Here is a 44,363-nt window from a genome sequence, read left to right as displayed (position 1 = left end):
ACGCCGGTCACGAACGCGCCGGTCACGAACGCGCCGGTCACGAACGCGCCGGTCACGAACGCGCCGGTCACGAACGCGCCGGTCACGAACGCGCCGGTCACGAACGCGCCGGTCACCAGCACGCCGGTCACCAGCACGCCGGTCACCAGCACGCCGGTCACCAGCACGCCGGTCACCAACACCAACCCGACTGGGCAAACCAACCCGGCACGCACCGACACCAGCAACCCAGCCACACCGACACCACAACGGCCACAAGGATCGAACGGCAACACACCGCCGACGAACTTCCAGGCCACGCCCGCGCCGTTCGCTGTCGGCGATACAGGAGGGTTCCTGCCGGTCGCTGCCCCCGACACGCTTGGGCACGACAGCCTGGCCCAGGACTCCCTGCCTGCCGAGACCCTGCCTGCCGAGACCCTGCCTGCCGAGACCCAGCCTGCCGAGACCCAGCCTGCCGAAGCCCAACCCGACACGGCTACCGCGGCGAGACTGCCGCTCAGGCACGAGAGCGACATCCCCATCGGACCCGCGCTCGGACTCGACTCACCTACCACCGACACCGGCCAACTCGGCCGGGACGCCGCTGCGCCGGAGCTTGCGCTCGGTGGTGCTCCGCATGGCTACTCACGCGAACGTCTCGCTGGCGCTCCTGCGGCGCAGCGCGGGCGTCGGCACGCGGTGCCGCGATTTGGCGCGCTGGACGACACGCCCGTCGTGAGATCGGCGTTCGAAGTGCGACGCGCCGGCCAGGGACCCGACGGAGTCGTCGAGCTCACCGTTCGCATCAACTTCGCCACGGAGGGAGATGTCAGCGGCGCCGATCGGAACCGCGCGATCCTCGACGCCCAGAGGGCTGTCGACGAGTTCCACAACAAGCCGAACCTCCGGTTGCCCTCCGGCGAGCTGATCCGCGTCCGCGTCGTTCCCGTCTCGGCGAGCGAACCGGCACATCACACCGTGGTGCTCGGCCGCGATCAGGTCATCGACCAGAACCACTGGAGGCCAGATCAGTTCCCGGCGCAGACCGCGCACGAGGTCAACCACATGCTCGGCCTCCCAGACGAGTACACGGAGGACTCGACGGGGGCGGAGCAGGAGGGCTTCAACCTCGACGACACGTTGATGGGCAGGCATGTCACCAGGGACCGTGACGGCCGCCCTGTGCTTCCCAAGGTCGCGATGTCCCAGCGCTACCTCGACGTGTTGGCGCTCAACATCGGAGAGCCAGATCCGCTGGACACCGTCGTCACCCCGGAGGTCGATCCCGGCACGATCCTGCCGAAGGTCTACGGCGGTGGAACTGAGTCCTCCGGCGCTATCGGTGGTTCCGGTGCAGACCCCGATCCCTCGCGGGACTTCGAGGGTGAGGAGGTGGTCCACGGCCACAACCGGCGCGGCAAGACGAGAACCAGCAACGTGCTCACCGAGGAACAGATTCGCAGGAGCCTGCCCGCCTACCTTCGGCAGAGCCGTTCGCTCGGGACCGCCGAGCAGAAGACCAAGCTGTCGGGTCCGGCTCTCGACCTCAGGCATCAGCTGAAGAAGATGCTGCCGGAAGTCAAGTCCTGGCAAGGACAGGACGGTCTGGTTCCGTTCCTGGAGAACTTCGCGTCCATCGCGCTGCACGATGGTGGCCTTCCCATCGGCGTCGAGGGCGACGGCGTGAAGTACGAACTGAGGGTCGAAGGAGCCTTCGACTGGGACAACATCGAGGTCAGAAGGAAAGCCTCCTACACGCTGAGGATGCAGACCAAGGCGAAGACCAGGTCGGCCACGGACGCCACGCACCAGCGTTCGTTCCAGGCGACCGCGATGGGTCAGTTCACCGGGTTGCCCGGCTTCGTCACCCTGGACCAGGTCCTTGGTTCCGCGATGCCCGACGAGCAGGTCACCAGCGTCCGCAAGCGCGAGGTGGCCGGCTCGATGATGACGTTCTTCTCGTCGACGCACGAGGTCGACGTTCCGATGCGGATCAAGTTCTCGCTCCGGCACATCGACACCGGCCTGCCCGTGCTCGGCGCGTCCGGTCTGCCGGTCACCACCGAGGACGACGCGAACACGGTCCTGGCCCTGTCTCCGGATCTGCACTCGTCCGACATCGCCGGTGATCGCGTTCACGACGTGTTTTCCGGCAAGGAGTCCCTGAGCGACGTGGACCCCGCCATGACCCAGCGGGAACGGCAGGAAGCCGTGCTGGAGTTGATGGGAATCCGCCCGGTGAGGCAGCTACCGCCGAAGAGCATCGCCGTGGAGTCGGTAGCCATCACGAGGGGCAAGGACGATCCGGCTTCGAGGTCGATCCCCGAGCAGGTGATCGAGATGCTCGGGCCGAAGTACAAGGGTGCGGTCGCCGTCGGCACCCAGGGGCGCGAGGTCGTGCAGGACTTCCTCAACGAGGGCAACATCAAGGGCAACCTCGCTCGGATGGCCGTGTTCGACGGCGACAACAACCCCGAGGTCGGCTGGGTGCGCTCCGACCAGATCTTCCAGGGTGGCGACCCGCTCAAGAGGAACTGGCGCAAGAAGTCGACCCAGCTCGAAATGCGCGCGGTCGCCCGGTGGGTGCGGGTCAACGGCACCGAGAAGATGTCGGTCATCAACCGCTCGCACCACCACAACGAGTTCTCGACGAAGGCCAGGATCGGCCGCCTGCTGCGCTGGAACGGCTACAAGGGTGTCGGGTTCGACGCCAAGTTCCTGGTCAACATCGGCGGTGGCGTCGCCTACGACATGACCGTCGAAAAGCACACGACGACAGGCCACGAGCAGTCATCTGCGGCGAAGCACGGCATCGAGATCAACGGCGACCAGGTTCGCTACGAGATGGTCTACGACCTTGAGGTGCGTCAGGCCGGAAACCGGGGCAAGAAACCGCTGAAGCTGGAGAACGTGGTCAGCGCTCACCAGTGGACGAGCAAGCGGAAAGCCGTCCAGTACGGAATCGTCGAGACGGAGGAAACCCCCGCCTTCCGCACGGGAACCGACAGGACCACCCAGGGGCCGCGTGAGTTCGAGCTGGGCGACGCGTTGCTGGGCCAGTTGGAGGAGGTCAACAGCGGCGAGCTGCTCTACAACGCGCTCAAGCCCGTGCTGACCCAGTTGCCGAAGGTGCCGCTGGAGGAGGGGTGGTACCTCGACCAGTCGAGATTCGCGAAGGTATGGGCCAACATCAAGGCGAACCGCGAAGTCGAGAAGCAGAACCGCTACCGGCTCGCGAAGGACTTCACCGACACCGATCTCACGAGGCTGACGGGCCGGTTCGCCGAGGCGATCGCCACGGGTGCCGCCATCAGGGATCACCTGTCGGAGCGGGAGATCGAGGTGCTCGTCGAACAGATGATGAGCGGAAACGGCCTCCACATTCCGTTGCAGAGGACGACCTGGGGACACGTGCGCCAGGAGACGATCATCCTCAGGGGACGGCTCGGTGAGATCGAGGAGGGAGATCCCCTCGACGACGTCACCGCCAGGGAGCAGTACCGGAACAAGATCGTCGGCGCTGGTGAGTTCGAGCAGGCCAAGGAGCGTGAGTTCGGCCTTGGCCCGCAGGGCAGGGCGCTCATGCCGCTCAAGAACTCGAAGACCACCGCAGCCTTCCTCGTGCTGCTGTTCGGGTATCGCGGTGGCCGGTCCAAGCTCACCGGGCAGGGCCTGACGCAGACCTCCAAGCGCAACGTCGAGATCAAGGCCGCCGACACGCTGACGAAGGACGGCAAGCTCGGCGACCTCAAGCTTCGCCAGTTCCGCACCAGGCTGACGATCGACACCGAGATCGACTTCACGGAACGGCGCGTCAGGTCGCTGCGCAAACTCATCCCCGGCAGCCCTGGCAGGGATGTTCCGAAGACCGTTCCGCTGACCACGCCCGAACCCGTGACGTTCGACGTGCGCCTCCTGCTGCCGGAGACGTTGCTCACCGAGCCGAACCCGGATCTGCTCGCAGCCGGACCGGCGGCGAAGCCGAATGCGCCGCTCGGCGGCGACGACCTCAAGCCCCCGCTCGCGCTCCAGCCGGGTATGTCCCGCTCGTTCGACGACGTCCGTGTCGTGAGCCTCTCGTCCTCGGCGGTGCGGATTCTCAGGGAGAGCGCGGAGAACGTGCTCAGCACCGCCGCGGACAACGACCCGGTCGTGCGGTCTCGCAACCACAACTTCGGACTCGCCCTCAACGATCGGCTGTCGGTCGACGTCCTGAAGAACAACACGATGCTGCTCAGCACCACGACGGTCATCGGCCCCGCCGAGCTTCACCACGAGCGGCGGCTCGCGGACCTGACCGCGGGACTGGGAGTCTCGTTCAAGGCCACGTTGTCCGCGCGGCAGCCGAGCAGCGAGCAGTTCCACGAGTTCCTCCGCGAACACGAGGCCTGGGCCAAGCAGACGGCCTTGAGTGCTTCCGGCTCGCAGAAGCGTGTCTACGGGGTCTTCGTGCCTATCGTGACGAACCTGGACTACACGTCCACGGCCGGCGCGGGGAACAACGAGGTCGCGCCCAGAGGAATCCTGGTGTGGGTCGTCTCTCCCTACAGTTCCAGCAGGGGACAGGCAGAGGGCCAGCACCTCAAGGGTGGCGAGAAGCTCGGGGTCGGCACACCGCCGCAGCGCATGATCCTGGCGCGCGTCGACCTGGAGGCCACGGTCACGGCCGAGGCCCGGCACAAGAGCAACCTCAGCCTCTCGATGGAGCAGGACGCACCGGCCACGGCAGGCGAGGTCGTCGATCTGCCGGAGTCCGCGCTGGTCTGGCTCACCGAGAAGCAGTTCGAAGAACTCGCCGTCGGCGAACCCGTCGCGGACACCCAGCCCGTCCTTCCGCACCCCGCTCGCAAGACCGATGTGCCCTACTCCCTGCGCGAGGACAAGGTCGAGAAGCAGTCGCTCGGCATCGGCGGCGCCATCGAGCCGGTCGACCTCTCGGGCGAGATCGCCGCGCTGAGGCGGAAACTGGGCGAGAACCCGGCGGTCGGACCGGAGCTCGCGGCCAGGCTGCTGCCCGACAGCGCCCTCGATCCCAAGAACGCCAACACCGCCAGGATCAAGGCGGTCCTGTCCGACGTGCACGGCATGGCGAACAGCCTGATCAACGGCGGACGACTGGAACCGGTCCGCCTGGAGGACAGGTTCAGCGGGCGCACCTACGATCTGGTGATCGAGGGGAAGATCGCCGGGACGTCCCGACGAGGCGTGGTCAAGTTCTTCACGAAGCTCAAGTCGACGGTGACCGCGGAGTTCGGCGCGAAGTCGGTCAAGAGCCGGGCACGGACGCTGCTGACCACGATCCTCTCCCCACGTCCCGCACTCGCCATCAGGGAGGAACAGGGACCGGCCACAGAGGACGGTCGCGCTCAGGGGCAGGTCGGTGCGGGCCAGGGGATCGAGGGTGTCTTCGGCATCCGGGAGTCCAAGGCGACGGCTGAGACCGCGTCGAAGTACACCCACGCGGGCTCGCTCAAGGGACCGGCCGTGAGCCACCCGGCCACGCTGGAGCTGAAGCTGAAGGTCGAGCGGCACGGCGAGGTCCTCGCGTCCTTGCCCGTGTCCAGGGAGGTCAGCCTCGACAAGCTCGCGGAGGAGACGTTCCCCGAACCGAAGCGAGCGAAGTTCGGGCATGCCGAGATCACCCCGGACCAGCCGGCGACGAAGCTCACCGACGAGGCTCTGCGAGACTGGCGTTCCGGCACTCCCGACGAGAACGTCGTGAAGTTGCCCGACATCACCAGCTACTGGGCCGAGCACTACTTCGGCGACATCGAAGTGCTTCGGCGTCAGGCGGAGGAAGCCCTGGCACAGTCCGGGGTGAAGGTCGACGCGGCACTGCGCCGGCTGATCAGATCGAGCATCACGGTGACGAACGTCCGCGCGGGACTGACGGCGGCCGTCGACGGCGACTTCAAGGTCCCGCTGCCCGGCAAGCTCGGTCGTGATCTGGAGATCCACATCAGGCTGCGCGACCCGCGCTTCGCCAGCACCAGCGCCTCGGTGGACATCAAGTCGTACGCCATGAAGTCCCTCAGGGAGGAGACGAAGCTCTTCACGGGCCACGCCACCGACGTGATGGCCGTATCGCCGTACGGTGCGGGAGGCGAGAGCAACGTCCTCGGCCCCGACAGTCGCGCCGCGAGCGGCGCGGACCAGGCCGCGGACAAGCCGTCACAGCGAAGCCCGCTCGCGGACAAGTCAGGCGCGGCACACCGTCAGGTCACGATCTACAACGGACCGGAGTCCGAAAAGGTCGCGAGCACCAGGAACATGGGTCCGGTTCGGATGTTCGATCCGCTCATGCCGTGGACGATCGCGCCCGACGACAAGCTGTCCCGTGTCCTGCTGACCGACGCGGACATCCGCATCGTCGTGAAGCCGACGCTGTCGACGACGAAGGAGCCGACGCACCGCGTCAGGAACTTCGTCAAGGCCCTCAAGGCTGATCCCGCCGTCAAGAAGGTCAGGAACAGCGGATTCGTCAGGGGAACCAGGAAGCTGGCGGGCGGAGTCGCCGACCAGCTGACCAAACTGACGGTCACCGACGGCGGTTCGCCCGGCACCGTGAGGCCGAGGACGTGGACCAAGCCGTTCGCCATGATCTCGCGCGGTGGTCAGAAGGTGACGAGGTTCGGCCGTCGTGTCGTGCCGTCGACCGGCGCCGCGAAGGTGGAGCAGGACAACGGATCGAGTGTCCCCGCGCCCAAGGTCCAGTCCAGGCGGTTCAAGAGGATCAAGCCGGTCTATCGGGATCTGACGGTGTACGACGGCTACGCCGTGCGGATGCTGGACGCGAAGGCGGAGGAGATCACGGGGAAGGCACTTCCGCCGGAACTGGCCGCGGCGACGAGGCTGCTCGCCGCGAAGGGCAAGACGTGGTTCGAGGCCAACCAGAAGACGAGCGGCGCGGAAGCGGAGAGCAAGGCACTGGAACGGTCGCTCGGTGACGCCGCCCGCGAACGGGCGTTCCGCCTGGCCGAGCGCGACGCGCTGGCCACCGCGATCGAACAGCGCACCGCCGATGTGGCGCGACTGCGTGTCGAGTTCAACAACAGCGTCGCGGAGACGGTCCGGCTTCGCTGGACGACGTCGACGAAACTCTGGCGACAGGCGCAAGGGGAACGAGCGCGGCGACGCGCGGCCCTGGCGGAGGCCGAGACGGACCTGCGGGCGAAGTCGGACCTACTGACCAGAGTGGACGGTGAGCTCGCACCGGGCGGCGGTGACCTGGAGCGGTTGCGCGAGTTCCTCGTGGCTCTGAACAAGCTGGAGGTGGCGCGGCAGAACGAGGAGACAGAGGCGCGCGAATGGTGGTACGCCAAGGAGAACTACGACCGCAAGGTGGCCGGCCTGCATCGCGACGAGGCAGAGGAGGCGCGTACCGGCGAGCCCGCCGCGAAACGTCCGGCGGCTGAGGAGAAGCAGCCAGCCTCCGTGAAGTCGAGGCGGGCAGGCCAGAGCGCCGGTGCGAAGCCGGGTTTGTCGTCGATCGTCGAGGAACCGGAGACTCAGCCGAACGAGACGCCCACGACGCCCGAGGTGACCGCGACACCTGGGGCGACCGCGCCGCCTGGGGCGACCGCGCCGCCTGGGGCGACCGCGCCGCCTGAGGTGACCGCGCCGCCTGAGGTGACTGTGACGCCCGTCGCGACCGCGACGCCCGCGGTGACGTCGACGCCTGAGGCGACCGCGACACCCGTGGCGCACGAGAGTTCGTCCAGCGGCACGCGACCCGCCGCGGAAAGCGGCCACGAGGTTGCGGGAAGCGCTTCCCCGGCACCCGCGAGGTCGACATCGGGTCCCGCCACCCCGCCGACACGGACGGAGCCGATCGCGCGGGCCGACAGGCCGGCCGCGAACCTTGCCGTGCCATCGGTTCCGGCGGCTCCGGTGCGGACGAACACGCCGGTGCTACCCGCACTCGACTTGGGCGACTCCGACTGGATGTCGAGTGTGACCGACCAGATCCAGCTTCCGCACGCTCCGGTGCCGGTCGGCCTGAACGAGGGGGTGCTGGCACCGGGCGCGGTGGACCAGGACCGGTCCTCCAGTCGGCCGGCCGAGCACGGGCGTGGCCAGCTGGCGCAGGCCACGCCGCACTCGCGTGGCCGGATCAGGTCGCTGCCGCGCCAGGTGCGCACGGTGCGGCGACCGGGGATGCCCGGCCGGATCGAGCACGTCGGTGTGCCCGTGGTGGAGCGGTCCGAGTTCATCGTGCGAAGGGCGGTGGAGAGCGCCGTTCCCACGACTGAGATCACCGTGGTCGTGGACCTCGTCGGTGGTCAGGAGCACGGACAGGACGTTGTCGAGGCGGCGTGGTGGAACGCGCAGCGAGGAGTGACCCGGTACCTGAACCAGCGCAAACTCCGGCTGCCCAACGGCGACCTGCTGAGGTTCCGTCTGGTCAAGCCGGAAGCGGAGCCTGCCGCGACACCTCACAGGGTGACGCTGCTGCCGACCGGTGACGGCTTCACGAAGACCGCGCTGGCGCAGGTCGACCAGGCAAGTTGGCACCCTGACCAGCCGCCGGTGTTCGGCGCGCACGAGTTCATGCACATGATCGGTCTGGTCGACGAGTACGGCCGACCGGAAGCCGTGGACGGCGTCGATGTCGACAAGACGCTGATGGGAAGGTTCTACCGCGCGGGCGACGACGGTTCGTTGCTGGTACGCGAGCCCGACTTTCCGCCCCGGTTCACGGACGTGCTGCACCAGATGATCGGCGAGGTCGCCCTGGAGACGCCCGCGCCCGTCCCGGCTCCTCCCGGCCAGGCGGGGCCGGTAGTGCCGGTACCGCCGCCTCTGGACGCCGGTGACGTGACGCGATACCTCGCCGCACTGGCCGATGTGCCGATCACCGGGACAGACAGCGAGACCGACCTCCATCTGCGCATGGAGGCGTTGTACAACCTCGGTGCCGATGACATCAGGCGGGTCTTCCTGATCGGTGCGACGAGCCACTCCGCTCTGACGATCGAAACCGGCAGCGGGCATCTGGTGCTGGACCCCGAGGTCAGCCCCGGCCGTCCGCTGACCTTGGCCGAATGGGCGACCGCTGTGGGGGAGCCGCTGGACGCCGAGCACGCCGTGCAGGAGGTGCTGTGGGCGCTGAACGAGAAACCCGTGGGCCCGTCGCCCACCGGACGGCCCGAGCTTGTGATCACCAGGGCTTGGGGCATCAGGGCTCCGTGGCTGGAGTTCGCGTCCGCGCCTCTGTCCAGGGCCAGCGCCTGGCTCGACTCGCTGACCTCCAACGCCAGGGTCGCCTTGATGACGCGCGTCAGTGCGATGAGCGCGTTGGACCAGGCCTACTTCCACGACCGGCTGGTGTCGATGACCGGCGTGGAGCTGGCCTCACTGGCCCGCGACCTCCACAATGGACAGTTCGACCTCGGTCTGCTTTCCTGGGACGACGTGGTGAGTCTCGCCAAGCAACGAGTCGCGCAGCTTCCCGCTGACTACACCGACTGGCTCGCCAACAGTGAAGCGGTCCACCACTACGCCGCCGCCGTCGCGCCGGCGCTGCAAGGGCAGAACGCGGACGACTTCCGTGATGTCGTCACGTGGTGGACCCTCTCCAGAGGAGAAGAGCGCGCACAACGGCTGATCGTGGAGTTCGCCGCCTCCCAAGGCATCGGGGTACCGGCGACGCGGCCGCCGCAGCCTTTGAAGACCGGCCGTGACCTGACGATGTCCAGGGCGAACACTCAGTTGCGGGATCTGCTTCTCGCGACCGTCCCGCGCGGCACGAGGTTCGCCGATCCACACTCCTTCGCCCGGTTGATCAACGGCTCCGTGTTCGCGGAGACGGGACGCCAGACCAACGGTGCCGATGCGGCGGTCGCGTTCAGGGAAACGTGGTACGGGGAACCGCGGGTGGCGGCGCCGATGCCCAACGCCAAGGCCGTCGGGAGCGAAGCCGCGCACGACATGATGGAGCACAGGGTCGGGCATCGGCCGCAGCGCGTGGGCGAGGGGCAGGCCGCGTTCGAGAACGTGGTCGACAAGGTGCGGCGGCTCGGGCCGGGCTCGTCGGCGGTGGTGCTCGACGGCTCCCCGACAGCGGCGTTGCTCGCGTTGAACGTCGTCAACCACAACGGCACCGTCTACGTGGTGAACGCGCAGCACGGCACCGTGACACGGGCCGGCGACTACGCCCACGCGGACGACGCCGAGGTGCACGCCCTCGTGCAGGACCCGTGGGGCCGACCCGTCGTGGATCACGACCTGGGCTGGCGCGACGATGTGGCGCACGGCTCCTCGGTGCTTGCCGGGGCGTCGCCGGACGAGCGGCGGGAAGCGTGGGAGACAGCGGATCGCCTTCTGCCGCTTCCCGGCCAGTTGACGCCTGAGCTGACGCGGCAGTGGGACGACGTGCGCACGCTCGTCGCCGCCGAACGGGTGCAGCACGATGAGCCTGCGGCGGTGGCGCTGGCGTCGCGGCTGAGGGTGAGGCTGGGCCTTGGCGTCACCACCTTCCCCGCCGCGGCCGGGGACTCTGGTGGCATCGGGTTCGATCCCGGGGGGACGAGCCAGGCCGTCTACGACGCGCTCTACCAGGTGGTGCGGGCGGACGGGCGGACCTCGTTCGTGGTGGTGGCGACGATGGAGCAGGATCGGTTCCGGGTAGACGGAAAGCTGCTGGACGGAGCCGAGTTCGCCGATCTGCTGGCGAGTTCGCCCGCGTTCCAGGCATATCTGTCTTCCGGCGAGTCGGCGGTGGAGCTGGTCGCCGCCGACCCAGGGACTCCCGGCGAGTCGAACGCGGCGGCGCGGAGGTTCCTGGAGCGGTTGCGCGAAGCGGCGCCGCAGGTGACCGCGTTGCAGGCGACCGCCCAGATGGGTACCGGTCCCGCCGGCGAGCCGGTCGTCACGATGTTGCTCTGGGAGGATCTGCTGATCCGGCCGGTCGACGTGGTGTGGGCCATCACTGCGGAGACACGGCAGTCCGCGCCGTTCGTTCTGTCGGCCGGCCCAATTGACATGGCGCGCAGCGTCATGAGCTTCGGACTGAAAGCCAAGAACCCCGACTTCCTCATGCGTTCCGTGTGGGAGCGCCGCAGCCGGTACCACGGCCTCGACAATCGGACGTTGAAGCCGCAGATGTGGGCTCAGCACACCGAGGGGGCGGCGACTCGTCCGTTCACGGTGGTCTTGGACGTCGACGCGGAGGGGAAGTACTTCAACCTCGAACTGAACGGTAGGCGCTTCCGCAAGGTGTCCGGGCAGGAGATGGCTCGCCTGCTCCTCGGTTCCCCGATGTTCGCGCGGGTGGCCGCGTTGCGGCGGCGGCCACCACTGCTGCTGTTCGTCCGTCACAACGGCTCCGGAGGTGTCGCGTCCGACACTGCCCTCGTGGACTTGATGACCGCGCTTGCGAAACTGAGCGGTCCGTGGCAGATACACCACTATCAGGGGGAGCTTGTCTTCGATCGTGATGGGCTCGAACTCGAGCTCGACGCTCAGGTGGCTACCAGTGCCGCGCTGCCGCTCAACTCCGTCCGCACTCTCATCCACGGATCTGAGTTCAATTTCAGCAGCGGGCCCGCGAGTGCTCGTCGTGCCGAGAGCGCGGAAGCTCCCCTGAGCGAGATTCTCACGTTGTTGTCCCAGGGAACCCAGGGACCGGCCAAAGAGCCGATGATCGTCAGGGTGGAGACCGTCGACGGCAAGCTCGCGGTGGTGACGACCATGCACGGAGCGGGCGTGAACAACACGTCGCGTCTGCACGAGATCGGTGGCCGGCATCTTGGCGCGATTCTGCTTCAGATCCCGGCGTTCCGGAAGGGGCTGCGCGAAGGACGCCCGGTGGTCCTGGACATGCCGGCAGGCGGCAGGAAGATCGGGTTCGGGGATGTCGACTTCGAGGTCGCGAGTGCGTTGCGGCGCCAGGCAGGCTACTTCGGCGAGGTGTACTCCAGGCGTGCGCTGAAGGGCGGCGCGCTCCCAGGGCAGATCGGCTGGGTCTCGGCGTCGCGGTTGCGAGCCGGTGATCTGGTCACCTGGTTGCTCAGGAATGCCGAGGGCACGCCCGTCGCGGCGTTCGTCCGGTATCCCGGCGACGAGAACCGCCTTCGGGAGGCTCAGAGGTGGGCGTGGAACGTGACGCTCGACAGCGTGAAGCTGATCAATTCCACCGGGCCGGATGGCGTCGTCCGGTCGGAGGAGGCGGACTGGACCAAATACGGTGATCTCGCGCTGCCGTTCGTCGTGATCGCCGAACAGGGGGCGAACGGGTTCCAGGCGTATCGGTACGACGGCCTGCCGCTCACCGTTCCGCTGAAGTCGCTGATCAAGGTGCTGCGTGCGGACCTCGGTGTTCAGGACGCGTTGGTCGAGGGTGACGTCCGGCCGGTCGTGTTCCTCCAGCCCAGCGGGACCGCCGTCGACGGGGCCGTGGTAAGCCAGTCTCTGGTCAAGGGAGGTCTGTGGGTTGACGTCTACACGCTGGACGGGGGGTGGTCGCTGACCGACCAGGGCAGGATCGAGGTCAAGAGCGGGGCACTGGTCTCGGTGTCTCCGGAGCTTCCGCAACCCAAGCGGTTCGTTTCAGGGCTGCTGAAGGACTCCCTGCTCGGCGTGCACGGACAGTTCTTTCCTTTGAGGCAGTCCGACTTTTCGGTGCCCATGAATCGCTCCAAGATCCAGACGGGCGCGATTTCGACGGCGTACTACTTCAAGCAGATTTCTCCTGCCGTGGTCGACGCCAACGGCGTGGAGACATCGGCGGCGAGGTTCAGCCCGTATCTCATGCCGCTGGCCGTGATCGACGCCCCGGTGTGGCTTCTCCAGGGACACGGTCTTCCCAGGGAAAAAGGCTTCGCTCTGGCGTTGTCGACGGACAGGCCGTTCGCCCTGGGGCACACGGTCCCGATGAACGGTGAGAATGCCGCGCGGCTCATGTTCGCCAGCGGCAGTCTTCTCAAGGTGACCCCGCCGCGGAACGCCAACCTTCAGCTGGTCGTGTGCTCAGTCGGCCAGGTTCCGCCGACCATGTCGGAGAGTCCCGCGCAGCGGCATCTGACGGAATGGCGACGACTTGTCGGGTCCGACACGGTCGTCTCCTCAGCGGGAACCAAGTTGGTCAGCATGTTCGCGAGCATGAAGCGGACCTACTACACCGTGGAAGACGGCGGTTCCTACGTCCTCAACGGTGGCTCCCCGGTGGACGTGCCTCTGGCCGATCTGGCGGCCAAGGAGATCCCCTCGGTCACCGTCGACCTGTCCTCTCCCACTCCGGCGCAGCAGGAGAGTGTGCGCGACATCGCGCGGCGGGTGGCGCGCGCCGCCGCGTGGCGCAAGACCAACGAGGCCGCTCTTCCCGAGGTCACGATCACCGGGCAGGATCACGCGCACGCGGAACAGGAGCTCCGCGGCACGCTGGTCGAGGAATGGACGATGCTCGGCCGCCTCGGAGCGGGCCTCACCCCCGACGACGTCCTGGTACACAGCGGTGTCGGCGGCGGGGAGGCCGACACCACGATCGCCGTCGACCTCCCCGACGACGACCTCGGGTTCGACGCCGTCAACCTCGTGTCCGACCGAGACCCCAAGTGGCTGACCGACTTCGACCTCGACATGCTCGAAAGCTCGTTCGCCAAGCTGGCGTTCCCGCCGGCGGGAGCTTCGCCTGCCGCGAGTAGCGCGGCTTCCCCCACACCACAGCCGTTGCCCTCGCCGCCGCCGATCAGTGCCCACGGCCCCACCCCGACCGCGGCAGGAGGCGTGGTCATGTCGGCGGGCACCTGGGCGGACGCGATCCGCGCACGGGCGCTGAACGACGTTCCGCCACCCTCGGAGGGCAAGCCCTTCTATGTGGTCGCCGCACCGCAGGACTTCGAGGACTCCGGTGCCGAGCTGGCGTACCGACTGCGCCGGTTGCCCCTGTACCGGACCGGAATCGCCGTTCCGACGACGCCGGTGCGCCTGGTGCTGCTCGGAGACGAGACGACCGAACCCGAGCGGCTGGCGAGGGAGTTCGCCGAGGCGTTGCCGGACAGCGGTTCCCCGCGGCCGATCGAGGTGGCGACGGAAGCGCTGAGTTTCCAGCGAGTCGCTGGAACGGAAGACAGCGCGGGGAGCGAGAGCGGCGACGGCTCCGGACAGACGCGCGCGCTGTCCTTCCCGCCGAGCGAGCACGGGAGCGACACCGGCTCGGACAGCGATGGAACCGAGAACAGCGATGGCAGCGTGCGGACGTCTCCGTCGTTCCTTCCGCAGATCGAGTCCGAGGTCGACACGGTGGCCGTGCGGTTCGAGCGGATGCGCACCAGCCTGCGAGCAGGCGAACAGCGCAAGATCCGCAAGCTTGTGCAGAGGGCCATCTACGACGCCAACGCGAGGGCTGCCAGGGGACTGCCCGCCCCCACGATCACCGTGATCGGGCACAGGGAAACCGGTGTGCGGCGGCTCCTGGACGTCTTCGTGCCGAAGCGCACCGCGCAGGTCCGCCGTGAGATCGAACGGGAGCTGCGGGCGGAGCTGCAACTGATGCCACCCGACGCCCAGGCGCGGATGAACATCGACATCACCGTCCGGAACGAGATTTCGGCGCGGGGCAGCCGGAACATGGTCCTGGTCCGGACGGACACCGAGGACGTGACACCGTCTCAGCGGGCGCTCGACGGCTACGGCGAGGTCATGCGGGGTATCTCGTCCAGTCTCGCGCTGAACGACGAGCAGGCGCGGTTCATGGTGGCGCAGTTCGAGGAGCTGGCCGGCGAGGGACGGCTTGAGTACCGCGGCCTTCCCTCCGAGACGAGTGCCCACCTCGCGGCTCTGGACGCGTCGTTGGCGAGGCTCGATGACGCCGACCTCGCGGTGCGGGTGCGTGTCCTGGTCAACGACGCCCTTCTGGCCGCGAGCCTCGTGCCCACCAGAGAACAGCAGCGGTCCGCCCGTACCCGCAGGGGGACCGAGATCGACCGGCAGGCGATTCAGCCGATCACCCAGCGCAGGCTCTCCCAACTGCTCACCGAGATCAACGACCTGCTCGCGGTGGGCGCGAACCCGTTCGACGCCATCGGATCTCCGGTGCGGAACATCTCCCTTCCCTCGCATCAACCGCTGGCCGTGCGCCTGGCACGGCTCGGGCTGGTGAACCTGGCGCCGTCAGCGCGAGCGGCGATGGCAAGCGATCCGCTCTTCACCCGGCTTGAGCGGAATCCCGCCGCGATGAAGGAGGCCTTGTTCGCCACCACCGGAAACGAGGAGCAGTACTTCCTCAACACCTGTTCCGTCGCCTCGATGGACTCGGCCCTGCGCAACACGGTTCCGACGCTGGCGAGCCTGCTGTACCTCGGTCGTCGCACGGCGGAGGAAACGATCAGCTCGCTCGCCGAGACGGACGAGGAAACGAAGGCCCACCGGGATCGTGCTCTCGGACGGTCCTATGAGGACATGGTCGTCAAGCGGGCCAGCGAGGCGAAGCAGGCCTTCGACCTGATCGAACAGCGCGCGATCAGGCTCGTGGACCTGGACCAGTCCGACCCGGCGGTACGGCGGCAGTGGCGTGACCTGGCCGGGCAGTGGGGCCGCGTCATGCAGAAGCTCGCCGCCGCCGATCTGTCGGACGCCGAGCCGGCCGTGCTGACGCGCAAGCTGTTCCACGATCGCTGGACGGTGAACGCGCTGTCGTGGCCTCTCCTCGCCGATCGGCCACACCGCAGGCTTCGCGGTGTCAGCAGGCTCGCCTACATTTACAAGCTGCGGCGCCACCTGGCGGCGGACCCGGATGGTCAACGGTTCGGCGACCGCGACCTGGTGCAGTTCCGGTCCATGGTGAAGCCGCTCAGCAGCGTCATCGAGACCCCGAAGTCGATGAACGAGTTCTGGGAACTTGTGGCCGACACACGAGGAGTGCTGCTCACCACTCCGAACCATGCCGTCTTCGTCCAGGCGAGCACGGCGCACGCCCGCCGCACGTTCGTGCTCAACGACAGCGTGTACACGCACCCCGCGTCGCTCAGCCTGGACGAGTTCGCCACCTGGGCTCGGGATCTCAAGGTGGACGTCGGCGCGCAGTTCCTCTCCGACGAGGACGACGGCGTGTCAGGGGTGGAGGGCGCCGACTCCGGCGAGGACGCGCACGTCCGCATCCCGATCTCCTCCGCCATCGGCGCGGACGCCGGGGTTTTCTTCCCCACCACCGAGTCGTCCGGGCTCAGTACGTCCTCCGGGTCAGGTCTGCGGCGTTCGGCCACGCCGGCGGAATCGGTCGCCGGACCGAAGCCCGCTGGACCGCAGCCGAACACTGCGCCGATGGAGATCAACCGGACGCTGGCGCAGGCTGGGCCGCCGATGAACGCGGGGCCGTCGAGGAACGCGGGGCCGCCGATGAACGCGGGGCCGCCGAGGAACGCGGGGCCGCCGATGAACGCGGGGCCGCCGAAGGTCGCCGGTCCGGCTTGGAAGCCGCTTCGTGACAGGGAAGGGGAGCTCGGGCTGTGGCTGTGGTCGCTCACCGACCAGGTGAACGCGAACTTCAGCAGGCTGGAAGCGGACGCGACGTGGGCGGAACGCTGGATCTTCCTCCACCAGTTCGGAATGCTGGACGAGCCGGCGCGCAAGCTCTTTGCCGAGTACCTCCATAATGACCAGGTAACTTCGTTGTCGCTGACGTGGCCCGCAGTCGTTGCGATGATGGATGCCCACCTGAGCGAGGTCGACCGCGACACGCTGCGGACCTCGCTGAGGGTGGCGAGGCAGGCGGTGGCGAGGTCGGGCCAGTTCCAGGGCGCGTTGCCCACCACCATGGTCAGCGAGGTCACGGACCTCGCCGCCATGTGGCACCTTGACCACGAAACCCTGCCACCACAGGACCTCATCGAGGATCTTCTCGAAGTGGCCGACGTTCGGCCGCAGTACAACGTCGACTCGATCATCCCCCCGCTGCTGGACGTGGTGACCCTGCCGCGCACGGGGCTTCCTCCGCCACAGCTCAGCGACGCGCTGGAGGCCGCGGTCCCGCCTGGGACGCTTCATGCCGACCCACGGTCGTTCGCGAGGCTGGTCCGTGGCGAGAAGCAGCGCGGTGGCGACGAGCCCGATCTCCTCGATGTCGTGATCGCGGTCCACGAGACCTTCACCGGCAGGCCGCGTCCCGCGCTCTCGGTGCTCGCCGGTGGTTCGCTCGGCATGGAGCATTTCGAGTCGCGGATCGGTTCCCAGCCCCAGTACGTCGGTGTGGGCACGGACGCGATTTCGGAGGTGACGAGGCAGGTTCGTGAGGCAGGGCATGGAGCGAGCGCCCTGGTGTTCGGCCGTTCGGTGCACGGGGTCGAGTGGGTGTGGAACGTCCTGAACCACGACGGCGATGTGTTTCTGGTCGACCCGAACACAGGGGACGTCAGCCTCGCGGAGGACGACATCAGGCTGGCGGGCGCAGAGGACAGGCTGCCGATCTACGAGGTGCACGTGTCCGCGTTCCGTCCGGACGGAACGCTCATCGACGTCTCCGCGCGGAAGGCGATCACCATACCGGTCTGGAACGAGAGCGAGGACCGCTCGAACCTGGAGCCGCTGGTATTCGACGACGAAGAGTCGCCGGTCGACGAGGAACCGCCTGGCATCGAGGAACCGCCGGTCGGGGCCGAGACGGACGAGATGCCGTGGGCCGATCAGTTCGAGGCCGCGATGTTCCACATGGCCAACCTGCCGTTCTTGCAGCAGGAGATGCTGAACGAGATCGTGGACGAGATCGCCGATGTGGACGACGAGATCCGTATGGTTCTCGGTCATGAGCTCGACGTGCGGGGCGAGGAGGCCGCGCGAGCCAAGGCGGAGCGGCTGGCACTGCGGTTCGGCGCCGACCGGATCACGTTGCGCGGCGTCGAGCGGGGCAGCACCACCGGCACGGGGCCGAAGACGCCGTGGCTGGAGCACGGACCCCGCACGTTGGCCCGTGGTGGCTCTTCTCACGGCTCTGACGGCTCGGAATGGTCCGACGCCTCGCCGCGAGAGAACGCACGATCCGTCAGCCCGGTCGACGCCAGCTCACTGGCCACCGAAATCGAGCTGGACCGGGCGAACTCGCCTGTCACCGGCGAGACCGGGAAGAACAACGAGGTCGCTCCGGGGGGCGAACTCGGCAACGCCTACGTTCGCGACCCGCTCGGGACCGCGGCGTCGGGCGCGCTGTTCCTCACCTCGGGAGACGACGGCGAGGCCAGGGTGTGGGACGAGCTGTACGAGTCCCTGCCGGAACACGGCCTGACGACCGCGCCCTTCTACGTGTTCGTGTCCGTGACGGAGGGAGGGTTCGCACACGACGACAGCCTGATTACCGGCGCCGAGCTCGCGCGGATCGTGTCGAGCTCTCCCCATTTCCAGCAGTACGCCGGCGACGGTTCGGTGCCGTTGCGTGTGATCGGTTCGGAGATCGAGGATCTGGAGGAGTTTCTCGACCAGGTGGAGGAGTTCACCCGCGAGCTGAACGGCGACGGGCCGCCTCGTGTGGTCGAGGTGGCTACCGGCGACCTGCGGCTGGACGACGAGGGTGTCGCCTTCGTCGAAGACGGCGACTTCGTCACGGTGACCGCGACCGACAACGCCGTTCAGGACGTCGAGTTCGATTCCCAGGAGGTGTCGTGGACTCCCCTTGAGCACACGGACGATCCTGTTTTCGGTCTGGCTCTCGTCCTCGGTGACGACAGGAACGCGTTCCTCAACCACTCGCTGAGTCTCTACGGATCAAACGCGATCATGAGCGCGATCGGCAGGCGCCGCAACGTCTCCGATCGCTCCGAGCCGGCGACGCTGGAGATGCCTCCGTGGGCGCCCTCTGCCCTGGGCGATCGAGCCCGGCCGGTGATGATCGTGCTGGCGATGCGCGCGGGGGAGTTCGTCGTTCCGCTGAAGGACGGCCGGTCAGCGGTCGTTCCGGTAGCGCGGATGGCACGGCTGGTGTTCGAGTCGCCGACGTACCAGAAGCTGAAGGGCCAGGCGGTTCGGGGAGACCTTCTCCTGTTCATCAGCGCGGAGAACACCGACCGGGACCATCAGAGCACCGTCAGCGCCGATCTGCGGGAGGCGTTGCGCGCGTTGGACGGGACCTCGTGGCCTGGCTACGACTACGTGGGCGAGCTCGAGTTCGAGTCGAAGGGTCTGGTCGTGCCGCTGGGCGCGAAGATCACCAAGACCGGCTCGATGTCGGTGAGCGAGATCGACAGGGTGGCCTCTGGCAGGGTGCTCGGGTTCCCCGCCACCGACGACGAGGCCCGGTCGCTGCGTGAGCTCGCTGATCAGGAGCAGCGCGGTGTTTCCGTCGTGCGGCGGCCTTCGCACCTGTCGGGACGGCGCAAGCCCCTGCTGGTCGCCGCCCACTCGCCTGACGGTCGCGTGGTCCTGGTCAGGTCGTCGACCGGGGTGACCTACGAACTGGACGGACACCGGTTCGGTCAGACGTTGCTGACCGATCCCGCCTTCCGCCACGCGCTGGAGTCCGACCCGGATCGTCCTGTGCTGCTCAGCATCCACGCGGCCGGTCGGGAGCTGAACACAGGTCACGTCGGCTTCGCGCTGGCAGGGGCGTTGCACGAGGCCGGGATCTTCAACGACGTGTACGCCCCGTCGCCGGACTCGGACGACGGATGGGCGCTGGTGTCCGGGCTGCGAGCCGGTGACCTGAAGTTCGACGTGCTGAACAACATGTACGACAAGCCGGTCGCGGTGTTCGTCCGAAGCGAAGGGGATCAGGACGACTACGAGGAGACGAGGGACTGGGCGGAGGACGTCACCGCGACCAGCCTGAGGACCTACGACCGGACGGACGAGACCGGCACCCACGAGGAGAGCACGCCCTGGCCTGCCGGCGTCATGCCGCTGTTCGTGATCTTCAAATCCGGTCCGTCCGGAGCGCACGGACTGCGTCACGGCCGTACGGACGAGAGCGGTCAGGAGGACACGCGGCCGGTGTCGGTGACGGCCGAACAGCTCGCGAAGGTGCTGAGGGCCGATCCCCGGATGCGCCAGCTACTGCCCGCGGATGGCAATCGTCCCTTGGTGGTCGTGTCACCGGGCTGGTCGTCAGCCGACGGCCGGACGTTCACCGACGTGTTCTCCCAGGGGGGTTTCCGCAGGAACGTTCATCTGCTGGCGAGTGGCCAGCTCACCGGCCCCGGCTGGTTCGAGGTGGACGGGTCCAGGCTGGAGACCTTCACCCCGCCTCCTCCAAGGCCTGACGACATCGTGTCGTACCCGTCGGCGAACGGGAAACTGGGCACTTACGGGCAGTTCTTCCCAAACAACGTGAACGACGTCCTATGGATGTCGGCCGGAGCGCGCCGTGACCGTGCCGTGCGGCACCTGTACTACCTCAAGGAGATCTCGCCGGCGACCAAGGACGAGAACGGCGGCGAGGTGCCCGCGAGGTACGCCCCGTACCTGACGCCCTTCGCGTACTCCGACAAGGCCGTGTGGGTGCAGATCGGCCACGGGGACGTGGATGGCCTTGAGTTCAGGACGAAGACCGACTCACTTCTGCACTTCGGTGACAGTGTCACGCTCCGGGGCGGCGACGCGGCCAGGGTCATGTACGGCACCTCTGCGTACATGAGTGCGCGTCCCGACCGGGAACGCCCGATCATGCTGGTGTTCTGCATGGCCGACGCGGTGAGCGCCGGTAAGAACGAAAGCGACGCCAAGGCCCTGGGCAAGGAGTGGAACAAGGCCGTCAGCGCGAAGGCCGTCACCTATGCCGCCGAGACGGTCATGATGACTTTTCCTGGTAAGCCGGTCGTGGTCACGGCAGGCGGCTCGCTGGCCGACGCCGACCGTTCCCCCGGCGATGGCGGCGGGTCGGTGCCACTCTCGGACCTGGCAGCCAATCGGATCGATCCGCTCGAGGTCGAGCTGTCCTGGCGAGGAAACGAACTGCTGGCACGAGACGCCGAGCGGGTACGGCAGATCGCGCGCAAGGTCGCCAGGGCGGCGGCATGGCGTCAGCGGAACGAAGCCGACCTGCCGGAGGTGACGATCTCCACCGAACCGGTCGCCGCGGTCTTCCGTGCCGAGTTGGCCGCTGAACTCACGCGACTCGGGAGGCTGGGCCGCGAGGTTCTGCCTACGGATGTCGCTGTCACGGTCGAGGGGCGCCCCCACCAGAGGCGGTTCGCCAGAATCAGTGTCGTCCTGCCTGGACACGCGCTCGGGGCCGACGCGGTGGCCGGTATCACCGGGCCACTCAACGGCATCGCGAACGCCGAGGTCGACGCGCTGGAGACGGCGTTCGCCAAGCTCGTGAACGACGCGCCGCAGCCTCGGACGGAGACCGTCGGTGCGGACCCGGTGGCGGACGCCCTGCCTTCGCCGTCCACCACGGACGCCGCGCCTTCGCCGTCTGCCACAGGCGACGCACCGGATGCTCGACTGAACGAGCCCGACGCGGCGTCCACAGAGGACGTTCGACCGCCGATCCACCGCGATGGCCTGCCGGAGCTTCCCTGGACCGACGAGGTCGACCGTGCTCAGCGGTACCTCCTGCGACTCACTCCTGCGCAGCGATGGACGCTGCTGGACAAGGTCTCGCAGGGTTTCGTCGTCTCGGACGCCGCCTTCCGCGCGGTGCTGGCCCGCGAACTCGGGGTGAAGGGCAACAACGTCGCGTTGGCGAGGGCCAGGAGGCTGGCCGCCCGGTTCGGTGAGGACCAGGTCCGGATTCGTCCCGGTGGCCTCAAGGAGACGGACGCCTGGCTGGCGCACAGCACGTCGTCCCCAAGGGCTCATTCCGGCAGCGAGTCGGACCCCGGTGTCCTCCTGCTGGACTCGCCGGAGGGGACGATCGTCGAGTCGTCGGAGGACGAGTCGTCGGACGTCGCGTCGGCGGCCGACTCGTCGGGTGGCGGCTCCCCGGTGTTCGCGGTGCTGCCGGACGTCTTCCCGCCGGCGGGAATCGTGGCGTCCGGTGCGTTGAGCTACGACTCGGGGCTGGGCACGGACAAGGCCTTCTGGGAGCGGGTGTACGCGACCCTGGAGGAAGCCACCGAGCTGACCAGGATCGGGCCTCCTCCGTTCTACGTCTTCGTGACCTGGGCCGGCAACAAGATCATGGTCGACGGCAAGCTGGTGGACGGCACCCAGTTGGCCGAGGCCATGCGGAGGTCGCCTCACTTCCAGGCGTACGCCGCCGATCGTTCGGTGCCGATCAGGCTGGTCGGCCGCACGTACCGGGACAAGCTCCGGTCCATCCCCTCGGAGCACAAGATGGCCATGCAGTTCCTCCAGGCGGATCGGGGGCCGACCGACGCGTTCCGGTACGCGGAGCTGGCCGTTCAGCAGGTCGAGGCCGACAGCAACGGTGACATCGTTCCGGTTCCGGACATCGGCTATCTCCCTGTGCCCGTGATCGAGCCGGACGATGTCCAGTGGACGGCGTTCACGGGTCCGACCGGCGAGAACTTCGGGCTCGCGTTCGACGTCGAACCGCTGTCGACCATCGCTCGACGGCTGAAGCCGGTGGAATCCGATCTGGCGCTGCGGCTGATCTACGAGGAAGTGCCTCACTCCACGCGCGTCCTGCTCACCCGGCAGGCATGGGTGCCCGAGACGTTCGGGTCCAGGGTTCGCCCCGTGCTGGTCGCGCTCAGCAGCAGGGACGGCGTGTTCATGGTGCCGTTGCCTGGCGGGCACGCCACCGCGGCGACTCCGTTGAGGATGGCGGAGCTGCTGCTCGGCTCCACGGCGTTCAAGCCCTACCGCTCCCTGATCACGAGACCTCGGCTCCTGCTGCTCAGCGACGACCCCGGTGACGGCGGTCAGGGGCGGACCGTGGCCGACTTCGCGGACGCTCTTCAGCGGCTCAACGGTGAGCCTTGGCAGACACATGAGTTCGCGGGCAGGCTGGCCTACGGCACCGCTGGACTCATCCTTCCCCCCAACGCCGTCGTCAACGCTGGCCCTCCGCTGTCGATTCGGTCAGTCTTCACGATCATCACGCCGTCGGTGTTCGGGTTCCCGGCGGACAGTGGCGCGTCCGCGCGGATCGCCGACCTCGCCGACGAGGTGGACAGCGGGATGTCGAACCTCGATGGTCCTTGGACGTCGGTGCGCCGCACGCGAGGCAAGAAGCCACTGTTCGTCGTCGTGGACTCGCCTGACGGCACCTACGCGCGAGTCATGTCACGGGCCGGCAGAAAGTACGACGTGAGCGGCGCAGACCTGGCGTCGATGCTGCTCAGGGTTCCCGATTTCGCCGAGGCGCTGGACGATGATCCGGACGTCCCGGTGGTCCTGCTGGCTCGCGACGCGGGACGATCCGTACCCGGTGGCTCACTGGGATACCAGTTCGCCGGTGAGCTGCGCGGCAGGGTTGGCTTCTTCGGTGACGTCTATGCGCCGATCGGAGATCCCGACGCCCCAGAAGACCGTTCGGACGTCGAGTTCGCCCGCGTGTCGAACCTGCGAGGAACAGACCTCGAAGTCGACTTCCTGCTCGGCGCGGCCGGGGAGACGCTCGGGCTGTACTTCTTCGGAGACGGCAGCAACGCGGACATGCCCTACGTCACGGCATGGGCCAGGGAGGTCACTCCGGCATCGCTTGCCCAGCACCGGGTGGAACTGCCGCACGGTGACCTGACCGCGCTGAAGCCGTCAGACTGGCCAGCGTGGACCCTGCCGATCCTGGTGTTCGTGACGGAGGACCAGGGCAAGATCCCCGTCATCCGCAAGGACGGCATGGCGGTGCGGTTGTCGCCGGACCGGTTCGCGAAGATGTTGGCGACTCTGCCGCAGTTCCGCCGGATGCTGGCCTACTCCCCGCACCGGCCGATCCTGTTCGTCTCGACGACAAGCGGGACGACTGTCGGCAAGGCGATCGTCGAGGCTCTGCTGGACGGAGGGGTGTCCCGGCAGCTTTTCGAGGCTCCGCATGGCCTGTCGCTCGACGCGGGCGGGGAACTGACGGTCAGGGGCAGGCGCCTGGTGGCCCATCGTCCACCGGCTCCCCGCGCCGACCAGATCATGTGGTACCCGAGGCAGGACTCCTGGCAGAGCGGGGCCGGGCACATCGCTCCCTCTGATCCGGGTGATCCCTGGCTGATGCCTCTCTCCGCGCGCAACGACCAGCAAGTGAGGCAGCAGTACTACCTCAGGCGGGTGGCGTCCGCGAAGCAGGACGCCCAGGGACAGGTGATCGAGTACGCGTGGGTCATTCCCTACCTGTCGCCGAACGCCTCCGGGGACCTCCCCGCCTACGTCTGGGACGGTCACGGGACGGAGACCGGCTTCGTGCTCGGGCTCGCGACCGGTAACCCGATGGAGGTCGGCGACTCCGTCGTGGTCGGAGGCAAGGAGGCGGCCAAGCTCCTGAACGCGAGCGGCTTCTACCAGATGGCCGGGCTGGACCCGCAGATGCCGGTGTTGCTGTCGGTGTGTGTAGCGGACGGTGTGAGTCCGGGCCGAGAGGGCTCCGCCGCCGCGTTGTTCTCCCGTCACTGGAGGCTTGTCCACGGCGGTAGGCCAGAGGTGGTCGGTACCGACAGATCCGTTTTCGTCTCTCCGAACAGCTCGGTCCGCAGCGTGAAGGCGTCCACGTTCCGTGCGGTGGGACAGCTCGGGAACTCGCTTGACGACGGGATTCCGTTGTGGGACCTGGCCGCCGCGAACATCGACTCGGTCGACACGAAGTTCGACGCGACAGGGGTGCTGGGCAATCTCGGAACCATGTTGCTGCACTCGCTTGCTCGGAAGGTGGCGAGAGCGGCGGCATGGCGAGCGCTCAACGGTGCCGGCATGCCCAAGCTCGTCGTCAACGGGTACACCGACGACCTGGGCGAATCGCCGTCCGAGAGCGCCTACGCCGCGATCAGGTCGGAAATGGTCGCGGAGTGGGGACGACTGGGCAGGCTCGCGCGGGGGCTCGGCGTCGACGATGTCGCTGTCGACCTCGTGGATCTCCTCATTCCGCCCGGTGCGCGCCGCCACGCCACCGTCAGCGTCGAGTTGCCCGTGCACGAGCTTGGCCTTGCCGCGATCGCCGAGGTGCAGGGGCGGACCAAGGACAGCGAGACACCGGAAACCATCGAGAAGCTCGACAGGGCATTCGCCACACTGGCGCTCCCGCCCGCCCAGCCGGCCTGGCAGGGCGGCACGCCGCACCGCACCCAGCCGATGGCGCGCGCCAGGATCACGGAGACCCCGGCCGCCGTGCACGAGCCTTCGGCCCATGCTTCCGGAGGACTCAGCTTCGACCTGGGCGGCTATGTCGATCTTGACGACGAGGCGCGGACGACCCGGTATGCGGCCGTGCCCCCTGCGTCGGCTGACGAAAAGCCGTTCTACCTCTATCTGACGCCAGGCAGCGGCGGCCTGTACGCCAACGGTTCCTGGGTGTCCCCGCGAGTTCTGCTGGAGATTCTGAAGAACTCGCCTCACTACCGCCAGCACGCGGCGGGCTCATCCGTGCCGGTGCGGATCGTCGGGGTCGACCCTCGGCACAGGGAAGTCCGCCAGTTCGCGGCACTTCTGCGGGGCAAGGACGGATTCCGCCTCGTCGAGGCGAGCAAGTACCACGAAAACGGCTTCCAGCGAGTCGCGGAGATCCAGCCGGACGACGTGGCCTGGCTGCCGCTGTACCGCGCGGACGGCAGCCTGCTCGGTGCGAGCTTCGACACCGAGGCCCGTCAGGCAAGCGGCACGGCCCTGAACGCGAGTCAAGGGACCGACGAGAGTGTCCGTCTCGTCCTTGAGGAACACACCGAGGCGGGCGGCCTCACGGACGTCCGGCCGAAGATCGCCTTGTGGGCGGACACGACGGACGGAGCGAGACAGCGGCCGTTCGAGCTGTTGCTCGACGCCGACGGCGAGGAGTTCGTCGTTCCGCTGCGCGGTGACGGCACTGTCCGGGTCTCGCCGGAGGAGATGGCGAAGCTCGCGTACAAGTCGGAGTTGTTCACGAAGTTCCAGCAGGGGAACGGGCAGCCGGACGTCCTGCTGATCACGAACGATCCCGCCGCCGACCACGCCTCCACCAGCGAGGCCAACCGCAGGTTCCAGGCGCGGCTGCGCGAGCTGGGAGGACCGCGTCGGATCACCGCCTACGCCGGACCAGCCGACCACGACGCGACGGTGTCCAGCCTGCGCGTGCCGCAGGGGGCCAAGTTCGAGCAGACGTTCTCCTCGCGCAAGAACGACAAGTTCTCCCTGAACGCGGCCGCTGTCCGGAAATCGGTGAGTCCGGCGATCGCCACGTCGACCGGCTCCGTGTTCGCGTTCCCGCTGCCCGGTCACGAGTTGCCTGGACTGCGCAACCTCACGTCGGCTGTGCGGGAGGGCAGGTTCGAACCCGACGCCATGACCGGTCGCCGTCCGCTGTACGTCATGGCGGACTCGCCGGATGGCAGGCACTTCCGGGTCGCGCTGCACGGAGGGCGGGAGCTGGAGCTCAGCGGCGCCGACTTCGGGCGGATGGTGCTGACTCACCCGGTGGTGCGGCGTGAGCTCGCGGCGGATCCCGACCGGCCGGTGGTGCTGGTGACGACGCACAGCGTCACGACCCCCCACTTCGGGGACGCGGCCCACGACTTCGCCGCGGCCTTGCAGGAAGCGGGCATCTACCGCGATGTCTACTCGTGGGCCTCTCCCGAGTCTCGCGGCGACCAGGACGAGGAGTTCGCCCTGGTGTCCGGCCTGCGTGACGGAGACCTGGACGTCGAGGTGCTCGACAACGGCGACGGCCATCCGGTCGCGCTCTACGTTCGCGCGGACAACGACGACGCCGACTACCAGGCGGCCAAGGAGTGGGCGCTCCACGCGACGGACGAGAAGTTGCGCGCCTACCAGGTCGAGGCTGCTGACGGCTCACGAGACGTGCGTGACGCGGACTGGACTGAGATGCCGCTCTTCCTGATCGCGGGATCGGGCGCGGGTGGTTTCCGAGGCAAGCGCCGTGACGGCGTGACGGTGCCGCTGACGTCGGAACAGCTGGCCAAGGTACTGAGCGGAAACCCCCGGCTCAGGGAGATTCTCGGCACGGACGGTGCCGGCCGGTCGATCGTCCTCGCGTCGCCGGACGGCGGCGTGACAGACGGCGACAAGGTACGCGATTCGCTGCTTCAGGGCGGGTTCCGGCGGACCCTGCGCACGGCGACCGCAGGACTGACGTTCAGGCCCAACGGCACCATCACCGTCAGGGAGTCGGCTCTCGCCATCCACGAGGCGTCGAACCAGTCCGAACTGACCGCGGCCGACATCGTCACGCATCCCAGGGTGACGTCGTTGCGCGCGGTGGACGGTCAGTACTTCCCGAGCTCGCCGGTCGACACGTATCTAATGTCCCGGACCGCGCGAAGCATGTCCTCGCGCAGGCGGTACTACGTCCGGGAGGAGGTCACCGAGGCGTCGAGGAAGAACGGGCCGTCCGAGACGGAGTACGTCGCGTACCTCAGCCCGATCGCGGGGGGCGGCAAGCCGTACGTGATCGACAGCCACGGCACCCCAGAGGGGTTCGTCGTCGGACTGCCGACCAGCAGGAAGTGGGAGATCGGCGACACGGTCGTGATCGGTGGCGCGACCATGTCGAGGCTGGTGTCGACGGGTGCCGCCTACCAGCGGGCAGGCACGCGCGAGGAGCACTCCGTCCTGCTGCTCGCCTGTTCGGTGAACCAGTCCGGCGCCGTGCGGGATCTCGACGCCGGCCTGCGGTCCGCGCGGAAGACGCCGTCCAGGATCGTGGGGTTCACGTCAGGCCTGCGAGTCCACTCCGGCAACGGTCTTCTCGTCGCCGACCAGGACGGCGGTCCCGCGCTGGCGGGGACAGAAGGCGCCCTGCCGCCACTGCCGCTCGCCGACCTCGCGGCCGACGCGATCAATCCGGTCACGGTGTCCTTCCCCGCCAGGAGCAAGACGCTGCTCGCGGACCAGCGGGATCAGGTGGCGGACACCGCTCGCAGGGTGGCCCGCGCGGCGGTCTGGTACGCGGCGAACGGTGCTGGTCCGATCCGGGTCAAGATCACCGGCTTCGGCACGATCGGCACGGTATCGCGCGGTGCGAGGGCAGGGCTCGACCGGGCGAACGCGACGAACGACCTGTTCATGGCGCGGGTGCGCGCCGAGTTCGCGGTGCTGCGGAAGTACGGGCTCGACACCGACCCAGCGCATCTCAAGATCGACGTGATCGGCGACGCGGTGCCACGAGGAGGCGCGCGGGTGGCGACCATCGAGGTGACTCTCCCCTCGGTGGACGTCGGTCAGCGGGCGTTGCGGAACCTCGCGGTGACCAAGAGCAACGACGCGGTGGCCGAAGTGGACACCGCCTTCGCCAAGCTCACCCCTGACGCGCGGGACCACGGTGGCGGCGGCTCTGGCTGGGGTGGCCTGGTGCGGCGCGGCAGGCAGGGCTTCGTCGACACCTTCGGTTCGTCGCCGAGCAAGGCGGGGGGACTGGGATACAACTGGACCAACGATTCCACCGCGCGCTGGACTCACCTGGAGGGCTCGACCCCCGGAGACGCCGACAGGCCCTTCGACATCTTCGCCCTCCAGAACGGCGACGCTTTCCAGATCGCGGACCGCCTGGTCGACGCGGACGCGTTCGCCGCGATCGTGGCCTCGTCGCAGCACTTCGCCGCCAACACGTCGGACGCGCGGACACGAGTGCGGCTGTTCGGTCTCAACCTGAACGACGCGGCGCGGGCAGGGCAGCTCGCGCAACGGTTCGGAGAGGCGCTGCGCGGTCACGGACCTTTCCGCCTCGTCGAGGCCGCGCTCTTCTCGCTGGAGATCGGGCAGGACGGTCAGGCGCGGGCGCTGTCGGGCAGCCGGATCGCGAGGGCGACCTCTCCGAGGGTCGACGACGTCTCCTGGATTCCGATGACCGACGTCGACGGCCAGATGTTCGGCATGGCCTTCGACTCGGAGCTCCGGCGGAAGCAGAACTTGGCGCAGGCCAGCCGTCATCTCACCGCCGACCTCCAGACCAGGGTCATGAAGGAGATCGGCGACGGCGCGGGCCAGCGGCGCGCCGTGAACCAGGTCTGGGTGCCGTCGGCGGACGGTGCTCGTAGTCGCGTCGCGCTGCTGTTGCTCACCGGTGACGGCACGACCTTCGACGTACCGCTGAACACCGGTATCACGCTCAGGGTCCCCGCTGCGGAGACCGCCAAGCTCATCCTCGGGTCATCCCACTTCTCGGCCTTCACCAGTGGCGGCGTGCTGCCGACGCTGCTCCTCGTGACCTCCACGATGGGCGTCGATCCGCCGGGAGCCAACCCGACTGCCCAGCAGTTGGCGGTGGCGAAGCAGAAGATGGCGATGGCGAAGCGGACGAACGCGGACCTGCTCGCGGCGATGCGGGCGCTGAGCCGCAGCCCTTGGCAGAGCTTCGACTACGCCGGGCGAGCAGGCATCGTGGAGGGCACGCTGGCCGTCCGCTGGAACGCGGAGTTCACCCCGGCGCCGCTGCCCCCCGTCGCCGATATCGCGCATCTGTTCCTGGGGAACGTGTTCGGCTTCCCCGGAGCCGACGTGACGCCCCGGGCGGTCCAGGCGTTCGCCCAGTCCGTGGCCCGGCTCCGTACGTCCGCGCTCGGCCGGACGTCGGGCAGCACCGCGCTCTACATCGTGGTGGATTCGTCCGACGGAAGGTTCGCCAGACTGCGCGGCCGGTCCGGTGCGTTGATCGAGGTCGACGGCACTCGGCTCGGCGAGATGCTGCTGACGGTTCCCGAGTTCCGCCAGGCGATGAAGGATGATCCCGAACGGCCGTGGAGGGTCGTCGGACGCCGCGCGGGAGAACTGGCAGGACCGGGCGGGCTCGCGTTCGACGTCGCCGGTGCGCTGAGGAAGGAAGGGTTCTTCGGACAGGGACTCGCCACGACCGGTGATCCGGCGCCGCTGCTCGGGGGTGCTGTCACACTCGCCGATGTCGACGTCGAGGACGTGTCGACGATCAGGCATGGCGATCTCGCGCTCAGCGTGCTGCCGGCGGGGCCGGGCGGCGTCCAGGGGATGTACGTCTGGAGTTCCGGCAACAGGGGTGGCTACGACAAGGCGGCGCTGTGGACGTCGAAGGCGACGCTGGACACGTTGGCGGAGTATCAGATCGTCGGTCCTGACGGTCGGGCGCGGACTCGTCGGTCGTCGTTGACGATGCCGCCGCTCGTGGTTTTCGTGGACTCGGGTCCGGACGGCTTCCACGCGCTGCGCCACGGAGGGAAGAGCGCGCCGCAGAACACCAAGCCGTTGTTCGTCTCTCCGGCCGAACTGGCCGCGATGATGTCGGGCCTGTCGATGCTCACGCGGTCACGCGGTCTGGCGAACAGGCAGCCGATTCTGCTGATCTCGCCGAACGGCGTGCTCGGCATCGGGGATCGGCTGGCCCAGGCGTTGATGGCGAGCGGACACCGGCTGTCCGTGTTCGAGGCGGCGCCGGCCGATGGCTGGCAGGCAGACGGCAGGCTCAGGCTGACAGATCAGGGATTGATCGAGCATCCGCTCCCCACACCGGGGCCTGCCGACGTCGTGCTGCACGGCGTCCATCGCGGCGGACCTTCCGGCTCCTTCGTGGCCTACGCCCCCGTGAAGGCCAACGACCTGACCACCATGCACATGAGCGCGCACAACGACAACGCGGCGCAGCAGATGTACCACTTGAAGACGCTGACGACGCAGGAGACGGACGCGCAGGGCAACCAGGTGAGCAGGACCCGGTCCATCGCGTATCTGTCGCCGTGGGCAGGAGACGACAACCCGCCCGTGTTCTTCATGGGACACGCGAACGCCACCGGATTCCGGTTCGCCCTCAAGACCGACCGGCCAGGGGAACTCGGTGACGAGGTGGTGCTCGACGGCGCGACGGCCGCGAAGGCGTACTTCGCGAGCGACGTCTACCGGCGGGCACAGGTCGACGGAAACAGGCCTGTCGTCCTTCAGTCGTGCAGGGTCAACGCGATCCAGCCCGCAGGAGACACCTTCGCCGCCAGGGTGCGGGCCGAGGCACGTCAGGCCAGGCTGCGGCGACTGATCAACGGCACTCCTCGGTTCTACGCCGCGAACAGTCAGGTCCGCATGATCGGGCTGAGCGGAGGCCGTGACATCGACGCGGGCGCGTTCTTCAGCGAGGCGGGCACGCCAACGCCACGACCGGAGGACGATGTGCCGCTGGCGGACCTGGCGGCCTCCCGGATCGAGCCGGAGATGGTCTTCTTCGGCTCCGACATCGACCCGAGCCTGTCGGAGGGCGACGCGGAGAAGATCCGCAGGCTCGGGCAGCGGATCGCCCGTGCGGCGTTGTGGCGCAAGCGCAACGGCGCCGAACTACCCTTCGTGACGGTTGCCGGCGGCAGCATGGCGGTGGCGGACCTCGTCGCTTCGGCGTTGCAGAACGAGATGGCCGTGGAATGGGCGCGCAGGGGCAGGCTGGGACGAGGTCTGACGCTCGGGGACGTGACGATCGAGATCGGCAGCCTCGACCGGACACCCGCGACGACCGTGTTGATCACAACGCTCCTGTCGGCCGAGGATCTCGGCGAGAGCGAGTTGGAGGCCATCGAACCGAAGTTCGACACGACCAGGATCGCGGCCGTCAACGCCAAGTTCGCGAAACTCGCGCACGACGGCCAGCCCGCGCCGGGACCGATCGACTCACCGGACCCCGACTCCGACGTGGAGATGACGCTCGCACTGGGGTCGGACACGACGGACTCCTCCGCGCAGGGGGGACCGGCCGGGTTCACGCTGGTCGAGCGCACCGCTGAGCATCCCGGTGTGGTGACCTACGAACCGGGGCTGTACGCGGCTGGTGGCCTGAGCTTCGACAGCGAGGGAGACGGGTCCGACGACATCCACTGGAGGGTCCAGTACCAGTCCTTGCGTGGCGACGCCGACACCTTCCACGTGCTGGTCAGGAAGAAGAACGGGAAGTTCCTGGTCAACGGTTCGTTGCTGGACGGCACCGCGTTCGCCGGGCTCGTGCGCCGCTCGCCGCACTTCGAAGAACACGCCGGTGGCTTCACGGTTCCGGTGCGACTGGTCTGGGAAGGGCCGCGGCACGACACGGCGGCCGAAAGCGAGGTTGTGAAGTTCATCGAGGCTCTCGGCACGCCCGAACAATCGCGTTACGTCGAGTTCTCGAACGGCGTGGCCGACTTCAGGACCGTGCACGTCCCCGTGCATCCCAAGTCTGTCCAGTGGGTGCCGATCATCGGAGGTGATGGCGCCGAACGCGGTATGGGGTTCGCGTCGGGGGACGAGGCGAAGCAGGCGCTGGGCGGCTTGAGCGCGCACGTCGAGGACGAAAGCCTGCGGATGATCGAGACGTACGACGCCGCCGGCAAGCGAACCGGGGGAAAGAGGAAGCTCGCGGAGTGGGCGCCGGCGACGACGGGCGGTCGTGTCCGGCCCGTGCCTCTTGTGCTGGACAGTGAGGGCGACTTCCTCGCCGTTCCGCTGAACAACGGGATGACCGAGTTTCTGTCTCCCGAGGAAGCGGCTCGGCTGGTGTTCGAGTCGGACTTGTTCGGGCGTTTGGTGCTGGGGCGGGTGAAGCGCCCGCCGTTGTTGCTCTTCACCTCTCGGCAGGGCGGCTCGTCCGGCGGTGCGGTGAACGCGAAGTTCGTGGAGGCGTTGCGGGGCCTGGCGGGCTCGTTGCACGTCTTCGACTACGACGGGCCGTTGGAGGTGTCGAAGGGGTGGCCTGTTCCCCGGATTCCGGCGGGGCGGGTCATGGGGGAGAGCGTGCCGTCAGGGGTGCGGCTGCTGGTGACGGGTTCGGGTTCGGTGTTCGGTCTGCCGTCGTCGGAGGAGTCGGCGCGGCGGATGGAACTGTTCGGCGAGGCGGTGGCGTCCGGATCGGTGTCGGTTGGCAGCGTAGGGCGGTTGCGCGGCCGTAATCCGTTGTTCGTCGTCGTGGATTCGGTGGATGGCACGTTCGCGGAGGTGCTGGGAGAGGGCGGGGTTGTTCATGAGGTGGGCGGGGGTGTGCTGGCGCGGTTGTTGCGGGGGAACGCGGAGTTTGAGAGCGCGTTGAGGGCGGAGCCGGGGCGGCCGGTGGTGCTGGTGGGCGCGCGGAGCGGCGAGCGGGCGAAGTTCGGTGGAGTGGGCTTCGACTTCGCGGGTGAGTTGAGGCTGGGCAAGGACTTCCGCGACGTATTCGCGGCCGGGGCGGTGGCAGGGGCCAGTGGTCTGCTCGGTGACGGTGGGGGCGAACCGAGGTTCACGCTGGTGTCGGTGTTGCGGGCAGGGGATCTCAAGACGGATGCGTTGCTGAACTCCGCTGGGGAGATGGTGGCGTGGTTCGTACGGTCTCCCGGCGACAGGCGGAAGTTCGAAGAGGCGAAGAAGTGGGCGCTCAACGCTGTCGGCGACCAGCGGAAGAAATACCGCTTCACTGACGGTTCCGGCACGTTCGAAATGGGCTACCGCGGGGTCACCAGCGAGCTTCCCGTCGTCATCTTCGTGGGGCTCACACACGACAAGCGAGGTATTCGGACAAGCAGGCAGGACAGCGCGGAACAGGTGCTGTCGATCGGTGAGCTGGCCGGTGTGCTGCGAGGCGACCCGAGACTGCGCGAACTGCTCGGCACCGACAAGTCACTGCCGATCGTGCTGGTGTCGCAGGACGGCACGGTGCCCGCGATCGCGGACTTCACCGAGGAGATGGCGAAGGGCGCGTACCTTCGCAAGGTTCATGTCCCGGCACAGGCGGTGACTCCTCGGCCCGACGGCGTGATCTACATGGGCAAGGGCCAGGTGGAGAGCCATGTCCACGCGCTCAGCTTCGAGCAGAAGAGTGGCTTGATCTTCAGTCAGCCCTCGACGAGCGCGCAGGTCGGAACCTACGGCCAGTTCTTCGCGCTCGACCACCAGGAGGTCTTCGAGCGGGCCTCGATCGCTCGCAAGACGACGGACATGACGCTGCGCATCCACATGGAGGTCGTGGACACCGGAGCTCGTGACTCGGCGGGTGAGCCGGTTCTCCGGGTGGCCCCGTATCTGTCGCCGTGGAGCGGAGCGGGCGTGCCACCGTGGTTCGTCAACGGCCACGGCAGCCCGACCACGTCCTCGGCAGCGCTGAAGACGGAACATCCGCTGCAACTCGGTGACTCGGTGCAGGTCAGCGGGCGTGATCTGGCGATGATCGTGGGGGCGTCCGCGTCGTACCAGCTCGCGCAACCCCATCCCGATTCCTGGGTCGCCCTCATGCAGTGCAACCAGAACGCGCGGGTGGAGGACGGCCAGGAGAACGTCGCCACCGGCTTCGGAAAGGCGTGGAAGTCGAGCAAGATCCGTGTGTTCGGCGCGCTGTCGACGGTCAGCACACGCCAAAGCGTCGCGGTGCACGCCCGTGGACTGGGGAACAGGTTCGAGTCGGTGCCGCAGCACGGCAAGAGCGCGCTGCCCAGGGTGTCGCTGAAGGATCTCGTCGTCGACGAGATCGACACGGTGTCACTGTCGTTCGGGAAGTCGAGCAAGACGATCGGAGACCAGGGGGGCGCCGAGCTGCGTTCCGCCGCTGACCAGCTCGTGCCGGTGGTGTGGTGGAGGCTCCGCACCGGAGCTGCTCTGCCGGAGATCACGATCACCGGTCAGGGCCGCTCCAAGAGCTCGATCTTCTGGAAGGCGCGCCGGTGGTGGAGGCGCGAGGTGCCGGGACAGAAGCAGGCGCTTGCGGCGAAGGGCGAGCTGACCAGGGCGCTGAACGAGAGCGTCGAACGGTATCGCGCGGCGGGCATCGACTTCGACGTGTCCCTGATCCCGATCCGGCTGGAGACCGCGGATTCGGTCGTCGGCCAGGCCGCGTCCGCGGTGGTGGCGTTCGAGGTGCCCGCCGCGGAGCTGGGCCAGACAGCGCTCACACAGGCACCCTTGTTCAACTCGCTCACCCAGGAGCAGCGCAACTACAAGGACCTCTGGACCGAGCGCCTGTTCGTGGCGTTCGAGGCGCTCTCCCACTCGCCCTGGGGTGAAGGCCATCCGCCGTCGGAGAGCGCCGCGGGCGGGCTGAGCTTCAACGAGGGCGTCCGGTGGGACAAGCCGTACTGGGAGGCTGTGTACGACTCGTTGCCGGACGGCGGTGTCAAGGAGTTCGTCGTCATGGTGACCGGCTCCGGCAACAAGTTCATGGTCAACGGCAAGCTGATCGACGGCACCGAGCTCGCTCGGCTGGCGGCGAGTTCGCCGATGTTCAAGTATCACGCCGCCGACGTGTCGGTACCGGTCAGGCTCGTGGTGGTGCCTCGACGCGGCACCGAGGTGGAATCGCTTGGCATCAAGCGATTCCGCACCGCGCTCGCCGCCGGCGGCCCGGCCCGTGAGGTCTCGACTCAGGTGTTCGAGTCGGACCTGGACTCCGCCACGGGCTCGGCAGGAGACCTGCTGTCGCGTCCTCGGTGGGCCGAGGTCGTCCTCCCGCCTCGTCCGGAGTCGACTACCAGCGAGGCGTCCGGGACGAACACGGGGCGCGAAGAGGCCGACAGTGATGAGTCCGGCGGCGGGACCGTGTCGACCGACGAGGGTCTTTCGCCGGTTTCCTCTTCGGCGATCGCGGAGGTACGCGCCCGCACGGCCGTGTCCGAGCGGATGCGCGGTGGTGACGACGCTCGTGCGGTCACCTCATCCGAGACGGGATCGCCACGATCCCTGGCGGGGCCGATCGGATACGAAGTACGCGACCTGAACGTGAACGGTGTCAGGGTCAAGGACCTGACGGTGCGTCTGCACGTCGCCGATCGTGACCCCGAGATGGAACAGCGGGCACTGACGGGCGTCGAGGAGATGCTCAACGACGGGCGCCGGCTCCCCGGAGGTGAACAACTCCACGTGACCGTGGAGTTCACCGACGATCAGGAGGCGGCGGACGCGACCGTGTCGATCACCACCGGAACCGGGGACCTGCCGGACCAGGTGACATGGCCCAGGAACATGAGCGAACGTGACCTGGCGCGATCGATCGGGCGTCTGCTGGGAATGCGGGACGAGGACCTGACGGTCGACAGGGTGATGTTGCCGGATTTTCCGGGTCACCCGACGAAGAGCGGGTGGCAGACGAAGGAGCGGTGACGACAGGCGGAGCGGAGCCTGAGAGGTCGGAACTCATGCCACCTCCTCCTCTGGCGTTGGAGCGCCGCACCGCGTCGAGGTCGATGCCGGGAACCGAGCCAGGTCCCGCACCGATCGAACAGGCGCAGGACGTGTTCCCGCTCAGCTCACCAGAGAGCATGGTGGAGGACACGAGCGCTGATCCGCCGGAGTTCGCCGGGGCGGTGCGCCATCAGCCGAACGGGCGTGTGGCGGGCGGACTGAGCTTCGACAGTGTCGGCGACGGTTCCCGAGACACGCACTGGCGGGCTCTCTACGCGTCCGCACCCGGTGAGTCGGGCGCCTTCTACGTCTTCGTGCGGGCAGGGGAAGGGAAGTTCCTGGTCAACGGATCACCGCTCGGCGGAGTCGCCTTCGCCGGACTGGTGAGCGGGTCTCCCCACTTCCAGGAGCACGCGGGGGAGTCCACGGTACCGGTGCGCCTGGTCTGGGACGGAGCAGGGACGACGGCGGCGGACCACTCCGAGGTGCGGGCGTTCGCCGACGCGCTGGGGTCTCCGGAACGACCGCGCATCGTGGAGGCGTCGACGAGCCTCGACGACTTCGTGCCCGTGAAGACCCGGCTCCTGCCGGAGTCGATCACCTGGAAGCCGCTGTACTCGCGGAACGGCACCGTGGTCGGCATGGGGTCCGTTGCCACGAACCAGGCCTGGGACGTCATGGCGAGCCTGAGCCGGTCCGTCGCGGACGAGAGTCTCAGAGTGGTCGCCGTCCACGATGACCGGACCTCCAAGGAGGAGTGGACGCTCGGGGAGTGGGCGCCAGCGACGACGGGTCAGCGGGTGCGGCCAGTGCCTCTCTACCTGGAGAACTGGAACGGGTCACTCGCCTTGTCGGTGACGAACGGGATGAGAAGGCTCCTGTCTCCCGAGGAAGCGGCTCGGCTGGTGTTCGGGTCGAGTTTGTTCGGGAGTTTGGTGCTGAGGCGGGTGAAGCGCCCGCCGTTGCTGTTGTTCATTTCTCGGGCGGACAGTTCGTCCGGCGACATGGTGAACGCGAGGTTTGTGAAAGCGTTGCTGGGCCTGGCGGGGTCGTTGCACGTTTACGACTATGAGGGGCCGTTGGAGGCGGCGGACGGATGGCCTGTTCCCCGTGTTCCGGTGGGGCGGGTACTGGGGGAAAGCGTGCCATCGGGCGTGCGGATGCTGGTGATGGATTCGGTGTTCGGTGTGCCGTCGTCGATGGAGTCGGCACGGCGGATGGTGTTGTTCAGGGATGCGGTGGCGTCCGGATCGGTGTCGGTCGACGACGTGGCGCGGTTGAGCGGCCGTACTCCGCTGTTTGTGGTCGTGGATTCGGTGGATGGCACGTTCGCGGAGGTAGCGGGGGAGGGCGGGGTTGTTCATGAGGTGGGTGGGGGTGTTTTGGCGCGGTTGTTGCGCGGGAATGCCGAGTTTGAGAGTGCGTTGATGGCGGAGCCGGGACGGCCGGTGGTACTGGTGGGTGCGCGTAGTGGTGAGCGGGTCAACTTCGGTGGGCTGGGGTTTGATTTCGCGGGTGAGTTGAGGGTGGGTAAGGACTTCCGCGATGTGTTCGCGGTGGGGGCGGTGGCCGGGGCCGACGGTCTGCTCGGTGATGGTGGAGGCGAACCGGGGTTGACGCTGGTGTCGGTGTTGCGGGCAGGGGATCTCAAGACCGACGCGTTGCTGAACTCTGCTGGTCAGACGGTGGCGTGGTTCGTGCGTTCACCCGGCGACCGGTCGAAGCTCGCGGCGGCGACGAGGTGGGGTCTGGCGGTCAGGTCGCGCACCATGAGGACGTACTCGTACTGGAACGGAAGTGCGTCGGTGGAGGTTCCGTTCGGCGCGGAGCAGACCGGTGATTCGGGCGTGGGTCCTCCGTTCCTGATTCTGGCCGCACTGGAAAACGGTGGACGTGGCTATCACGTCGAGCGTGTGGACGGTGCGGGCATAACGGTGTCCGCAGCCGAGTTGGCCAGGGTGCTGAGGGCTGATCGTGGGCTGCGTTCACGCCTGAGTCGCACACTGGCGAAGCCGATCGCCTTCGCGTCACTCGACGGAGCCATACCCGATGCGGACGAGCTCGCGAACGAGCTACTCGCACTCACCTATCACCGGAATGTGCTGACGGCGCAGGACGCGATCACCCTTGAAAGTGGCGGCAGGATTCACTCCGGCCACGCCCCGTTCATCCTGCACGCGAAATCAGCCTATCCGGAGCGCTCCGGTGCGGTATTTCATTTTCGCCCCGTCGTCGGTGAGCGTCTCGACACCTCCGGGTTGTCTTTCGCGGCCGACATGAAGGACGCCTACTACAACGCGCTCGTCTGGCAGGAAAAGCGTGGAGCCAGCACGATGATTTACGGCGAGGTGGAAGACGCCGGACTTGGTCAGGACGGCACCCCGCTGCTTCGTGCCGTTCACTACCTGACGCCGTGGAATGATGGCGTGAAGTCGCACTACTTGATTGAGACGCACGGCTCTCCCGAAGGGATGGCGGTAGCGCTCACGTCGGATCATCCGTTGCAGATAGGCGACAGGTTCACTGTTCCCGGTGCGACTCTGGCCACTATCGTGCGGCACTCCGGACATTTCGTCGATGCTCATCTTGATGCGGACACGGCTGTCATCCTGCTCGCCTGCCGGTCCTATTCCGGGCAGAGTGACAGTGGTGCCGCCGCCTCGTTCGCCCGAGCCTGGAACGGTGGTCTGAGCCCTGTCTTCGCCGCGACCGGCAAGGTCACTTTCGGGGAAGGCCAGTCACTGGCGGTGACGGACGGGGGCTCATATCTCCGGGTGTCGGCCCAGCCCGGCACCGTCCCGCCGAAAGTTCCGTTGAGCGCACTGGTCGTCAGTGAGTTCGACGCCGTGGCCATGTCGCTCGGGCGGAGTGGGACCAGCGTCGATCAGGCGGCGCTGAGTGAGCTGAGCGCTGTCGCGGACGCTCTTGTTCCGGTGGTGTGGTGGCGACTGCGCAATGGCGCGCCGCTGCCCTCGGTCAGCATCCAGGCGCGGGGGAGCACGCGCGACGGTGCCGCGTACGGCAGAGGGAAGCGACGCAGGCTGGAAGACCCCGCGACCGCCGGGACATCGGCTGTGCGCCACGAGTTGCTGCGTGCGCTGATGGCGAGTGCCGAGCGGTACCGCGCCGTGGGCATGGAGTTCGACCTCTCGCTGATCCCGATCCGGACGGCGACGAGTGAGTCCGCGGCAGGGACCGACGTGTCGGCTCTCGTGGAGGTCGACGTTCCGCACGCCGAACTCGGTCAGTCGGCTTTGCAAGCGATTCCCGAGTTCTCCCAGTCGCAGCCGGAGGAGCAGTCGGAGTATCTGAATACCTGGACCTACGAAGTGGCCGGAGCCTTCCAGGCGCTTTCCCACTCCCGCAGGGGAGAGGGGCATCCGCCGTCGGAGAACGCGGCGGGCGGGCTGAGCTTCAACGAGGGCGTCCGGTGGGACACGCCGCTGTGGGAAGCGCTGTACAAGTCCTTGCCCGCGACAGGGGAGAAGGAGTTCAAGGTCATGGTGACCGGTGCCGGCCGCGGGTTCCTGGTCGACGGCAAGGTGCTTGGCGGCGAGGAGTTCGCCGAGGTGGTGTTCAGGTCGCCTGCCTTCCGCAACCAGGTGTCGAACTCGCGGGTTCCCGTGCGTCTTGTGGTGATGTCCCAGGCGACTTCGCCATTGACACAGCTCCACTCCGACGCGTTCCTTCTCGCGATGTGGGAAGCGGATGAGACCAGGAGCATTCGGGTGGAGATCAGCGATCTGGAACTGCGGTCGTTCGCGAGCTCCGCCGGGGGAGACCCGACGCTCCTTCCATAGCCGTGGCTTGGCAGAGTCCGGCCCCCGCGAGTCGCGCGAACGATTCTTGGGTTGAGGGCGTCCCAGGGCGCGGTATTGCGCATCAGCACTCGGCACTCGGCGCGAACGCCGGGAGCTCGAAATGAGACGCAATCCCTGACGGCGGGTAGTAGAGGCAGTTGTGGCGGGGTGGTCGTGCACTGTGTGCGGCAGTGGTTCCCGCCCCGTGGGAAACTCGGCCCAGCCGCTGTCCTTCCTGGAGGACCTGCATCCTGAGGAGCGAGGAATCGTCATGGACACCGTGACCGACACATCGCAGGACACCGAACCAGCTGGTGCGATGGAGAACTGGTTCCTCCTCATGGACCCGGCGTGGCACCCGAAGACAGAGGACGAGACGCCGCCGATCGAAGCCGTGGTGGGCATGTGGCCCGTCGAAAGCGACGGGACCCTGGGAAAGTTCCGCGCGAATCCCGAACACGTGCCATCGGACGCCGAATCGCCCACGGACCCGCTGGACGCCGTGCTGAGGCTGGTGATGCAGCAACGGGCGGAGGCCGAGCACATCCAGCTCATGCTGCGGGACTCCCTGTTCGACATCGCGATGAACGGCGACGGCCGCCCGCTGATCATGAACTCTCCCGATCAGCTTCAGTGTGTCGTCATCGCCACCGGCGAACTGCACCGGCAGCGGGTGAGCGCGCCGGACTGGCGGCGGATCGACCTGGAGGAACTGGTCGTGCTGCTCGCGGATGGCATCGACGTGTTCTTCAACCCCGGAAGTCCCGCGGCCGTACGCCTGACCGGTGACTTCATCCGCGAGACGTTGATGCTGGACGACGAACGGGCCGCTGAGCTGTACGCGGAGCATCAGGAGGCCACCGATCTCCAGGTGGCGCCGTGGAGCCCCCCAGGGGCCGTCGTCGATGTCGTAGACCTGCCGGAGCTCCAGGAGAGCGCCGTGGACGAGGCAGGCAGCGCTCCCACGGGCAGCGCTCCTGAGGATGGCGTCTCCGGCCAGAGCTGAGCCCTTCGCGACTCTCCTGGCGGCGCGGGGAACGTCGTCGCGCCTCGATGTCGCCTGCCCGCCATCGGCACGATCCGGCTCCGTGCCGGCCAAGCCGTCGGCCGACCGAGCCTGAGCATCTGCTCAGACTCGGTCGGCCGTTGTCGTTTTGTTCGTGTTTTCGTGTTTCCCCAGTGTTACGGCGCCCGTGGTCGCTGCCGTGCGGAACTATTCGCGCCCGTGGTTCGGGCAAGGGTGAACGTGCCGGGCGGGGGGACCTCAAGGGCAGTTGGGTGGCGGAGGGGCTGCCGCAGCCGTGATTCTCGTGGTGGGCTTGGACATGGCGGTGCAACCCGTCGTCTGTTCCAGCTTTGACAAAGGAGATGATAAATGTCCGGAACTGTGTCAACCACGACGCCGGGAATGCACAAGGCTGCTGAGCACTTCCTCAGCACCAAGACTTTCTCGGAGCAGAGCGCGACCAGCGTTCATCGTGCATTGGTCGATCTTTCGGGTACCTGGACCGGCAATGCCGCCACGGCGTTCCAGAACGCGGTGGCGCGGTGGATGGCGGACTGCAGGACGATCAACGGCCTGTTGGGTCAGATGGCCGCCGACATGCAGACGAACAGCAAGGAAATCCAGGCGAGTGAGGACGCGAACGCTCGCATCGCCACGTCCCTTCCGGTCGGTGCGAACGCTGGCCTCGACGGCTTCTAGTCGAACCTGACTCTGGCCGGCGAATCCCTTGAAAGGACAGTGACTTGACCACCTACACGTTCAACCGGGCCCAGGCTGACGCCTTCTGTCAGCACATGGCCACCGTCTCGAAGCAGCTCAGGGACGAGCTGGAGCGAATGGACGCCCAGGTGCAGAAGCTTCTGTACGACTGGTCCGACGGAGCCAAGCTCAGCTACGTCAGCGCGAAGCAGCAGTGGGACGCCGCGGCGGCTCGTATGCCGATGACGCTGGAAAGCGTGAAGGGCGCGCTCAACGACATCGGCGTCCAGTACGCGATGACCGAGCGCAACGGAATGAAGCGCTGGGGCAGCTGAGGAATCCGGCGAGCCCGTGATGCCGCTTCTGTGCGGCATCACGGTCGCTCGCTCTGCCGTCTCGGAGCGATTGCTCGACGGAACAAACAAGGAGCGCATTGTGGGCTTTGACTACAACAACGCAGTGCCCAACAAATACACCGGCGGGTTCAACGAGTCGGTGGGGGAGTGGAAAGGGCGGCCTGACGACCGTCTGGCGGGCGTCTACCAGCCGCCTCGATCGCCTACCACTGGCGAGGGCGGTGGCACCGACATACGAGTGAACACCGACGCGCTGCGGCATTTCGCCGGGAATCTCAGGACGTTCGAGGGCTGGCTGCGCGGGCTGCTGCCGAAGCTGGACGGCGTGCGGCTGGCTCCTGGTGGGTTCTACGACGCGAAGGAGCTGACCTCGAAGGTGGTCGGTGTCAACGGTTCTCCTTCGATTCACGGGTCAACCAGGGAGTTCGTCGTTCAGGCGATCCACGCTTTCAAACTGAGCGCGGATGACCTGGAGGCGTTCGCGCTCACCGTCACCAACTCCGAGGAGTTGAACAAGGCGACAGGGGATGACCTTCTGGAGGTTCTCCACGCCGCCAGGCCGGAGATCACCAAGGCGGTCGGTGGAGCAGATGTCCTGTCCGCCCCTCCCACCTCGACGCTGCCACCGACGACGACCGGTGGCCCGACGTCGCCGCCTACTACGACGACCTCTCCGCCGACGACGACCTCGCCAACGATCTGATTCGTCACCTGTCGTTCCAACCAGTCCCGGTTCCGGCCCTGTCTCACGCGAAGGCAACTCACCATGGGTGATCAACCGACGAGCCCTCCCGACGACCAGGGCAACGCGCCCAACGGGTTCAGAGTCGGACCGCAGGGCGAGCTCATCGCGCGCTCCGAGCAGGACGGTCTCACCAGGGGTGACTACGACAAGTGGGACTGGAAGGCGATCAAGGCCTCGATCTGGAACGGAGCCGCTGTCTCCTCCACCTCGCGTGAGGATCTCGTCGATGGCCCGTCCGACCCGCAGACGCTGTGGAGCGCCGCCGTCACCTTCCTTGAGGTGCAAACCGTGCTGCGCACCATCGGCAAGACGCTCGCCAAGCACTCGGAAGCACTCGCGGGAGAAGACGGGCCCTGGAAGGGCGAGGCCGCCACAGCGTTCCGGATCATGATGACCCAGTTCGCCCAGGCGTTTCTGAACCATGCGACGCAGCTGGACGGAGGAGCCGCTCAGCTGGGTCCGGTGCCGCTCCAACTGCACCAGGCAGGGCAGTACCTCGATTGGGCCAGGCAGTCCGTCCACGCGATCGACCTGCACTACGCGAGCGAAGTCAGGCGCATGGCGTTCCTGCACAACGCCTCGGCCAGGACCCACAGCCAGGCCATCGACGTCACCCTGCCGAACGGCCTGGTCGAGGTCAGCAAGTTCCCCAGGGTCGTCGAGGCGATGACCAACGACATGCGCAAGGTGCTGAAAACCCTGGCGCAGAAGTACGAGCACACCACCTTCGACACCACGTTGACGCCGGTCGGCGCTCCCCGTGGCGCCACGTCCGGACCGCCCGGCAGCACGGGTGGAGGCAGCGGCGAGACGGGTGGCGGCCTGCCCAAGCACGTTCCCGCGACGGTGAGCGGTCCTGGAACGGAGGAGGAAACGGGTCCCCCGAAGAACAGTCCTCCTTTCGTGAGCACGGTTCCTCCGCCGACCGGCACCACGCAACCTCCCCCCAGCGGCAGCATCGAGGACCCGCCCAACACCGCGGTCATCGAGCCGCCGCCGACGTCGCCCCTACCTCCCAAGCTGGGAGACAGCCCGACCGACGCTCCGACCGTGGCGCCCCCGAACCTCGACGCGCTGACGCCAAGCCCGAACCTCGACTCGCTGACCCCGAGCCCGAGTCCGACCCTGACCCCGCCGGACACCCTCGGCTCGGTCACACCGCCGAACCTGTCCGGCCCCGGAGGGGTCGACGCTCCTGGCTCGTTCACGCCGACCACACCGCCGCTGACCACGCCGACGCCGTTCGGGTCCATCGCACCGCCGAGCGGTGCGAACCCGCGTACCCCCGATCTGTCGAAGCTGGACCCGACCGCGCCTCCCACGCTGCCAGGACCCGGCGATACCGGCTCCGGGGGCGGTCAGATCGGCGGCGTGACGCCGCCGACGATTCCTGGCATCACGCCGTTCGATCCGAAGGTGAACCCGATCTCGCCGCTGGTTCCGCCGAGCATTCCCGGTGGCTCCGGTGGTGGCACGGGTGGCGGTGCGGGAGGGAAGACACCCGAGCTCACTCCGTTCAACCCGGTGGAGCCGCCGGGTGCGGTGGACGCGCCTGGCAGCCTTTCGCCCGCCCCCAACCTGGACACCTCGAACCTGCGTGATCCGCTGACGAACACTCCCGGCACGACCGACCAGCCTGGACTTGGCCTGAGCGGCGGCGGCACGGGTGGTATGCCGATGATGCCGCCGATGGCTCCGCCGATGTCGCCGGGTGGTTCTGGTGGTGCTGGTGGGGATCGGCCGGACGCGTCGGGTCTGTTGGG

The 44,363-nt window shown here is 67.8% G+C and carries 8 protein-coding genes; 7 read left to right on the top strand and 1 reads right to left on the bottom strand.

The annotated features are described in order from the left end of the window. Positions 1-717: 717 nt before the first annotated feature. Positions 718-35,973 carry a toxin glutamine deamidase domain-containing protein gene (locus PV646_RS41445; protein ID WP_500348280.1) on the top strand — a complete coding sequence of 11,752 codons (35,256 nt, stop codon included), beginning with the start codon at positions 718-720 and terminating at the stop codon, positions 35,971-35,973. A 325-nt stretch (positions 35,974-36,298) separates the two neighbouring features. Here PV646_RS41445 and PV646_RS41440 read toward each other — a convergent pair whose 3' ends face one another. Continuing rightward, the gene (locus tag PV646_RS41440) at positions 36,299-36,673 is read right to left on the bottom strand and encodes a hypothetical protein (RefSeq protein ID WP_500348279.1); all 375 of its coding nucleotides are present in this window, start codon (positions 36,671-36,673) and stop codon (positions 36,299-36,301) included. Between the two features lie 130 nt (positions 36,674-36,803). Here PV646_RS41440 and PV646_RS41435 point away from each other — a divergent pair, with 130 nt between their 5' ends. The 6 genes from PV646_RS41435 to PV646_RS41410 all read left to right on the top strand — a co-directional run. Continuing rightward, entirely contained in the window at positions 36,804-39,794 is a 2,991-nt protein-coding gene (locus tag PV646_RS41435; protein ID WP_500348277.1) for a hypothetical protein, read from the top strand. Positions 39,795-40,065: 271 nt separating this feature from the next. Beyond that, positions 40,066-40,800 (top strand): type VII secretion system-associated protein, encoded by a 735-nt coding sequence (locus PV646_RS41430; RefSeq protein ID WP_500348275.1) that lies wholly within the window; start codon positions 40,066-40,068, stop codon positions 40,798-40,800. Between the two features lie 381 nt (positions 40,801-41,181). Next, a complete protein-coding gene (locus PV646_RS41425) occupies positions 41,182-41,499 on the top strand; it encodes a WXG100 family type VII secretion target (RefSeq protein ID WP_500348273.1) in 318 nt (105 codons plus the stop codon). A gap of 44 nt (positions 41,500-41,543) precedes the next feature. Further along, the gene (locus PV646_RS41420; RefSeq protein WP_285646631.1) at positions 41,544-41,834 is read left to right on the top strand and encodes a WXG100 family type VII secretion target; all 291 of its coding nucleotides are present in this window, start codon (positions 41,544-41,546) and stop codon (positions 41,832-41,834) included. A 16-nt stretch (positions 41,835-41,850) separates the two neighbouring features. Further along, complete coding sequence (locus tag PV646_RS41415; protein ID WP_500348272.1) at positions 41,851-42,558, top strand: hypothetical protein; 708 nt, start codon at positions 41,851-41,853, stop codon at positions 42,556-42,558. A 63-nt stretch (positions 42,559-42,621) separates the two neighbouring features. Next, positions 42,622-44,363 (top strand): WXG100 family type VII secretion target (locus tag PV646_RS41410; protein WP_500348270.1); only part of this gene is annotated, 1,742 nt, incomplete at its 3' end.

Origin of the sequence: Streptomyces sp. ID05-26A, from assembly GCF_033794685.1 — a bacterium.
Classification (GTDB): Bacteria; Actinomycetota; Actinomycetes; order Mycobacteriales; family Pseudonocardiaceae; genus Lentzea.
Note: the sequence above shows the minus strand (reverse complement) of the source record. Positions and strands in the feature narration are given on the sequence as shown.

What these genes read in the sequence shown, in the direction of transcription:
- PV646_RS41440 (WP_500348279.1), bottom strand. Translation starts at nt 36,673, where the DNA reads ATGACGTCCCAGGCCTGGTTCGTGGCAACGGACCCCATGCCGACCACG.
- PV646_RS41430 (WP_500348275.1), top strand. Translation starts at nt 40,066, where the DNA reads ATGGACACCGTGACCGACACATCGCAGGACACCGAACCAGCTGGTGCG.